Annotated in this window: 53 protein-coding genes, 1 tRNA gene and 1 pseudogene (1 of these 55 running past the window's edge); 31 read left to right on the top strand and 24 right to left on the bottom strand. The window is 54.4% G+C overall.

The window, feature by feature from the left end:
* Positions 1-444, top strand: the 3' portion of a protein-coding gene (locus ACFQUU_RS04995) for a tyrosine-type recombinase/integrase (RefSeq protein ID WP_382243543.1). 75 nt of this gene lie to the left of the window's left edge; only the last 444 of its 519 coding nucleotides appear in the window; its start codon lies beyond the left edge, outside the window; its stop codon occupies positions 442-444.
* Between the two features lie 66 nt (positions 445-510).
* Here ACFQUU_RS04995 and ACFQUU_RS04990 read toward each other — a convergent pair whose 3' ends face one another.
* Together ACFQUU_RS04990 and ACFQUU_RS04985 are read right to left on the bottom strand one after the other, a co-directional pair.
* Positions 511-861, bottom strand: a complete 351-nt coding sequence (locus ACFQUU_RS04990; RefSeq protein WP_382243540.1) for a helix-turn-helix domain-containing protein — start codon at positions 859-861, stop codon at positions 511-513.
* A gap of 69 nt (positions 862-930) precedes the next feature.
* Positions 931-1,203 (bottom strand): hypothetical protein, encoded by a 273-nt coding sequence (locus ACFQUU_RS04985; RefSeq protein ID WP_382243537.1) that lies wholly within the window; start codon positions 1,201-1,203, stop codon positions 931-933.
* Positions 1,204-1,490: 287 nt separating this feature from the next.
* Between ACFQUU_RS04985 and ACFQUU_RS04980 the strand changes: the two genes are divergently transcribed.
* Together ACFQUU_RS04980 and ACFQUU_RS04975 are read left to right on the top strand one after the other, a co-directional pair.
* On the top strand, positions 1,491-2,201 hold the full coding sequence (locus ACFQUU_RS04980) for a hypothetical protein (RefSeq protein ID WP_382243534.1): 711 nt from the start codon (positions 1,491-1,493) through the stop codon (positions 2,199-2,201).
* Between the two features lie 441 nt (positions 2,202-2,642).
* Positions 2,643-3,365 carry a Crp/Fnr family transcriptional regulator gene (locus ACFQUU_RS04975; RefSeq protein WP_382243531.1) on the top strand — a complete coding sequence of 241 codons (723 nt, stop codon included), beginning with the start codon at positions 2,643-2,645 and terminating at the stop codon, positions 3,363-3,365.
* A gap of 62 nt (positions 3,366-3,427) precedes the next feature.
* Here ACFQUU_RS04975 and ACFQUU_RS04970 read toward each other — a convergent pair whose 3' ends face one another.
* Positions 3,428-3,856 (bottom strand): response regulator, encoded by a 429-nt coding sequence (locus ACFQUU_RS04970; RefSeq protein ID WP_382243528.1) that lies wholly within the window; start codon positions 3,854-3,856, stop codon positions 3,428-3,430.
* A 236-nt stretch (positions 3,857-4,092) separates the two neighbouring features.
* On the opposite strand from ACFQUU_RS04970, the gene ACFQUU_RS04965 reads away from it, so the two are divergent.
* From ACFQUU_RS04965 to ACFQUU_RS04955, 3 genes are all read left to right on the top strand, one after another.
* On the top strand, positions 4,093-4,470 hold the full coding sequence (locus ACFQUU_RS04965; RefSeq protein WP_382243525.1) for a hypothetical protein: 378 nt from the start codon (positions 4,093-4,095) through the stop codon (positions 4,468-4,470).
* A 146-nt stretch (positions 4,471-4,616) separates the two neighbouring features.
* A complete protein-coding gene (locus ACFQUU_RS04960; RefSeq protein WP_382243522.1) occupies positions 4,617-6,032 on the top strand; it encodes an MBOAT family O-acyltransferase in 1,416 nt (471 codons plus the stop codon).
* 1 nt (position 6,033) lies between these two features.
* Entirely contained in the window at positions 6,034-7,224 is a 1,191-nt protein-coding gene (locus tag ACFQUU_RS04955; protein ID WP_382243519.1) for a hypothetical protein, read from the top strand.
* A gap of 876 nt (positions 7,225-8,100) precedes the next feature.
* On the opposite strand, the gene ACFQUU_RS04950 is transcribed toward ACFQUU_RS04955, so the two are convergent.
* The 3 genes from ACFQUU_RS04950 to ACFQUU_RS04940 form a co-directional block, all read right to left on the bottom strand.
* A complete protein-coding gene (locus tag ACFQUU_RS04950) occupies positions 8,101-10,311 on the bottom strand; it encodes a YgiQ family radical SAM protein (RefSeq protein ID WP_382243516.1) in 2,211 nt (736 codons plus the stop codon).
* A 133-nt stretch (positions 10,312-10,444) separates the two neighbouring features.
* Complete coding sequence (locus ACFQUU_RS04945) at positions 10,445-10,957, bottom strand: hypothetical protein (protein ID WP_382243513.1); 513 nt, start codon at positions 10,955-10,957, stop codon at positions 10,445-10,447.
* Between the two features lie 12 nt (positions 10,958-10,969).
* Positions 10,970-11,341: a hypothetical protein gene (locus ACFQUU_RS04940; RefSeq protein WP_382243510.1), complete on the bottom strand. Its 372-nt coding sequence runs from the start codon at positions 11,339-11,341 to the stop codon at positions 10,970-10,972.
* Positions 11,342-11,605: 264 nt separating this feature from the next.
* On the opposite strand from ACFQUU_RS04940, the gene ACFQUU_RS04935 reads away from it, so the two are divergent.
* Positions 11,606-11,932, top strand: a complete 327-nt coding sequence (locus ACFQUU_RS04935; protein ID WP_382243508.1) for a hypothetical protein — start codon at positions 11,606-11,608, stop codon at positions 11,930-11,932.
* A gap of 195 nt (positions 11,933-12,127) precedes the next feature.
* Here the strand turns inward: ACFQUU_RS04935 and minE are convergent, their stop codons facing one another.
* The 6 genes from minE to kynB form a co-directional block, all read right to left on the bottom strand.
* A complete protein-coding gene (gene minE / locus ACFQUU_RS04930) occupies positions 12,128-12,391 on the bottom strand; it encodes a cell division topological specificity factor MinE (RefSeq protein WP_382243505.1) in 264 nt (87 codons plus the stop codon).
* Position 12,392: 1 nt separating this feature from the next.
* Complete coding sequence (gene minD, locus ACFQUU_RS04925) at positions 12,393-13,208, bottom strand: septum site-determining protein MinD (protein WP_382243502.1); 816 nt, start codon at positions 13,206-13,208, stop codon at positions 12,393-12,395.
* Positions 13,209-13,234: 26 nt separating this feature from the next.
* Positions 13,235-14,026, bottom strand: a complete 792-nt coding sequence (gene minC, locus ACFQUU_RS04920; protein WP_382243499.1) for a septum site-determining protein MinC — start codon at positions 14,024-14,026, stop codon at positions 13,235-13,237.
* A 242-nt stretch (positions 14,027-14,268) separates the two neighbouring features.
* The gene (gene kynA / locus ACFQUU_RS04915) at positions 14,269-15,108 is read right to left on the bottom strand and encodes a tryptophan 2,3-dioxygenase (protein WP_382243496.1); all 840 of its coding nucleotides are present in this window, start codon (positions 15,106-15,108) and stop codon (positions 14,269-14,271) included.
* Between the two features lie 10 nt (positions 15,109-15,118).
* Positions 15,119-16,366 carry a kynureninase gene (gene kynU / locus ACFQUU_RS04910; protein ID WP_382243494.1) on the bottom strand — a complete coding sequence of 416 codons (1,248 nt, stop codon included), beginning with the start codon at positions 16,364-16,366 and terminating at the stop codon, positions 15,119-15,121.
* The gene (gene kynB / locus ACFQUU_RS04905; protein ID WP_382243491.1) at positions 16,363-17,010 is read right to left on the bottom strand and encodes an arylformamidase; all 648 of its coding nucleotides are present in this window, start codon (positions 17,008-17,010) and stop codon (positions 16,363-16,365) included. The genes kynU and kynB overlap by 4 nt, the downstream gene beginning before the upstream one ends.
* A 129-nt stretch (positions 17,011-17,139) precedes the next feature.
* Between kynB and ACFQUU_RS04900 the strand changes: the two genes are divergently transcribed.
* From ACFQUU_RS04900 to ACFQUU_RS04890, 3 genes are all read left to right on the top strand, one after another.
* Complete coding sequence (locus tag ACFQUU_RS04900; RefSeq protein WP_382244570.1) at positions 17,140-17,613, top strand: Lrp/AsnC family transcriptional regulator; 474 nt, start codon at positions 17,140-17,142, stop codon at positions 17,611-17,613.
* 380 nt (positions 17,614-17,993) lie between these two features.
* Complete coding sequence (gene phbB / locus ACFQUU_RS04895; RefSeq protein WP_382243488.1) at positions 17,994-18,740, top strand: acetoacetyl-CoA reductase; 747 nt, start codon at positions 17,994-17,996, stop codon at positions 18,738-18,740.
* Between the two features lie 128 nt (positions 18,741-18,868).
* A complete protein-coding gene (locus ACFQUU_RS04890; protein WP_382243485.1) occupies positions 18,869-19,591 on the top strand; it encodes a phasin family protein in 723 nt (240 codons plus the stop codon).
* Between the two features lie 110 nt (positions 19,592-19,701).
* Here ACFQUU_RS04890 and ACFQUU_RS04885 read toward each other — a convergent pair whose 3' ends face one another.
* The 3 genes from ACFQUU_RS04885 to ACFQUU_RS04875 all read right to left on the bottom strand — a co-directional run bounded on the left by ACFQUU_RS04885 (position 19,702) and on the right by ACFQUU_RS04875 (position 22,961).
* Positions 19,702-20,520 (bottom strand): Crp/Fnr family transcriptional regulator, encoded by an 819-nt coding sequence (locus ACFQUU_RS04885; RefSeq protein ID WP_382244567.1) that lies wholly within the window; start codon positions 20,518-20,520, stop codon positions 19,702-19,704.
* Positions 20,521-21,108: 588 nt separating this feature from the next.
* A complete protein-coding gene (locus ACFQUU_RS04880) occupies positions 21,109-21,753 on the bottom strand; it encodes a response regulator transcription factor (RefSeq protein WP_057290291.1) in 645 nt (214 codons plus the stop codon).
* Positions 21,750-22,961: a PAS domain-containing sensor histidine kinase gene (locus ACFQUU_RS04875; protein ID WP_382243481.1), complete on the bottom strand. Its 1,212-nt coding sequence runs from the start codon at positions 22,959-22,961 to the stop codon at positions 21,750-21,752. The genes ACFQUU_RS04880 and ACFQUU_RS04875 overlap by 4 nt, the downstream gene beginning before the upstream one ends.
* A 477-nt stretch (positions 22,962-23,438) precedes the next feature.
* On the opposite strand from ACFQUU_RS04875, the gene ACFQUU_RS04870 reads away from it, so the two are divergent.
* Positions 23,439-23,888, top strand: a complete 450-nt coding sequence (locus ACFQUU_RS04870; protein ID WP_382244564.1) for a DUF2721 domain-containing protein — start codon at positions 23,439-23,441, stop codon at positions 23,886-23,888.
* A 293-nt stretch (positions 23,889-24,181) separates the two neighbouring features.
* Here the strand turns inward: ACFQUU_RS04870 and ACFQUU_RS04865 are convergent, their stop codons facing one another.
* The 3 genes from ACFQUU_RS04865 to ACFQUU_RS04855 all read right to left on the bottom strand — a co-directional run bounded on the left by ACFQUU_RS04865 (position 24,182) and on the right by ACFQUU_RS04855 (position 27,308).
* Positions 24,182-25,156: a peptidase U32 family protein gene (locus tag ACFQUU_RS04865; protein WP_382243478.1), complete on the bottom strand. Its 975-nt coding sequence runs from the start codon at positions 25,154-25,156 to the stop codon at positions 24,182-24,184.
* A gap of 737 nt (positions 25,157-25,893) precedes the next feature.
* Positions 25,894-25,969, bottom strand: a tRNA-Asn gene (locus tag ACFQUU_RS04860).
* A gap of 124 nt (positions 25,970-26,093) precedes the next feature.
* Positions 26,094-27,308: an amino acid aminotransferase gene (locus ACFQUU_RS04855; RefSeq protein ID WP_057292630.1), complete on the bottom strand. Its 1,215-nt coding sequence runs from the start codon at positions 27,306-27,308 to the stop codon at positions 26,094-26,096.
* Positions 27,309-27,427: 119 nt separating this feature from the next.
* Between ACFQUU_RS04855 and uvrB the strand changes: the two genes are divergently transcribed.
* The 11 genes from uvrB to iscX all read left to right on the top strand — a co-directional run bounded on the left by uvrB (position 27,428) and on the right by iscX (position 38,378).
* On the top strand, positions 27,428-29,521 hold the full coding sequence (uvrB, locus tag ACFQUU_RS04850; RefSeq protein WP_382243475.1) for an excinuclease ABC subunit UvrB: 2,094 nt from the start codon (positions 27,428-27,430) through the stop codon (positions 29,519-29,521).
* Positions 29,522-29,636: 115 nt separating this feature from the next.
* Positions 29,637-30,428, top strand: coding sequence for a uracil-DNA glycosylase family protein (locus ACFQUU_RS04845; RefSeq protein ID WP_382243472.1), 792 nt, complete (start codon positions 29,637-29,639; stop codon positions 30,426-30,428).
* 191 nt (positions 30,429-30,619) lie between these two features.
* Positions 30,620-31,177, top strand: a complete 558-nt coding sequence (locus ACFQUU_RS04840) for a low molecular weight protein-tyrosine-phosphatase (protein WP_382243469.1) — start codon at positions 30,620-30,622, stop codon at positions 31,175-31,177.
* Between the two features lie 1,531 nt (positions 31,178-32,708).
* On the top strand, positions 32,709-33,182 hold the full coding sequence (gene iscR / locus ACFQUU_RS04835) for a Fe-S cluster assembly transcriptional regulator IscR (RefSeq protein WP_057292628.1): 474 nt from the start codon (positions 32,709-32,711) through the stop codon (positions 33,180-33,182).
* Between the two features lie 16 nt (positions 33,183-33,198).
* The gene (locus tag ACFQUU_RS04830; protein WP_382243466.1) at positions 33,199-34,452 is read left to right on the top strand and encodes an IscS subfamily cysteine desulfurase; all 1,254 of its coding nucleotides are present in this window, start codon (positions 33,199-33,201) and stop codon (positions 34,450-34,452) included.
* 27 nt (positions 34,453-34,479) lie between these two features.
* Complete coding sequence (iscU, locus tag ACFQUU_RS04825; RefSeq protein ID WP_382243463.1) at positions 34,480-34,881, top strand: Fe-S cluster assembly scaffold IscU; 402 nt, start codon at positions 34,480-34,482, stop codon at positions 34,879-34,881.
* 48 nt (positions 34,882-34,929) lie between these two features.
* Positions 34,930-35,253, top strand: a complete 324-nt coding sequence (gene iscA / locus ACFQUU_RS04820) for an iron-sulfur cluster assembly protein IscA (RefSeq protein WP_382243460.1) — start codon at positions 34,930-34,932, stop codon at positions 35,251-35,253.
* Between the two features lie 83 nt (positions 35,254-35,336).
* On the top strand, positions 35,337-35,852 hold the full coding sequence (hscB, locus tag ACFQUU_RS04815; protein WP_382243457.1) for a Fe-S protein assembly co-chaperone HscB: 516 nt from the start codon (positions 35,337-35,339) through the stop codon (positions 35,850-35,852).
* 45 nt (positions 35,853-35,897) lie between these two features.
* Complete coding sequence (gene hscA, locus ACFQUU_RS04810) at positions 35,898-37,763, top strand: Fe-S protein assembly chaperone HscA (protein WP_382243454.1); 1,866 nt, start codon at positions 35,898-35,900, stop codon at positions 37,761-37,763.
* A 69-nt stretch (positions 37,764-37,832) separates the two neighbouring features.
* A complete protein-coding gene (fdx, locus tag ACFQUU_RS04805) occupies positions 37,833-38,171 on the top strand; it encodes an ISC system 2Fe-2S type ferredoxin (RefSeq protein ID WP_382244562.1) in 339 nt (112 codons plus the stop codon).
* A gap of 12 nt (positions 38,172-38,183) precedes the next feature.
* Positions 38,184-38,378 carry a Fe-S cluster assembly protein IscX gene (gene iscX, locus ACFQUU_RS04800; RefSeq protein WP_382243451.1) on the top strand — a complete coding sequence of 65 codons (195 nt, stop codon included), beginning with the start codon at positions 38,184-38,186 and terminating at the stop codon, positions 38,376-38,378.
* Between the two features lie 114 nt (positions 38,379-38,492).
* On the opposite strand, the gene ACFQUU_RS04795 is transcribed toward iscX, so the two are convergent.
* The 6 genes from ACFQUU_RS04795 to ACFQUU_RS04770 form a co-directional block, all read right to left on the bottom strand.
* Complete coding sequence (locus tag ACFQUU_RS04795) at positions 38,493-40,067, bottom strand: PAS domain S-box protein (RefSeq protein WP_382243448.1); 1,575 nt, start codon at positions 40,065-40,067, stop codon at positions 38,493-38,495.
* Positions 40,068-40,346: 279 nt separating this feature from the next.
* Positions 40,347-41,057 (bottom strand): glycine zipper 2TM domain-containing protein, encoded by a 711-nt coding sequence (locus tag ACFQUU_RS04790; RefSeq protein WP_382243445.1) that lies wholly within the window; start codon positions 41,055-41,057, stop codon positions 40,347-40,349.
* A gap of 248 nt (positions 41,058-41,305) precedes the next feature.
* Positions 41,306-42,832, bottom strand: coding sequence for a lysine--tRNA ligase (gene lysS, locus ACFQUU_RS04785; RefSeq protein ID WP_382243443.1), 1,527 nt, complete (start codon positions 42,830-42,832; stop codon positions 41,306-41,308).
* Between the two features lie 156 nt (positions 42,833-42,988).
* Positions 42,989-44,093 (bottom strand): peptide chain release factor 2 gene (gene prfB, locus ACFQUU_RS04780; protein WP_382243440.1). Its coding sequence is split into 2 segments (ribosomal slippage): positions 42,989-44,011 and positions 44,013-44,093, totalling 1,104 coding nucleotides; the frame shifts between segments, so codons are not numbered across the junction.
* 152 nt (positions 44,094-44,245) lie between these two features.
* Positions 44,246-45,940 (bottom strand): single-stranded-DNA-specific exonuclease RecJ, encoded by a 1,695-nt coding sequence (recJ, locus tag ACFQUU_RS04775; RefSeq protein ID WP_382243437.1) that lies wholly within the window; start codon positions 45,938-45,940, stop codon positions 44,246-44,248.
* Positions 45,937-47,010 (bottom strand): hypothetical protein, encoded by a 1,074-nt coding sequence (locus ACFQUU_RS04770; RefSeq protein WP_382243435.1) that lies wholly within the window; start codon positions 47,008-47,010, stop codon positions 45,937-45,939. Before ACFQUU_RS04770 ends, recJ begins: the two co-directional genes overlap by 4 nt.
* Positions 47,011-47,140: 130 nt before the next feature.
* Between ACFQUU_RS04770 and ACFQUU_RS04765 the strand changes: the two genes are divergently transcribed.
* The 9 genes and pseudogenes from ACFQUU_RS04765 to eno form a co-directional block, all read left to right on the top strand.
* Positions 47,141-48,406 carry a lipoprotein-releasing ABC transporter permease subunit gene (locus tag ACFQUU_RS04765; protein WP_382243432.1) on the top strand — a complete coding sequence of 422 codons (1,266 nt, stop codon included), beginning with the start codon at positions 47,141-47,143 and terminating at the stop codon, positions 48,404-48,406.
* A 79-nt stretch (positions 48,407-48,485) separates the two neighbouring features.
* Positions 48,486-49,172, top strand: a complete 687-nt coding sequence (lolD, locus tag ACFQUU_RS04760) for a lipoprotein-releasing ABC transporter ATP-binding protein LolD (protein ID WP_382243429.1) — start codon at positions 48,486-48,488, stop codon at positions 49,170-49,172.
* A complete protein-coding gene (locus tag ACFQUU_RS04755) occupies positions 49,162-49,959 on the top strand; it encodes a TatD family hydrolase (protein WP_382243426.1) in 798 nt (265 codons plus the stop codon). The genes lolD and ACFQUU_RS04755 overlap by 11 nt, the downstream gene beginning before the upstream one ends.
* 5 nt (positions 49,960-49,964) lie before the next feature.
* A complete protein-coding gene (locus ACFQUU_RS04750) occupies positions 49,965-52,403 on the top strand; it encodes a DNA internalization-related competence protein ComEC/Rec2 (protein WP_382243423.1) in 2,439 nt (812 codons plus the stop codon).
* Positions 52,404-52,530: 127 nt separating this feature from the next.
* Positions 52,531-53,355, top strand: a complete 825-nt coding sequence (locus ACFQUU_RS04745; RefSeq protein WP_382243420.1) for an alpha/beta fold hydrolase — start codon at positions 52,531-52,533, stop codon at positions 53,353-53,355.
* Positions 53,342-54,298: a lipid A deacylase LpxR family protein gene (locus ACFQUU_RS04740; protein ID WP_382243417.1), complete on the top strand. Its 957-nt coding sequence runs from the start codon at positions 53,342-53,344 to the stop codon at positions 54,296-54,298. The genes ACFQUU_RS04745 and ACFQUU_RS04740 overlap by 14 nt, the downstream gene beginning before the upstream one ends.
* A 133-nt stretch (positions 54,299-54,431) precedes the next feature.
* Positions 54,432-56,093 carry a CTP synthase gene (locus ACFQUU_RS04735; protein WP_382244559.1) on the top strand — a complete coding sequence of 554 codons (1,662 nt, stop codon included), beginning with the start codon at positions 54,432-54,434 and terminating at the stop codon, positions 56,091-56,093.
* Positions 56,090-56,944 carry a 3-deoxy-8-phosphooctulonate synthase gene (gene kdsA, locus ACFQUU_RS04730; RefSeq protein WP_382243415.1) on the top strand — a complete coding sequence of 285 codons (855 nt, stop codon included), beginning with the start codon at positions 56,090-56,092 and terminating at the stop codon, positions 56,942-56,944. Before ACFQUU_RS04735 ends, kdsA begins: the two co-directional genes overlap by 4 nt.
* A gap of 183 nt (positions 56,945-57,127) precedes the next feature.
* Positions 57,128-57,671, top strand: a pseudogene (gene eno / locus ACFQUU_RS04725) (phosphopyruvate hydratase); the annotation flags it as partial.

Here is a 57,671-nt window from a genome sequence, read left to right as displayed (position 1 = left end):
CGCAAGGGCGATATCTTGCGCCTGACAAAAACGGACTGCCGGGACGACGGGATCCACGTGCAGCCGTCCAAGACCCGTAAGTCCACCGGCAAGCGGCTGATCTATGAGTGGTCGCCCGAATTGCGCGCCGCCATCGATGAGGCCGTGGCTGTACGTCCGGCGTTGTCACCGTACCTGTTCAGTAACAAATTCGGCCGCTCGCTATTCGAAGAGGAGAAGGGCACCACTAAGGGATTTGACACGATCTGGCATTCCTTCATAGAGCGCCTGCTGAAAGAATCAAAGGTCACGCAGCGCTTCACCGAGCACGACCTACGGGCCAAAGTGGGTAGTGATGCGGAGAGCCTGGAGCGTGCACGCCAGCTGCTGGCGCACTCGGATTCGCGCATGACAGAGCGGGTTTATCGACGGAAGCCTGAGCGCATCAAGCCGGCGGGAAGCTAAACCATTTGGATTAGAACAGCCGTAAAAAAGCCCGCAACTGCGGGCTTTTTTTATCACTACACGAACTTACTGTGCCGAACGGTCCGCGTCCGGAGAGGGCTCGTGCATTACCGATAACGCGGTCTTGATGGCGCTCTGCTCGAGCGACTTCAGGCGCGACGCGAACTCGCGTCGTACGTTACCGCTCTCCATGCTGGCATCGGATACTTTCTCTGCCAAAACGGCTAAATGGTCGAGACTAATTTTCAAAGCATGTGCGATGCTTATGGCAGTTTTGAAATCAAGATTTTGTCGACCTGTCTCTATCTTGCTGAGTGCGGCTGGGGTTAGCGCAACTGCAGACGCTAACTCTGTGGCGGACATCCGTGCTGCCTGTCGAGCAGTGCGGACGGCGAAACCAATTTGAGTTAGTTCCATATTTTTGCTCCAAACAAATGTAATTTATCTCGGGGCAATTGCTTCAATTGCCCCGAGATAAAAAAGAATTTACTCCTGGAGAAAGTCACAAATGATCTTTACCCATTGGGCGGCTAGGAGAAGATTTTTTCCTGTCGCGCCCCAATCCCGTGAACGTCTTTGATTCCCTTGTTCAAGACAAGCTTTTACATCTTTCAACTCTTTTACAGCGCGTCGCACAGATGAGTCTTGTACTTCGCTGTAACTTTCGATAAGGAAAGAAATTTCCTTTATGAACTTCTGAACTTCTGTTGCTTTGTCATTCTGTGATGCAGCCGGATCGGCGTTGTGCAAAGAAAGCATTGGTCGGACCTATTAGGTAAATTGGGATTGACGACTCGTCGGGGGCCATGTAACTCATGCATAACTCCAAATAGGAAAAGGGATAAATGAAACAGCGGGTTGATAAAATTTTATTTCAAATAAACGCCATCAGCTGATGACAGGAAACACTATAACAGAAACTTTCGATTATAGATAATTTCTTTTTTCGATTTATGTCGATCTGCGCAAAATAGCGCATCAAGCCATTGCGGGAGCTGGGGGCAGTAGGAGGTATATTACGATCTCGGAATTTCGAAGGAGAAAGAATGCAGCCACAGATACCACCAGCACAGCTTGCGGCGGAATTTGACGCACTTATTCGCGCGATACCAAATCGCAAGACACTGCACCACGATATCGACGTAAACCATGAATGGCTGGGTCAAGCAGTCGGCTTGGTCATGTTAGCGGATCCTTTACGTGGTAGTTTCTTCAAAGGACTAGTTGAGAATTTATATAGCCCTATTTTTAATCCCGCCGACATCATTCAGAAAATAATCGTGTCTTTGCAGCAATATAAAACGGAGTGGCGGATGAAGTCAGGCGGGCCGCTTACGGTTGCTTTTGAAGCCGGTAAGCCCTTTGATTATTTTGATGAGGTTCGCAAAATCTTAGAGTCGGCAACTATTGATGTGCTGGTTGTAGACCCATATCTGGGTGCAGATTTCGTGTCGCGCTACCTGCCGCATGTGAAGCCTGGGGTGAACATACGTTTGCTTATTGAGAACCAAGTCAATCAGGTAAAACCCGCTGTTGATCTGTTTGCACAACAGAACGGCGTACAGGTCGAGGTACGTAAGTCCAAAGACATGCATGATCGATTCATCTTCATCGACCAGCGCGAGTGCTTTCACAGCGGCGCAACATTCAAGGACGGTGCCGTCAAATCCGCAACGCTTTTGACTCAGGTAACCGATGCTTTCAGCGCTATGCTGCACACATACGAAACGGCTTGGGCCGCTGGTAGAGCGATTTAAACTGCCGAATCAATTAGACAAATCAGATTTACTAGACAAGAGCAGGGCGCAAAGCTTTGCGGCGTCTGAGTTACCGGCTTGCGCGGTCTGGTTCAATCCCAGTACTGTCCACCAGATTCCTGCAGCAAACTGTATTTCTACCGATGAATTAATTCAGACGGACGGCAGTGCCGCAAAAGTAAAAATAATAGTATGAAACAAGTTAAAGCCCGCGTGTAAAACGTGGGCTTTTTCCATTTTGGAATCTGCTCTTATCTCCGGTGACGAAATCGCAGACCGGGACCAACACGGTGATCCTTGCCTCATGGCCCCGAAGCGGGCTAGACAGGACTTCTATATAGTCATAGCTACTTGCAAAACAAAGAAACTTGCGTAGGTCCGGTACAGTCTCATAGATTGCAATTTTGTCAATCGGATTAGCAGATCTATCAGGAGGCTTGAATGAGAACGGTCCCTGGCTCACCGTCGGAGTGCAGCAATCTTTTGCTGTCAATGTTGCCTGTGTCCGAATATCAGGCATTGCTTCCGCATCTTGAGTTTATCGATACACCGCTTCATTTTGTGCTCTTCGAGCGGGACAAACCAATTAACTACGCGTACTTTCCCCTGATCGGCGAGCATTCCATTCTGGCGACCATGGAAGATGGCTCGGCCGTGGAAGTTGGCACTGTTGGTTATGAGGGCATGTCGACAATTGACCTCCTTCTTGGGGGAGACTTGGCCATCGAACGTACTGTGTGCCAAATCCCCGGCAGTTCTCTGAGGATGCCCGCGAGCGTTTTCAAGGAGATGACTGCAACGGACACCGTCTTGCGACGCGTCGTGTTGAAATACCTTCAGGCGTATCTGAGCCAGGTTTCCCAATCGGTTGCGTGTAATCGGTTACATGGACTAGAGCAGCGGATGGCGCGCTGGTTGCTCATGAGCCACGACAGGATGAAGCGCGATGAATTTCAGATTACGCAGGAATACCTGGCGATGATGCTAGGTGTCCATCGTCCCAGTGTCAGTTTGATTGCGGGGACGCTGCAACGTGCTGGTCTCATCGAGTACAAGCGAGGCAATGTGCATATTGTTGACCGCGAGGGACTCGAAGAGGTGGCTTGCGAGTGTTATGGCATCGTCAGGGCACAATTTGAAAGGTTGCTTGGCGTGCGTTCGTAACTTGTAAAAGGCGAAGCGCGCGATCTGATGGCTCTTGGAGGCAAGTACGCTTGACGTGGCCTTCAGGTGCCACGCGGTGACGGCATGTACACCGAGAGCACCTGGCATAGCGCATCGATGAAGCCCCTGCATTCCATTGGTTTGACGATGTACTCGCTAATTCCGAGTGCACGGGCACGATAGCGGTCGGATTCTTCCGATGACGACGATAAGACAACGACCGGAATGGCGGCAAGGCCAGGATTGAACCAGCGTACCTGCTTGAGAACTTCAATGCCATCAAGTTTCGGCAGCTTCAAATCCAGCAGGATGAGCGCCGGATTGCCGGGCCGGCGTTGTGCATGCTGCCCAAGTCCAAGCAGGTAATGAAATGCGTCTTCACCATCGCGGACACATTCCAGTCTATGGGGAATGCCGCACTGGTCAAGAGCGGTGGTCGTCAATTCCACATCATGTGGATCGTCTTCGACTAGCAGGATGGTTGGCAGCATGATGGGCCGGAATTTTATCCCAAGTAGACACGTCCCGCATTGGCCCTCATATGGTTGCCGTCTGTCACGACAAGATGTTGCGGCCATCATGCAATCCGGAATTTTTACGTGTCTGCACGGTTCTTCAACTGTTCGAGATTTCCTTGGCCTTGCTTGCGCTCGATTGGTTGAGACACCATGTCCTCGTGAACAACTACCTTCAAATTCTGACTAAGTAGCAGGAGGTGCAAGGCCCTATGAAAAGCAATGATCAGACACTACTTAAAAAACTCGCTTTTACTCTTCAATATTTGTGGCGACTTGCCATCCCCTTCTGGATGTTTCGCGACGCCGGGCGTGGAACCGTGGAGCAGCGCATCGCAAACTATCGGTATAACCGAGCCCAACGCAAAATCCTGCCATTCTTTATGGGGAAATGGATTGGGATTGCCGTCTGCATGATGCAGCTCACCCGGGTATTGTCTGACCTGATGGCGACGGCAAGTACCCAAAGCGCCAACTACATGTGTGCGGCGTTCTTCTGCATGAGCGCCGGAATCGGCTTTGCGTTTGCCTGCATAGTCCTGACAGTGCTTTCAGCAAGTTATCTGTATCTCACCTATGTAAAGCGATAATCCGCCTGGTTCGTTATTTATTCATTCGTCGCGCAGTCTTGATTGTCGCCGTCCTGGTCAATAAAACATAGACGAAGGCATGGTAAAGTGTCGCCCATTCTCACGCGGCAATATAGCCGCTATTACAAGAACGGTATCCGGGTGACATGGTATTCAGCTCCGCAACTTTCCTGTTTTATTTCTTTCCTGCATTCCTGATTCTCTACTATGTACTGCCATGGAAGAATCCGGTACTGCTGGTCGCCAGTCTCGTGTTCTACGCATGGGGCGAGCCGCGGTTCGTGCCCTTGCTGATGTTTTCGGCGGTGCTGAATTACGGTGTTGGTTACGCGATCCAGCGTTTTGCTGCCAGAAAAAAGGCGCTGTTGTGGTTTGGTGTGGCCGCCAATCTTGTCTTTCTGATGTATTACAAGTACATCGGTTTCTTTGTAACCATCGCTAACGAACTGGTTTCGTTGTTTTCGAGCCCGCTACATGTCCCGGAAATCATCCTCCCGCTAGGGATTTCGTTTTTCACATTTCAGGGGATTTCCTATCTTATCGATGTGTACCGGGGCGACGTCAATGCACAAAAGAGTTTCTGGACCTTCGCGATGTACAAGGCGATGTTCCCCCAGTTGATCGCCGGGCCTATCGTCCGGTACCGACAGATAGCGGACGAAGTTGACCACAGGGCGATACCGAATGCACGGGTACTGGCAGGTCTGCAACAGTTTATCGTTGGGCTCGCCCAGAAGGTGTTGATTGCCAATACCGTGGCGCTGTCGGCAGACAAGCTCTTTGCGGTGGCACCTGACCAGCTGTCGACCACCGGGGCGTGGATAGGAATCGCGTGCTATTCCATCCAGATCCTGTATGACTTTGCCGGATACTCAAACATGGCCATCGGTATCGGTCATATGATCGGCTTTAGTTATCCCCCCAATTTCAATCGCCCTTATTCTTCAACCTCGGTGACTGAATTCTGGCGACGCTGGCACATTAGCCTGTCGTCTTGGTTCCGTGACTATCTTTATATTCCGCTTGGTGGCAATCGCGTTTCGCCGCTCAGGACCTACGCAAATCTTGGCATTGTATTTTTACTGTGCGGCTTGTGGCATGGTGCAGCATGGACATTCATCATCTGGGGTGCCTGGCATGGCGCGCTCCTCATCATAGAACGCATGGGACTTGGCCGTATGCTGGAAAGATTGCCGGCGATGGTGTCGCAAGCCTATACGCTGCTTGTGGTGATGATCGGATGGGTATTCTTCCGGGCCAATGATGTACCGCATGCGTTGAAGTTCCTGGGCGTGATGTTTGGCGGCGCATCCAGCAGCGCGCATCCCTGGCAGATGGATTTTGGTGCAGCTGCTGCGGCAGCACTGATCATCGGCACCTTGATTGCGACCTGGCGTTTTTCCGACGACATGGCGGCCCCGAGTGCCACACCGCGGAAGGGCCTGCATCTCGCATTTTCTTCCTTGCCTTTGCGAGCTGCCGGCGCGGCAGCGGCATTTGTCCTTTGCGCGGCCAGCCTTGCTGCCGGCACCTATAACCCGTTTATTTATTTCCGTTTCTGACATGGCAGGCTTCGCTACGCAGATTGCTGCAAACGCGGCAAAGATTATGGTTGTGACCGTGCTGCTCATCCCCGCGTTGCTGGCGACCGGCGGTCGGCAGGAAGGGGTAGGGGAGAATCGCAACCTTGCCAATTTCCCCGAGCGACCGCGCGACTGGGACAGCATCGTCAAATTTCCTGCCCAACTTGATTTGTGGATCAACGACCATTTCGGATTTCGCGATCTGCTCGTCAAGCTGAATAACCGGGTCCGCTATACGTTGTTCAAGCAGTTCCCGACCATGCAAGTCATTGAGGGCAAAGGAGGAAGAATATTTCTGGCTGCGCATTCGACAGCGCATGCGCCCTATGCAGCAATCACTCAAGCCTGTGGCTACGAGTATGAGCATGTCGAAGGAATTGCGAAGCAGCTTAGCGCGTTTGATGCGGGATTCCGCAAATTGGGCGTCGATGCCAAGATGTTGGTTGCCCCGAGTTCGCCGGTTCTTTATCGGAATGAATTGCCGACATGGCTTGCTCAGCGCTGTGATCCGTCCACTGAGCCAGTCCCGCGTGTGCTTGCATCGGATATCTTGACGCCCCAAGCACGTCAGCGCGTCTATTATCCAATAGACGACATGCGTGCCATCGAGCGCACTGCAAACGTGATTCCCGTGACCTGGTTTCATTGGTCCGGGACCGGACCACGTATGGTCGCCGAAGCCAGTGTGCGTCATTTCTGGGACGCCAAGGCACGTGCCACACCGACACTCCATACGTCGCAGCAGTCTTTGCCGTCAGATATCGCCCATCTTTTTCCTGGCGTTGAATTGAATAGCTCGGTCGAAGTCGCCGATTTCAAGGCTTCGGGTATTACGGAATGCGGAGGGCCAAGCTGCTACCCGCAACTTCAGGCGGCCATGGCCAAGCTTGGTGACGTATCACGTTATATCAATCCTCTTGCTCCCAATCGCCGTTTGGTTATGTTGTCCGATTCGTTTGGGCGGCATATTGCAGGGTGGTACGCTCCCTATTATCGTGAAGTGATCCATCTGTCGACCAATAATCTTGCTCAACTGGATGATTCCGAAATTCATGGGCTACGGTCAGCCTTCTTCCAATCAGCAGAACACACCCATGTACTATTTTTGTATCACGATGGATCGTTGCTGAGCGGACGTTTAGCCGTTGACCTGGGTAAATTGGGAATTTGATTTTGTATTGAGAATGCTATCGCGTTCTGCCGCTCCGGGGGTATGGCCGTGTTGCCGGTCATTTGTGTAGCACGGAGTGCAACGACATTTCAATGCGCGCTTTGCCCTGCGAGTCAAGCAATCCGCCTCAATCTACAAGGATACAAAGACGCTTTGGGAGGAAAGTATGTGAGTACCGCGGAGAGGAAGTTTCGGCCCGCGGATACGTATATATGATCATGCTGCATTCAACGAACCAGCGGTCGCAGATGAGCAATATATAAATCGAATGTTTAGCTCAACCAGCGAATGCCGAGATACATCAAACCAATACTTACCGCGGAGGACGTAGCAATGCAAAGGGCAGCTTGCAGCTTATTAAAGTTAAATCCGGATTCGGCTTGATAAGCAACTGCATTTTGTCTTGCGTTTCTCATGGCATCCCCGTTGATAAATGGCAATTGCTTGCTCTATGTCATTCTAACGAAATCATGACACTAATCAATAGTTCAACAGGCAACTTTCTTGAATTTACTTTTGATTAAAAGCAAACTTTGACTAACGATGCTTTCAGGAAATTACGGCAAGTTGATTTGATGGAGTGATGGTCATGCACGCACATGGCACAACGCGTATGCATTCTCTATGGAAGGAAGCATATCGACGAAAAAAAGCCCGCGTACCTTTCGGTTGCGGGCTGAATCCAATTCAAGAAGAGTTGGAGGAGACAGATTCACTATAGTCCACTGATCGGGACTCGTCTGCTTTTTTCTCGCAATAACTGATATATGAAATCTGAATACCATACCTGTCGTGCAGACTCATATAGCTGTTCGAAGCAAATTATTCGCACGACTTGGTCAAACAGACCTCTTGATGTTATTACACTGGCAACGGCTATCCTTTTCTACCGGGTCTCGCTACCTGACTGAAGGGCTTACGTGCATTCTTGCCTGGCGTAACCGGGGCAGCACCTGTAAATACCTTCCGTGATTTGGTTGCCGTTCCAACAGTATTGGGGCGTTGACCAGCTCGCGTTGGCGTTCCTACTGAAGGCGGCGTATAGCGCGGGACCAGATGTCGGTCACTGTTGCCGATCAGGTCGGAACGGCCCATGCGCTGCAAGGCTTCGCGCAGAATTGGCCAATTTTCCGGATCGTGGTAGCGGAGAAAAGCTTTATGCAAGCGCCGGATCTTGCCGGCACGTACAGTCTCTACCGCTTCAGAGTCTGCAGAAATTTTATGCAGCGGATTCTTTCGCCCATGGTACATCGCGGTTGCCATCGCCATTGGCGTGGGTAAGAAGGTCTGTACCTGATCGAGCTGGAAGTTATTCTTCTTCAGCCAGATAGCGAGGTTGAGCATGTCTTCGTCGGTTGTGCCTGGATGTGCAGCGATAAAGTAGGGAATCAGGTACTGTTCCTTGCCTGCTTCCTTTGAAAAGCGCTCGAACATTTCCTTGAACGCATAGTACGAGCCCATGCCGGGCTTCATCATCTTCGAGAGCGGGCCATCCTCTGAATGCTCTGGCGCAATCTTCAGCAAACCCCCGACATGGTGAGTCACCAGTTCCTTCACATATTCGGGTGAACGAACTGCCAGATCGTAGCGCAGTCCGGAACTGACCAGAATCTTCTTGATGCCGGGAATGGAGCGTGCCTTCCGGTACAACTGGATCAGCTTGCTGTGATCGGTATTGAGGTTCGAACAGATGCTCGGATATACACAAGACAGTCTGCGGCAGGACTCTTCAATTTTCTTGTCCTTGCATGCGAGGCGGTACATGTTGGCAGTTGGTCCGCCCAGATCAGAGATCGTGCCGGTAAAACCCTTGGTCTTGTCGCGGATCAGCTCAATTTCACGCAGGATCGATGGCTCGGAGCGGCTCTGGATTATGCGACCTTCGTGCTCGGTGATCGAGCAGAATGTGCAACCGCCAAAACAGCCTCGCATGATGTTGACTGAGAAGCGGATCATTTCCCATGCGGGAATCCGCGCCTTGCCATACACCGGGTGCGGCGCGCGCGCATAGGGCATGTCGTAGACGCCGTCCATTTCGTCCATCGCCAGCGGCAGGGGCGGCGGGTTCAGCCAGACATCCCGCTCACCATGCGCCTGCACCAGTGCGCGGGCGTTACCGGGATTGGACTCCAAGTGCAGAATGCGTGATGCATGGGCATACAGAACAGGATCATCCTTGACGGCCTCATAGGCCGGTAATCGTACAACGGTCTTGTTGCGCTGTTCCTTTAATGCTGCCTGACGTTCTTCACGGCTAAGGATCAGAATCGGCTTTTCGGCTGCAAGAGTCGGTCCGGAGGCACAACTTTCCGGTTCCTTGGTTTTCATTTCATACGGGTCCGGATGCGGCTCCACGCGTCCGGGCGTGTCGTAGCGGGTCGAGTTCGCTTCTGCCCAGTCGGTCGCAGGTTTCCACCCGCTTGGGACCATGAAGGCAGTTCCGCGCAGATCCCGGATTTCCTTGATGGCTTCGCCTGCGGCTAGACGATGCGTCAGTTCGACCAAAGCGCGTTCTGCATTTCCGTACAGCAGGATATCGGCCTTGGAGTCTGGCAGTACCGAGCGACGGACCTTATCAGACCAGTAATCGTAATGGGCGATGCGGCGCAGACTAGCTTCAATGCTGCCGACGACAATGTTGGCGTCTGGAAAGGCTTCGCGTGCACGCTGCGCATAGACAACGAGAGCGCGATCTGGTCGCCTGTTAGGGTCGCCATTGGCGGTATAGGCGTCCTCAGAGCGGATCTTCCGGTCAGAGGTATATCGATTGATCATTGAATCCATATTGCCGGCGGTAATGCCAAAATACAGATTCGGTCGCCCAAGGGCACGGAATGCGTCCGCAGAATGCCAGTCTGGCTGGCTGATAATACCCACCCTGAAACCTTGTTTTTCAAGCAGACGTCCGACCAGCGCCATACCGAAGCTTGGGTGATCGATATAGGCGTCCCCTGTGACCAGAATGACATCGCAGGAATCCCACCCAAGCTTATCCATTTCCGCGCGCGACATGGGCAGATAGGGAACAGGCGAGGTGTAATCGGCCCGATAGCGGGGATAGGAAAACAAGTTTTTGGGTGTGTTCATGTTGGGGCGGATTGTACCGGAAATGCGTTGCTGACGGCTCCCGAGTGGGCATGTCAAGAGGCCAGTGTGCTAAGACAGGCAGGGTAGTCAGGAGTTGCCGGATAAGAGGCAATTGGAGGCAATATTCAGATAGTCAGCGAACAATCCGACCGGGTGGTGGTAAGGGAGGTGCTGCGGTTGACCGCGCCGGGAAATCACGGAAAAACTGCCCCATGATGCCTCCACCGGAAGGAATCCGGTGGCCTTTGGCATACATGCATTGCTGAAAGCCGATGTCGTAACGCCGCTGAAGTTGCGCTGAACTGCTTTCAGCTGCGCCGGCTCCGGCAAGTCCGCCAAGCGCCAAGCCGCTGCCGGCCCCAACTGCTGCTCCACGTCCGCCGTTGATTGCGGCTCCCGCCGCAGCACCAAGTAAAGTCCCGAGCGCGGCAGAGCGCGTACCACTGTCAATTCCGGCACTGTCAGGCGTACCGCCACTGACTTGCTCAGAGGCGAACTGCCTGCATACTTCGTTGTCGGCCCGAAACTCTTCAAAGCTCTTCCCCATACCGGGAAGCACCATGACGCTAGGTTGGTTGGGTGGCACAGTTGTGCAACCTGCAACGAAAACAAGGACGGTGCCAACCAGCAAGCTGTGCGGCGTCATGGCCATTCCTGTTTACCGCAAATCTGATGGTTGCGGCGACACCAGTTCCCAACCATTGGGACACTCGCGAACATACGGATAGTAAGCTTGGGCGGAACGGCAGTAGTACCACCATGAGTTTGCCTGCTGCTCACGCGCGTTCTTTTCCATGTAGGCCTGCGGAACACTAGGAACGGTGATGACGGGTGGATAGGTATAAATGCCGGGATGGCGGTAGTAGCTCCAGGCGCCGACCAGTGGAACCCCAAGGACAATGCCGACTGAAGCATGCGGCCGTCCATGCCAGCGCCCGTAATATCCGTACCCGCCGTGTGCCCAGGCTAGTTCGCTGAAGAGTAATCCAATGACCAGGATAATAAGAAACCGTGGTTTGAATGCTTTCATGGACGCCTCCGTGCAACGGCCTGCACGATTGTGCAATGGGGCCATGTTATTGGACATATTCATTTGTGATGAGTTCGACAATATGCCACGCTTGGATCGCAGCAGGGAACCATGCAAAACCCGTTGCACAACGGACTATCAGTGTTCCTCGGTGATTTCTTTTCCTGATGGCCGCTGGCCATAACAGGCGGAACTCGCTTGTCAGTCCGTCATCAAAACTTTCCCGTTGCCGCTATGGCATCGCTCAATGACAGGAGATCTATCATGATGCAAGCAAACGAACTGCAGCAACGCTTTAGTCATGTGGAAAGCATGATTCACGAAGCCGCACAGCGCTGCGAATCGACGCAAAGCGTACCGATGGAGCTGAAAAATTGCATGCAACAGCTGGATCAGAGAATGGACCAGGCGCGAGGCATGATGAAATCGCAAGATGAGCAACAGATCGTGCAGTGCGTGGATGATCTGGAGCAGCTGGGTGATCGCGCAAAGGATGCCTGCGAAAACGCGCCGATGGTCGACAGCGAACTCAGGGATGTGGTGATGCAGGCTCACCGTGAACTATCTGACCTGAAACACCAGTTGCACTGATGCGGATAGTGGAGGTGTTTTATTGAACTGTAGCGCTGAGCCGATCACTGCAGCGCAAGTAAAGGCTGACGGTCCTGCCCTATATGGCTGATGGCGAATCGATAAGAGCTCATGACCAATGCTCCTCTGAAGGCGGGTCGGTCCGGCTTCAGAGGAGTTCCATCAAATTAAGCTGGTATGTCGGTTTGACACCGATTACTTGCCCGGGACGGCATCCGGCAGCACGACGTTTACGTCCAGAACTTCCAGGTTGCCCTGGCGGTCAAGTGAAATCTTGATATCGTCGGCGTTCACGTTCGCATACTTTGAAATCACCGCGATCAATTCCTTATGCAGTGCTGGCAGAAAGTCAGGACCGTCTCGGCCATTGCGTTCGCGGGCAATGATTACCTGCAGGCGTTCTTTCGCCGCACTTGCGCTTTTGGGCTTGTTATTAAACAGGAATGAGAGTAGCGCCATATCACTTACCCTTGAAGAGTCTCTGGAACAAGCCAGGTTTTTCGTAAGCGGTAAAGCGCATCGGCACTTCATGCCCCAGGAAGCGCGCCACGACGTCCTGATAGGCTTCCGAAACATCGCTGCCTGTAATGTGAATCGCCGGATTACCCTGGTTTGACGCGTGCAAAACCGATTCCGATTCCGGAATGATGCCGATGAGCGGAATGCGCAGGATTTCCTGCACGTCGGTGAACGACAGCATTTCGCCAGCTTCGACCCGCTTGGGAACGTAGCGGGTGATCAGCAGGTGTTCCTTGACGGGTTCGCCACCGGCCAGGGCGCGGCGCGATTTGGCCTGGATGATACCCAGAATGCGGTCCGAGTCACGCACAGACGAAACTTCCGGGTTGGTGACGACGATCGCCTCGTCGGCGAATGTCAGCGCCATGACGGCACCGTGTTCGATACCCGCTGGCGAGTCGCAGACGATGTATTCAAAATCCATCTTGCGCAAGTCATTCAGGATGCCCTCCACGCCTGCCTCGGTCAACGCATCCTTGTCACGTGTCTGCGATGCGGGCAGCACAAACAAGTTGTCGCAATGCTTATCCTTGATCAGGGCCTGGTTGAGGGTGGCTTCTTTGTTGATCACGTTGATCAGGTCATAGACGACGCGTCGCTCGCAACCCATGATCAGGTCAAGGTTACGCAGACCGACGTCGAAATCGATCACAACGGTCTTGTGTCCGCGCAGGGCGAGTCCTGACGCGAAACTGGCGCTGGAGGTGGTTTTACCTACGCCTCCTTTACCCGACGTTACAACGATGATTTTGGCCACAAAAAAACTCCTTAATTGACAAATAACTAGGCGCGAATGGACAGAACATCTATCCGGTCGCCCTGAAGACGGACCTGCGCCGGTTGCTTCGCCAGATCCTTCGGTAACCCGCTGTCGAACGTGCGGTAAATGCCTGCGATGGATACCAGTTCGGCCTCCATGCTGAGTGTGAAGATACGTGCCTCGGCATTGCCGCTGGCCCCCGCAAGTGCCCGTCCGCGAAGCGGAGCATATACATGGATGCTGCCGTCTGCAATAAGCTCGGCGCCATTGTTGACGATTGCATTGACGATCAGGTCGCAGCCGCGGGCATAAATGCGTTGGCCGGCGCGTACCGGGGAATCGATGATCATAGCGGGGACTGCGGCCGCGACGGGGCTATGGACTTCGGGAGATTGCTGAATCGGCGCTGGCGCAGGTGTTGAAGCAGGGGGCGGTGCAATGACGGGCGCCGGTGCGGCCCCGGTTTCTTCGGATGAAGCTTCCTGGCGCTGCGGGGCGAGCGTATCGATACTCATGCCAAGGGCGATGATTTGCTGTTCGAGTTCGGGCGGGGCTCCGCGCACCGCAACCGGATTCAGGCTGTACGAACTGAACAATGAAGTCAGGGCAGACCAATCAATGGCGGTCCCGCTGAAGTCGATGGCACTGACATCGATCACCACGAGATCGTTGTCAAAATAATCCGGCGCGCCACCCGTGGTTTTCTTCAGGGTGGCGTCGAGCGTTTCCAGGTCGGCCGTGCGCAGGATGGCCGACACGGCGACAACGGTTGAAATCTTGATCTCTATCGGCTTGCTATTTTGTTTCGTTGACATAAACGCTTATCGGCTCATCGGGTAATCGCCTTATCGGTAGACGCGATCGCTACGTGAGCAAAATGGAATGCACCGCCTGCCAAACGAAACGGGCCGCATGGAAAGCGGCCCGAACGGTCTGGGGAAAGCGGATTTCATTACGGCGCATTGAACAATTGCTCACCACTCGCTCTGTGCTTCGCGCCGTATTATACCTGCTGCTGTGGCGCTATCCTCCTGATTCCCCATACTTTTTCTTTTCGTTACAGTGCTGTCCGTAGCGCGAACAACTCGGGGAATAGCACTACGTCCAGCATTTTTTTAAGATAACTTGCTCCTGCGGTGCCGCCGGTTCCGGTCTTGAATCCGATGATGCGCTCAACCGTCGTCACATGGCGAAAGCGCCAGAAGCGGAACGCCGTTTCCAGATCCACCAGCTTCTCCGCAAGTTCGTACAACGCCCAGTGCTTTGTCGGCTCGCGATAAACATCAAGCCATGCCTGCTTGACGGATTCATTGGCGACCGTCGCCTGAGTGGCATCAGCCTTCAGGCGGTCGGCATCAATGTGAAAGCCTTGCCGGGCAAGCAGCATGATCGCTTCATCATAGATCGAGGGCGTGTGCAATGCTGTTTCCAGGTGTTGATGGTTTTCGGGCACGGCCGCATGGACGGCAAGCAGTGAAGGGTTCTTGTTCCCCAGAATGAATTCAATCTCACGATACTGGCAGGACTGGAAGCCCGAGGACTGTCCCAGATAAGGCCTGATGGCAGAGTACTCGGGGGGTGTCATGGTGGCCAGCACATCCCATGCATGGACCAGCTGATCCATGATGCGCGCCACACGTGCCAGCATTTTGAATGCAGGCGGAAGCTCATCCTGGCGAATTTGCTGTCTTGCTGCGTAAAGCTCGTGCAACATCAGTTTCATCCAAAGTTCGCTGGTCTGATGCTGAATGATGAACAGCATTTCATTGTGATCGGGCGAACGCGGATGCTGTGCTGTCAGGATCTGCTCAAGGCCGAGATAATCCCCGTAGCTCATTGACTTCGAGAAGTCCATCTGGGCGCCATGCCAGGACGGGGTTTTCTTGTCTGTATCCATGCTTGCCTCCTCAGGTCACCGCGTCGCGTAGGGCGGCCGGATCGTATCGCTTGTTGTCCAGAATGTCGACGAGTACGTCGACCGCATCCCACACGTCAATAAAACGTGTGTAAAGCGGGGTAAAGCCAAAGCGCATGATGTGTGGCTCCCGGTAGTCGCCGATGACGCCGCGCGCGATCAAGGCTTGCATCACCGGATAACCATGCGGATGGGCAAAGCTCACCTGGCTGCCGCGATGCGCATGTTCACGCGGTGTTACCAGTTTCAGGGGATGAACGCTGCAGCGCGATTCCACCAGATCGATAAAGAGATCGGTTAGTGCCAGCGATTTCTCGCGCAGCGCCGCCATGGACGTTTGGGCAAAGATGTCGAGCCCGCATTCGACCATCGCCAGAGAAGCGATCGGCTGCGTGCCGCACAATGCGCGCCGTATGCCGCCAGTCGCTTCAAACTGCGGCTGCATGGCAAACGGGCTTGCATGGGACCACCAACCAGAGAGCGGCTGACGGAAATCCTCTTGATGCTGCGCCGCGACCCAGATGAAGGCCGGCGACCCCGGGCCGCCATTCAGGTACTTGTAAGTGCAACCAACCGCATAATCGGCACCATCCGCATTCAGGTTTACCGGTACGGCGCCCGCTGAATGGGCAAGATCCCACAGCATCAGAGCGCCGCGCGCGTGGGCAAGTGTGCTGACCTCACGCATGTCATGCATATGGCCGGCGCGGTAGTTGACATGAGTAAGCATGACGACAGCGGTTTCCTCGTCAATAGCAGTATTTAACTGTTCCGGGGAGTCGATCATCCGGATCTCATAGCCGCGATCCAGCCAGGATGCCAGTCCCTGAGCGATGTACACGTCGGTTGGGAAATTGGCGCGTTCGGTCACGATGACATGGCGCTGCGATCGTCCTTCACGCGACTGCTTGTGCAGCGCGGCAGCGAGCGCCTTGAAGAGATTGACCGAGGTGGAATCGGTTACCACGACCTCATTCGGATTGGCGCCGATCAGCGTAGCAAGCTTGTCACCCAGACGGGACGGAAGATCGAACCAGCCTGCTTTATTCCAGCTGCGGATGAGGTCCTTTCCCCATTCGTCGTTCACCACTTGCTGTACGCGGGACAACGCGGCTTTCGGGCGCGCACCCAATGAATTGCCGTCAAGGTAAATGACGCCATCGGGCAGGTCGAACTGGTCCCGCAGCGACGAAAGTTTGTCGGCTTTATCCCTGGCGAGGCAATCGTCACGGGTCATCATTGCGCACCTCCAGGCAAACTGCGAAGTATGGCCCGCACCGGGCTCGCGTCCATTCCCGCCAGCTTCAGAGGTAATGCAATCAATTCATAGTCACCCACCGGCACACCGTCGAGGACGATGCCTTCAAGGATTGCCATGCGGTTGGCGCGAACCGCGCGATGTGCATCCATGGTTTTGGATTCCTGTGGATCAAGAGAGGCCGTATCAATGCCAATCAGTACGACTCCATGCCGGGCCAGCAATGCGATCGTGGCGGGCGATACGCTCGCAAACTGTGCATCCCAACGGTCCTGAGGCGCCGTCGCATAGGTGCGGAACAGCACGCGTGGCGGCATATCAGTCAACGCGGTTTCGACATGATGCGGCTCGACACTGCTCACGCCTACGCAATCGATCAGGCGGCATGGCCCGAGATAGGCATGCAGGGCTACGCTATCGATGGATTCCCCCTGAGCGTCGTAATGAGAGGGCGCATCGCAGTGCGCACCCGTGTGAGTTGACATGGTGATGCGGCTGACCTGTACGGGGCAACCACCTTCAATTTTCCAGGTAGGCTCGGTGCTGAATGGCGTATCGCCAGGCCAGACCGGAATTGCAGGAGAAAGGACAGGGCTGATGTCCCAAAGAGTATTGGAAGAGGGCATAAGATTTCCTTGATGTTCTGCTCGAATTTTAAGCCGTAAAGACTGCATTTTTTACGCAATCTGATCGGTAAAATTCGTGGAAATTAGAATATCATTGCAAGGATCCTGGAAAAAATGACCGAAGTCACCATGAAGCTTGATGCAACTGATCTCAAGTTACTTAACTTGCTCCAGCAAGATGGAAGGATGAGCAACTTGGAACTGGCGGAAAAGGTGTTTTTATCACCTTCCTCCTGCCTGCGCCGTGTCCGTATGTTAGAGGAAAGTGGCATGATTAGCCGCTATAGCGCAGTGCTGAATGCTACCGCTCTGGGCCTTGAGGTGGATGCGTTTGTACAGGTCACGATGCGGCGCGATGTCGAACACTGGCACGAAAACTTTACGGCTTCCATTGCCGCCTGGCCCGAGGTGGTCGGCTCGTACATCATTGCCGGTGAGGCGAACTACCTGTTACGCGTCAGGGCACGCAGCCTCAAGCATTTTTCTTCGTTTGTCCTGGAGAAGTTATACAAGACTGCGGGTGTACTCGACATTAAGTCCAATATTGTTCTGCAGACTCTGAAGGACACTCAGGCGATCGCGCCTGAACTGTTGAGCGACTAATTGAGGCTTGATAGTTCTGTGATGGGCCGGCCCACTCAACTCAGGCGTGAATAATGGCAATCAAATGATGCCAGCCGAACAGGCAAGCCGGCGTTTCTATTCGTGTGCCAACACTGAACTGGCTCGACATATCGACCTGCATAATGGCTATTAACAGGCATCCGTGACCCAAGACATTGGATCTGGATTGCATCCGAACTAATTCACATTCCCATACTCGAATCTTCCCCGGCAAGACAGCGAGAGCGTCTTGCCGCACATCTGCGTCCATTCATTTGATCAGCTTTAAATATTCCTTCGTCGTGGATATCGAACATTGCGCCCGACCATGTCGAAGCGATCGCTAGAAATCTATCTTCATTCAACACAAGGAGACAGCCATGGATAAAAATCGAGTGGCCATCGTGACGGGTGGAATGGGAGGGCTAGGAGAGGCCATTTGCAGGAAGTTGCATGATGCAGGATTTCGCGTTGTCGCAACGCATTCACCCGGAAATAAGGAGGCATCGGCGTGGATTGCTTCCCATCGTAGTCAAGGATACGACTTCAGCACCGTCTGCATTGATGTCGCGGAATTTTCCTCCTGTGAAGCAGGCATTATGCAAGTCTTGCGTGATCAGGGCCGTATTGACGTTCTCGTCAACAATGCCGGTGTCACACGTGATGCAACATTGAAGAAGATGACACTTGAGGACTGGCAAATCGTCCGCAAAACCAATCTTGACAGTGTCTTCAATATGACTAAGCTGGCTTTGCATGGCATGCTGGAAAACCAGTGGGGCCGCGTCGTAAATATCTCTTCAGTAAATGGGCAGAAAGGCGCGTTTGGGCAGACCAACTATGCGGCGGCGAAGGCGGCAATGCACGGTTTTACCAAGGCGCTTGCATTGGAAGTCGCCAATAAAGGCATTACCGTCAACACCATCTCCCCGGGCTATCTGAAAACCAAAATGGTGACGCAGATACCAGAGAGCATTCTCAAAGAGAAAATCCTTCCACAAATACCTCTGGGCCGGCTTGGCGAACCGGATGAGGTCGCTGGTCTTGTCGTCTATCTTTGCTCCGACGAGGCTGGGTTTGTGACCGGCGCAAATATCTCTATCAATGGCGGACAGCACATGCAATGAACTGCGTCCATGCCTGATTGACGTACGTCAACCGGGCATGGACGGATACGTGCGCGCAGTCAGAAAACGTAGAAAATAGGGCGCGCTGAATTCGCCTTCCTTCGACATTTCATATCAGGATTGAAAATATGCAAAACGCACTTAACCCGCTTGCCGGCGTCTATCAGACACAGCTTGAAGCTTCGCGTCGTCTTGCAGACGCCTTCTTCACCGGCACACAAAAGATAGACAGCGTGATGATCGGAGCGACGCATCAACTTTTCACTGACCAGCTTGAATTTGTCAGGGAACTGACGGCAGCCCGCGATCCGGGAGCCATCGGTTCTGCGCTGCAATCACGCATGATGTCGCGCAACTCGAGCCAGGCGGCTGAGTACCAGCGTGAACTGGTGCGTATCGTCGTTGAGATGCAGAGCGAAATCGGTCAAAGCATGCAAGATTATGTTGAGCAATTTCGCAACCAAGCCGTGAATGGCATTAAGACGCCGTTTGCGGGAACAGCCTCCACCGCCTCAACTGCAGCAACTACAGGCAGTCATGCCATGACGAATGACAACCCAGTGGCCAACATGTTTTCGATGTGGCAAAACGCATTCAAGGATGTGGCGACACTGGCACAACGTAACATGGGAGCAGCAGCGGCAACCGCAAGTAATATGACACAGGCAGCCTCCGATGCGGCGACCAATGTGGCCGATGCAGCGACGGCGGCAGCGGCCACAACAGTCACTTCCGGTATCCAGGCAACGGCATCCGCGCCGGAGGTGCTCGTGCCAGCGGTTGATCCCGCCGGCGACGCAAGCGGCTCTGATAAAAAAATCTATCCAACGGCAGGCGGCAAGAAGAAATAAGCTTTCAAGTTAAATGGCCAGCGTGCAATCACAGATGCACGTTAAATAGGCCAAATGGAAAAGCCCGCATCAAGCGGGCTTTTTTATCTTGCAAAAAATGTTCTAAGGTGTCAGGCAGATGCGAGTTGGCCCCAGTCGCCTTCACCATCAGGCTGGTCATTTTTTTGAGCAGCCTGCTTGGATTTTTTGGCCGCGATTTGCTTGGCACGGGAGCTCGACGGTGGCAGGCGGCGCAAGGTGCGCAAGGCTTCCGGATCTTTAATGCCGATGGAGCGCTGGTCTACCGTAATCAGACCGATTTCATTGAAGGCAGACAGTGTGCGGCTGACAGTTTCCAGGGTCAAGCCGAGATAGCTGCCGATTTCATGGCGTGTCATGCGGAGATTGAAGAGCTTGCTCGAGTAACCCATGTCGGCATAGCGCTCCGACAGGTTCACCAGGAAGCGTGCCACACGCGCTTCCGCACTTAGGGCGCCGAGCATACTGACCATCGCTTGCTCGCGCACCAGTTCGCGGCTCATGACGCTGTACATGGCGTGTTCGAATTCGACATGCGCACGACCAAGCGCAGTCAACTTCTTAAATGGAAGCAGGATCAGGTCGCAGTTCGACAGAGCAACAGCTTCGGATGCATAGCGCTTGGTATGGATTCCATCGACGCCGAACAGGTCGCCTTTCATTGGAAAACTCAACACCTGTTCATTACCGAATTCGTCGATCAGTACGGTTTTCAAAAAGCCAGAATGCACAATGTACAAGGTATCGAATGGCTGGCCGATTGTGTGGATGCGCTGCCCGGTCTTGAACTGGACATGCTGAAACAGCAATTCTTCGTCGGTATGGATCGCCGCCGAAGGGATGCGAAGGACTTCGCACAATTCCTTAAGGTTGGACCACAGCTTGCCTTGACGTTGCCAGCCCGCTTCCATCGACGGGGAGTGCATGGTCGACGAAGTGGACTCAGGGCGGACGTCGGGGGTTTGCGTTGACAACATGGTCATCTCCTAATTCAGATCAATCAGTTAAGTTCATGCGGAGGCAGGGATGCCCGCATGACTATCAGTGCTTCACCAGTTATGATTTTTGGAAGATGTCCTATGTACTACGTAGTATCAGGTCGTCCAGAATCAGTGGCGGTTTCTAGTCTGTCATGCTTCGAATGAATGGCCAGTATCGCAATCGCAACAGCGAATTGCTATCGGTGTGGGCTGAATTGCAATGTAGGAGACTCGCGCTTCTCGTAGGATTATCCTTACAAGCACGCGGGAACTTTACTGATAAAAAAGATAGGAAAATCTGTTGCATTCCTTGAGAACCCGCAAGGAATAAGGCTCTTAGCTCACTTTGACGGAAAATCGCAGGAACTTGCAAGCAAGAGTCTGTAAGGAAAGTATGACAAGCCAGTTACAAAAATAGTGGCTTGCCGGTACAGAAAATATGCGAAATAACATGCATAGGACAGGCCGAAACAGGTGAGTCTGGAGAGCAAGGTCCCGTATCCGGAAACCTTGAAAGGTTTAATTTCTCAAGGGGCCGAGAAGGCGGTGCTGAACGGCATACTGAACCATTTCGGCCAGCGAGTTCATATTCATTTTGGTTAGGATGCGGGTCTTGTGGGTGCTGACGGTTTTCGCGCTCAAGTGAAGAAAGTCGGCGATCTCGGTAATCGATTTGCCACTGACCAGAAGGGTAAATACTTCAAACTCGCGATTGGACAGTTGCTTGTGGGGCAGGTCCTCATTGGCGGGCATAACATCCATTGCCAACTGTTCAGCGACTTCCAGACTGATATAGGGACGACCGGAAGCAACTTTACGGATTGCACTGACCAACTGCGTACCGGCACTTTCCTTGGTCAGATAACCGCGTGCGCCCGCGCGGATCGCGCGTACGGCATATTGTTCTTCCTCGTGCATGGTCAGGATGAGGATAGGAAGCTTGGGGACTTCATCCTTGATCTGGCGTATCAATTCCACACCGCTACGCCCTGGCATGGACAGATCTAGCATAAGCAGATCGAAACCGCCTTTCCGCACATGTGCCAATGCCTCGAAACCATCTACTGCCTCACCAACGACTTCAATATCGTCGGCTCCATCGAGAATGCGCTTGAGTCCTTCACGCATGATGGTGTGGTCGTCGGCAATAACAATGCGAATCATAGGCGGTTTGCGGGCGTTGAAGTTAACTGGTCGTTTGGAAAAATCGGCTCCACTGGAATCGATGCGTAAATGACAACACCATGTGGTTCGGCGCTCTGGATACTGATTGTACCCCCCAATACGAAGATACGTTCCTGCATCGCAATGAGCCCGTAGCATCCCGGCTTGCTTTCGCTTCCGGCTTCTATGCCGATACCATCATCCTCAATCATAACATCGAGTTGGCTCCCTGTATGCGCAAAGGAAATTCGCGCATGGGAAGCATGTGAATGGCGTTCGATATTTGACAACCCTTCCTGAATCACTCGAAAGATCGCTGATTCGATTGGGTCTTCAAGCTTCTTGTGAAACCCCTGGCTTTCGACACGGCAAGAAATGCCTGACTTTTTCTGAAAATTCTCCGCCATCCATTCCACGGCAGGCAGGAGGCCAAAATCGTCCAGCAGCGGCGGTCGCAAGGCCGAGGCCATGGTTTTTGTCATTGTTATAACGTTGTCCAGCAAACCTTGCATCTGTGCGACTCGCGCCGGTAGGCCATCATCTGTCTGCGCAAGACTGTTTTCCAGCCAGTCAAGGTCCAACTTGAGTACGCTGAGTCGCTGGCCGATGTCGTCGTACAGTTTTTTGGAAAATCGCCTTTTCTCGACTTCGGTTGCCTGCTGCGTTGATGCCGCCCATTTACGTAGTTCGGAAGGCCGTATTGGCCTTTGCTTGGATTCTGCAAAGGATTGGTGCATAGATGGGTCCTGAACAATAAGCGCAAGGAACAACTCGCCGCACACATTTATCCGTGCGACGTTTGCATTGAGGGAAAGCAGGTTACCTGCCGCATGCAGGCCTTTGAGTTCAACCTTGGTGCGACGGCCGGTAATACGTGCGCTTGCCAGCCGGTTCATTCTCTGGCATTGCTCATCAACGTAATGTGCAGGCATCAAGATATCCACTGGCTGGTCGAGCAAAGTTTGCGCGGGATGTCCGAAAATGTGCTCTGCCGTCTGATTTACCAATACGATCTGTCGCATGGCGTCGATAATGATGACCCCATCCATCGAGGACTGGATGATAGAAAGAAGCGATGATCCCACTTTGCTTGCGGGAAATCGGGCAAGTGTGGTGATGATGTTTGTCAGCTTGCCGGTGCTGGGTTCCAAATAGGTTGTCATCACAATTTCTCTGTTGCCTGAGGGCCGATGGTCGGCGCTATGCATTCGCGAATGATTAGTTGCAAGGCGGCGTGCCGATGGGAGCCGCGCCGCATGATGGGGCCGCAGGTGCGCAGTATTAAGATCTGCACCCGAACGCTTGCTAGTGGAACGTATCGCTTTTGTAGACATGCAGGTTGATCATATCGGCGCTCGACGCCTCTCATGTTGACGAAACCAATATCTTTGCGTTGGGACTTCAGAGATATCTCAGCGTCAGACAGTGCCAAATCCAAAGTAGCGGGGCGAAATCAACCGCCGTTGAGAAATCACAATCGCGCGGTTGCTGCATGGTAATCACAGCGTAGACTCGATTCCGCCTGTGATAAAGCCGTTTGCGTTCGCTCAATCGTATCGCCGTACACATGCAAAAAGGCCCGCGAATGCAGGTTCGCGCGTCGCAGATGTGAGCTGGTAGACTACGGCATCGAGAAGATGCAATTAAGACAGATCTGCTTTACGAACTAAGCCAACCTCATGAATATCGACATCCAGTTAGGCGAGATCAGCCATATTATTCAGCTCGCGATTGCTCCTGTGTTTTTGCTGACTGGCGTGGGTACGAAACTCTCGGTGTTGACCAATCGCCTTGCCCGGATTATTGACCGGTCGCGTGTCCTTGAAGATCGTATCCAGGCAACGACGGGTGCCGACCATACGGATGCTTATGCTGAACTGGATACCTTGTACCGACGTTCGCACCTGATCAACCGGGCCATCACTTTAAGTACTTCGTGTGGTTTGTTAGTTTGCATCGTTGTGGCGGCACTTTTTATCGGCGATGCACTGAATCTGGGCCTGGCTGGCTTCATTGCCCTTTGTTTTGTGCTCGGGATGTTTTGCCTGATCGGAAGTTTTGTTTATCTGCTTCGCGAAATTTTCGTCGCGACCAAAACAGTATCAATGCGCAATATACGTTCAAGGCAGAAGTAATCTTAGCGCTGGGTAATCAGACTGGAATCACATGCAACAGCAGAATAATAAGGCCGCGCCGGTGATCGCTCATCTCCCCCGGACTTGATCGCGTCGATGACTCGCTGATGTGAACGATTCTCACGCCCGGATTTTAAGTTGCGACGTTGGACTTTGTCTTATTTCCGTTATGCAGTTGTACTGCCGGCAAGGCGATTAGCGTCCCGCTTTGGATGTATGGTAAGAGTCGTGCGTAGTAGCGTCCTGTAACGAGAGTCGCACCGAGTTTCCGGCGTCTCGCTGCATGGATCATGCTAACTCTCATAACACGCATGAAGCACTGGTGACAAATGGCTTAGTCGCTCAACCCACGTCATGCGAACTGCATAACCTTCCTTATCTTCCAGGCAGTGGTCAATGGCTTCGCGCCAGACCTTCGTTACCTGACCGATCTTTACAGGTGAATGGACATGCGCCTCGATGCGCAGGACGCGAACGCCGGCCTCCGAGAGTTGTGGCAGAAGGCGCAGCGCGCTTGCATCGGCATTTCTGATGTCGAGATAGTAATGATCGTTACTTGCCGTTTCATCCAGTGCGCATCTACCTCCACTGGCGTCGAGTGCGGCGAAGTCCAAGTAAGCAGCTTCAAGACCGGATCTCAAATGTACAGCTTCGTTGTCGCGTAACCCGAACGCAGGCTTAAAGTCATCAATGACGTTGCAGAATGGGCCAAAACCTACAAGTTCCACGTTGACGCCTGTGTGCTCCGCTACACGCTTCACCTGATTCAGAGAAGCCATCCGTGGGAGCACCAGCCTGCCGAAATCGATTTGCTTGCAAAGAAAGCTGATCGCCTCTGCAGAGACGCAGGAAGCGGGAACGGTATAGTGTTGCTGCAGTTCGGGATAACGCGCGGCGGTATAGAGCATCAGCGCCGGATCGGACATGGCTACGGCGTCCATGCCAAGTTCCGCAGCAGTGTCGATTGCCAGTCGTGCCAAAGACCATGATGCGTCCATATGGCATGGCTTGATCGCCAAGACGGTATCGACTTGCTGTTCTGCTGCATAACGTATGCCCCGTGCAAGGGCTTGAAACTGGTCGTGTCCGACGCAATGATTGCGTAAGGAAGAGGGTCGGTCAAAATCAAGAAGTATACCGTCGGCACCATTGTTTACCGCTGCGCGCAGCCCAGCTAGGCTAGCCACCGGACAATGCAAAGCAAGGCGCGATCCATGTGCTTGGGACCTACCCTCTGTCGTCTCGACTTTTGAGTATGCTTTTGTCATGATCTGTTCCTCCTCAATCTGATACCAATTACGGAGATGCATTAAGGGAAAGACAGACAGGATTCCAATGGAAGGCTGACTGGGACGCAGTGCGTCATATCTGCCGAGAGATACCTGTGCACTTCATTGTGCGAAGCGGCGTCAATGTATCTGAATAAGCCGAACCAGACGCGGCAATAAGGTAAGGTGAACACAGAGACCTCTTGTTGCTCATGTGCAATGAATTCAATGTAGCAGACGAATACCCCAGAGAATTGATTTCCCGCAAATATATTGCGATACGGAATCTTTCTTTAGAGGGAGAGATAATAAGACGTGATGGTAGGGCTAATTCGGAAAGATAAAGCGGATTGGAAGGCTATGTGACTTGATAGGAGCGGGCGAGGCCTTTAATGGAATCGGTTGGTACTGATAAATGCCAATATGAGCCTACAAGATGTCGGCACGTATAAGTGTGAATGCGTAGGGGGTAGGCCGTGTTATTTTGTCTGGAAAGATAAACGGCTCATGGCGTCGATCAGCCGACAGTTGACGAAGAGCGAGTAGCGCTGATCAGTAAGTTACGAAGAACCCACCGAAACTGGCCGGCTCGACGAGGGTGGAAGGTCGGGATATGCATGCAAATACCTCGGCAATATCCATACAAACGCGTTATGCGTTAATCAACGAAGCAAATCAATAGAGCAAAAGAAAAGGCCAGATAAACCGTTTTCAAGATTTATCTGGCCTTCAAATTTTGGCTCCCCGACCTGGACTCGAACCAGGGACCTGCGGATTAACAGTCCGTCGCTCTACCGACTGAGCTATCAGGGAACAGAGCAGCTATTATAGGCCGATCTTTCCGAAATTGTCAAAGCCTTGCAGGTTCGCCGATCTGACAGGAAAAACAAAATCATCCTCAGTCGGCTACCCTTGCCAAAGAGTGCTTTGAGGATCCTTACAAGACTTTGGCGATTGCATCGACCACAGCATCGATGTTGCGGGAGTTTAGCGCCGCAACGCAAATACGCCCTGTATCAACCGCGTAAATCGAAAACTCGTCGCGCAGGCGCCCGACTTGTTCCTTGGTCAGGCCGGAATAGGAAAACATACCGCGCTGCTTGATGACGAAATCGAAATCGTGGGCTGGTGCTTTTTCCTTTAGTTTGATAACCAATTGCTGGCGCATTTCGCGGATACGTACGCGCATGCCTGCCAGTTCGTCCTCCCACAGCTTACGCAGTTCTGGATTGGCCAATGCCGTTGCCACAACCTGACCGCCGTGGATCGGTGGATTGGAGTAGTTGGTACGGACGACACGCTTGAGTTGCGACAGTACGCGTGCGGCTTCTTCTGCACTGACCGCGACGATGCTCAATGCACCGACGCGCTCGCCATACAGGGAGAAGGACTTGGAGAATGAGTTCGATACGAACAGCGGTGTGCCGGTCTCGGCAAAACGACGCACGACTTTACCGTCTTCATCAATGCCGTCGCCAAAACCCTGGTACGCCATATCGAGGAAGGGGATCAGGCCGCGCTGGGTAACCACGTTGATAACGTCGGTCCACTGATCATCGGTCAGGTCGGCGCCAGTCGGGTTGTGGCAGCATGCGTGTAGCAGCACAATCGCACCGGATGGCATTTCCTTGAGGGCATTCAGCATGCCGTTGAAATTGACGCCACGTGTTGCCGGATCGTAGTACGGATAATTGTTGACAACGAAGCCTGCAGATTCGAACAGCGCACGGTGGTTTTCCCAGCTGGGATCGCTGATCCATACTTGGGAATTCGGGGAGAAGCGCTTGAGGAAGTCTGCGCCCAGTTTCAATGCGCCTGTACCACCGAGTGCCTGAACGGTGATTGCGCGCTTCTCTTGAACTACTGCGCTGTCGGCACCAAATACAAGTTCTTGCACTGCCTTGTCATAAGTGGCCAGACCGTCGATCGGCAGGTAGCTGCGGGGTGCCGGTTTTTCCATTAATTGTGTTTCGGCCTTGCGTACGCAATCGAGCAGAGGCACCTTGCCGTTGTCGTCGTAGTACACACCAACGCCAAGATTCACTTTGTTGGGGTTCTTGTCAGCGTTGAAAGCTTCGGTAATACCCAGGATAGGGTCGCGGGGCGCCATTTCGACGGCAGTAAAAAGAGAGGCGGGATGGGATTGGCTCATCGTGATAACATGAAAAGTTGGCTGCGGATGCAAGCAGATGCAGCAGGGTTGTAGTCAGTTTCGGGCTTGTAGCCTCAAACCAAGGTGCAACTTATTATTCTACCAAAGGTCGAAAGCAGATGGCAGATTTATCCCAGGTTTCCAGCCCCATCGACGAATCAAAAATCGTCACTTTCCCGAATTCGCCTTATCGCTTATTCCAGCCATTCCCACCGGCAGGCGATCAGCCGACAGCCATCGAAAAGCTGGTTGAAGGTGTCGAGGATGGCTTGTCATTTCAGACATTGCTCGGGGTGACCGGATCGGGCAAAACATACACCATGGCAAACGTGATTGCGCGCCTTGGTCGGCCGGCAATCATTTTTGCGCCAAATAAGACACTCGCTGCGCAGCTGTACAGCGAGTTCCGCGAATTCTTTCCGCAAAACGCCGTCGAGTACTTTGTCAGTTACTACGATTACTATCAACCGGAAGCTTACGTTCCCCAACGTGATCTGTTCATCGAAAAGGACTCGTCGATCAACGAGCATATCGAGCAGATGCGTCTGTCCTGCACCAAGTCCCTGATGGAGCGACGTGATGTCGTGATCGTGGCGACCGTATCGGCGATCTACGGTATCGGTAACCCGAACGAATACCACAAGATGATCCTGACCTTGCGTGCCAAGGACAAGGTCAGCCAGCGTGATGTCATCGCCCGCTTGATCCAGATGCAATACACGCGCAACGAAGTCGATTTCGGGCGTGGTACGTTCCGCGTCCGCGGTGACACGATTGACGTGTTCCCGGCTGAACATGCTGAGCTGGCGGTGCGCATCGAAATGTTTGACGATGAGATCGACAGCCTGCAACTGTTTGACCCGCTGACCGGGCGTGTACGCCAGAAGATTCCACGTTTTACCGTGTATCCGGGTTCGCATTACGTCACGCCGCGTTCTACCGTGCTGCGTGCGATTGAAAGCATCAAGGAAGAGTTACGCGACCGCCTGGAATTTTTCCGGAAGGAAAACAAACTGATTGAAGAGCAGCGCCTTGAGCAGCGTACGCGCTTCGATCTGGAAATGATGCAGGAGATCGGCTTTACCAAAGGCATTGAAAATTATTCACGTCATCTTAGTGGAGCAATGCCAGGTGAGCCGCCGCCTACACTGGTGGACTACCTGCCGCAGGACGCCATCATGTTTCTTGACGAATCCCACGTGCTGACCGGCCAATTGAACGGCATGTACAACGGAGACAGGGCGCGCAAGACCAACTTGGTCGATTACGGTTTCCGTTTGCCGTCTGCGCTCGATAATCGTCCGCTGAAATTCGTTGAATTTGAAAGCAAGATGCGCCAGACCGTATTTGTGTCAGCTACGCCGGCGGAGTATGAAAACAGCCACTCAGATCAGGTGGTGGAGCAAGTGGTGCGCCCGACCGGCCTCGTGGATCCGCTGATCTCAGTACGCCCCGCGAGTTCGCAGGTGGACGACCTGATGTCGGAAATCACTGAACGCATCAAGAAGAATGAGCGCGTGCTTGTGACTACGCTGACCAAGCGTATGGCCGAACAATTGACTGAGTTCCTGAGCGACAACGGCATCAAGGTGCGCTACCTGCATAGCGACATTGATACCGTCGAGCGTGTGGAAATCATCCGTGATCTGCGTCTTGGTACCTTTGACGTTCTGGTTGGCATCAACTTGCTGCGAGAAGGTCTTGATATTCCTGAGGTGTCGCTCGTTGCGATTCTCGATGCGGACAAAGAAGGCTTCCTGCGTTCCGAACGTAGTCTGATCCAGACCATTGGTCGCGCCGCGCGTAACCTTAACGGTATGGCGATCCTGTATGGAGACAAGGTGACGGAGTCGATGCGTCGCGCGATTGACGAGACCGAGCGCCGGCGTGCCAAGCAGGTGGCGTTCAACAAGGCAAACAACATCACGCCGGCTGGCGTAAAAAAGGAAATTCGCGACCTGATCGATGGCGTCTACAGCCCGCAGGAAGCACGCAGCGAATTACTGGTTGCACAAGAGCAGGCGAAGTACGAGTCCATGAGCGAAAAGCAGGTCAGCAAGGAAATCAAGCGGCTTGAAAAACTCATGGTGGACCATGCGAAAAATCTTGAGTTTGAAAAAGCGGCTCAGGTGCGCGACCAGTTGCATCTTCTTAAGGAACAGTTGTTCGGCGCTCCAGGCATGGATAACGTCGTCCCGCTTATCAGCAAATAATGGCGATGCAAGCTCCACCTGACTAGCGCTAACAAGGGCCGCCCGCAAAATTGCCGGCGGCCCTTGTCTTTTATGGCAACGCTACAATGTCTGATTTTCATTTCATGTAACCGCGATGTCCGAGACAATTCCCCAACCTATTCTTGCTGCGCTCGATCTGGCGCATATCTCCTGGCATCCGATCCTCAAGCGCGGCTTGCAAGCTGTGGCGTCGGCCGACCCCGCTTACCTGGCCACCTTGGCTGAAGCGCACTATCTCCCTACCGAGGGGCGCCTGTTCGCTGCATTCACCAAGCCTCTGAACGAGGTCAGGTATGTGCTGGTCGGGGAAGGGCCGTATCCACGCGAGGAGAGTGCGACCGGCGTGTGTTTCATGGATGGCGCCGTCGAGTCGCTGTGGTCGGAAAAGGGATTGTCCAAGCAAGTCAATCGCGCAACCTCGCTACGTAATTTCATGAAAATGCTCCTGGTTGCGGACGGCCAGCTGCAACTGGAAAATACTTCCGGAGATGCATTGACGTATATTTCGCTGAAGGCGCGTGCAATTGGTTCGCCTTACATTCAGACGCTGACGGAGCTGCAGGCCAATCTGACTCGTCATGGTTTCCTGCTTCTCAATGCCAGTCTGGTTTTCCGCCCGGATGTCCCGCCCGTAAAGGATGCGAAGGCATGGAAGCCTTTCCTGGAGACGGTGCTCGAAGCGCTCGCCGATCACGCCGTCGAAAAGTCCAAAACGCCGCCAATGCTCGTATTGTGGGGGAAGATTGCTGAACAACTGGCTACTCTTCCGGCGACGGCACGCTTCCCAAACGCCGTATCTGAACACCCGTATAACCTGTCCTTTATCGGCAACCAGACCATGCAGGAATTATTCGGTCCAATGCATTTGCTGCAACAGCAAAAGTAGAGCAGAGCATACCGGGAACGATATTAAAACGCTGCAGCAGCACCGCCACTCAAGGCTGCGCAAACGCGTAAACGCGTGAATTTGTCGGAAATCATGGTGAGCGCGTATCGTTTTGCGAAGATAAAGGCGTACCGGGCCCACTTTGATCTATATTGGTTTTTCAGGTGGCTCGCCTATGTTACGGAGCCATTATGGAAACTACCCGCATACTCTTTGTCTGCATGGGCAATATTTGCCGTTCCCCAACTGCCGAGGGAGTGATGCGCAAGATGGCGACCGATGCCGGTCTCCATCAATATATCCTGATTGATTCTGCCGGTACTCACGATTACCACGTCGGCGAAGCGCCGGACCCTCGCGCTCAGGCGGCGGCACGCAAGCGTGGTTACGATTTGAGTCGGCTTCGTGCGCGGAAAATCGAACTGGAAGACTTTTCGCGCTTCGACATGATCCTTGGCATGGATTTCAATAATCTGGAAATTTTGCAAACGCTTTGCCCACCCGAGCACAAACACAAATTAGGTTTGCTGATGGGCTTTTCACACTCTCGTGCCGGCTCTATTGTTCATGATCCGTATTATCGCGGTTCCAGGGATTTCGACCTGGTACTGAATTACATTGAGGACGGTTGCCAAGGTTTGCTTTCCAGCCTAGCACGCGGCCATGTCATCCCGCGCCGCGACCATCCGCTTCCGAAGCAGAAGGCAATCGTGTCCCGCTGGATGCGAGCACTGCAGCCACGCGTGTAAAACGGTTACCTCGCACAAGTAAATCTTGCGGCTAAGTACGGACCGCAAACACGACTTAAACTTAGATAAGCATCGTACCGACCTGAAATGCCGTCGGTGGGGATGAGTGCATTCATTCTAATTTGCCAACGCTTTTGGTATAAAAATTGCAAGGGTTTTGCCGGACCCTTGACGCAAAAGAGTGAAATTATGAAAACGCTGACAGTAGCAATGATTTCGGCAAGTACGCTGGCAATATATCCGTTGACTGGTGCAGCGGTGACAGCGCCGAGTACGACTGATGCTGATCAGCCTTACGTGATTTCACAAGATGATGCGTCGACCGCTACGACATTTCTGGCGGGTTTGGGGACGGAAGAAGACCGCGCCGACTACGAGGCGAGCACGCCACTGGCACTGCCGTTTCTCTATCCGAGCATCGACCAATCGGCGACATTGCGGACCTTCCAGGCTGGCCGGCATGGCACGCTTTACACATCCGTTGCAGGATCTCCGGCACGCAGGGCGCTCATGTACGACTATCCCGGCTTTGCGCTCGAGAATCCAATGCAAAGCGCCTATTGGCTAGATACGTCCCGGGAACGCTCAAGCACGGTCACGCTCGGTTATGCGTGGCGAGATGTTTCTGTCGAAAGTTCGACGATCGCTGCGGAAAATCAACATGACGGACCGATCCGTTCGGAGTCTCCGAAATTCGATGTGCGATCTGCCAAGTTGTCCTATAACCTAGCGCCGAACTGGGTACTACGGCTAAGTCGCGGTACGGTCAGCACTCTGGACCAGCTTGTCCCCAATGACGAAGTGCGGCGCACGGCAATTGCAGCAACCTATACCGTGCCGTTCCAGCAGGGTGACTGGCAAACCACGGTGGCGTGGGGCCGAAATGCCCGCAAATTCCGCGAGAGCACGATGGGATACTTGCTGGAGTCGACCGTCAGATTTAGCGGTACCCATGCGCTCTTCGGACGAATAGAGCAAGTAGGCAGCGACGGCCTGACTCGCGAAGATGAATCGGTTCAGCGGCAGTTGTTCAAGATGAATCGACTGTCGCTTGGCTACTTCTACGATCTTCGCACCACCGGCCCGCTACACTTGGACGTCGGTGCCCTTGTCAGTCGCCATCTTGTTCCTACGGCCATGGAGCCGTCCTACGGAAACGATCCCACTACCTACATGATGTTCGTGCGCTTCCGTATGCGCTGAGCTTTTCGCCGGCCCTGTCAGAAGGAAGGGCGTCCGGCGGCATGTCGATAAGAAATATGAAATAATGCTGAATCCTTAAGTTGCAGCTCCAGGTTGCGTCTTATTCACAACTTGCAGTCATCACTTTTGTCCGAAGCTGCTTTCTTGACACCCATCTGGCCGTCACGCCCGCATTTCCCTAATACCTGACAAAATCACTCAACTTTGATATACTTGACTAAATTCTTCGGGAATCAAGATATTCGATTCCGGGAAGACAAGAACGTCGTACCACGGGGCTCCAAATCCTGTGCGAGACGGTCGAGGTTTTGTACTGGAGCTGAGGTATATGCGTCTGACAACTAAAGGCCGCTTTGCGGTCACTGCGATGATCGATCTGGCGTTGCGCGAGGGCAAGGGTCCCGTGACGCTGTCGGCCATCAGCCAGCGGCAGGAAATTTCCCTCTCTTATCTTGAGCAGTTGTTTGGAAAATTGCGCCGCCATGAAATCGTCGAGTCGGTACGTGGTCCGGGCGGTGGTTATACCTTGGCGCGCAAGGCGGAAGACGTCACCGTCGCCGACATCATTATCGCCGTGGATGAGCCAATTGATGCAACGCAGTGCGGAGGCAAGGAAAATTGCCATAGCCCCGGTCACGAGCATGGCAGTCGCTGCATGACACATGACCTGTGGGCGACACTGAACGCCAAGATGGTCGAATACCTGGATTCCGTCTCGCTGAAAGACCTGGTCGATCAGCAGCGACAAAAGAATGCCGAACACAACGTGGTGCTGATGCCCCGTCCACATGTAGCTGCTTGATTTGGAGTTGAATCGTATGAATGCCCCTTTGGAAAAAAGCCTGCTCGATACCATTAAGGCCCCCCATTTTCCGATTTACATGGATTATTCGGCGACAACGCCGATCGACCCGCGCGTTGCCGACAAGATGATTCCTTACTTGCGAGAGCAGTTTGGTAACCCGGCGTCACGCAGCCACATGTATGGCTGGACAGCCGAGAAGGCTGTCGAAGAAGCGCGTGCCCAGGTTGCCGCATTGGTAAATGCCGATCCACGCGAAATTGTCTGGACTTCTGGCGCGACGGAAGGGAACAACCTCGCACTCAAGGGCGCGGCGCATTTCTACAAGACCAAGGGCAAGCACATCATCACGGTAAAGACTGAGCACAAAGCAGTGCTGGATACCGTGCGCGAACTGGAGCGCCAAGGCTTTGAAGCCACCTATCTGCAGCCGCAGGACAACGGCCTGATTACGGTTGAACAGATACAGGAGGCCATCCGTCCTGACACCATTCTTGTATCGGTCATGCTGGTCAATAACGAAATTGGCGTGATCCAGCCGATCCCGGAGATCGGTGAACTGTGCCGTTCCAAGGGCATCATTTTTCATTGCGACGCTGCCCAGGCAACCGGCAAGGTCGCAATCGACCTGGAAAAGTGGAAGGTCGACTTGATGACCTTTACCGCGCACAAGACTTACGGTCCCAAGGGAATCGGTGCGCTGTATGTCCGCCGCAAGCCACGTGTACGTATTGAGGCCCAGATGCATGGCGGTGGTCACGAGCGTGGCCTGCGTTCCGGCACCTTGCCGACTCACCAGATTGTGGGCATGGGCGAAGCTTTTCGCATTGCCAAGGAAGAGATGGATTCCGAGATTACCCGCGTCAAAGCACTGCGCGACCGGCTCGCCAAAGGCCTGACCGAGATCGAAGAAGTCTACGTCAATGGCGATATGGAGCATCGCGTTCCGCATAACCTGAATGTCAGCTTCAACTATGTCGAAGGCGAATCGTTGATCATGGCAATCAAAGACATCGCAGTTTCTTCAGGTTCCGCTTGTACTTCGGCCAGTCTGGAACCATCTTATGTCTTGAGGGCTCTGGGCCGCAGCGATGAATTGGCGCATAGCTCGATTCGCTTCACCATTGGCCGGTTCACGACTGAAGAAGATATCGATTTTACGATCAACCTGATCAAAACCAAGGTCGCCAAGTTGCGGGAATTATCGCCGCTCTGGGATATGTACAAGGATGGTATCGACCTCAGCACGATCCAGTGGGCTGCACACTGACATTTACAAGATACAAGGAGCACTAACATGTCTTACTCTGAAAAAGTCCTCGACCACTACGAAAATCCGCGCAACGTCGGCGCCTTTGAAAAAGGCGATGAAACCGTTGGCACTGGTATGGTCGGTGCACCGGCTTGCGGCGACGTTATGAAGCTGCAGATCAAGGTCGGCGCAAACGGCGTGATCGAAGATGCAAAATTCAAAACTTATGGCTGCGGTTCTGCAATTGCATCGTCCTCGCTGGTCACTGAATGGGTCAAAGGCAAGACGCTGGATGAAGCCTTGACCATCAAGAATACCCAGATCGCGGAAGAACTTGCCCTGCCGCCGGTAAAGATTCACTGCTCCATTCTTGCGGAAGACGCGATCAAGGCGGCGGTGCAGGACTACAAGGCAAAACACGGCGCGGAAGCGAAGGAAGCTGCCTGATAGACATTCCGGCCTGGCCGGAAAGGAATGGAAAGAGACTGAATCGTTATGGCAATCACATTGACCGAAAAAGCTGCCAAGCATATCAACCGTTATATTGAACGGCGCGGCAAGGGCATTGGTTTGCGCTTCGGCGTGCGCACCACCGGATGCTCCGGCCTTGCGTACAAGCTGGAGTATGTTGACGAGAGCGCACCGGAAGACAACGTGTTCGAATCACATGGCGTGAAAGTCTTCGTGGATCCGAAGAGCCTGCCGTACATCGATGGCACTGAACTCGATTTCGCCCGCGAAGGCCTGAACGAGGGATTCAAGTTCCATAATCCGAACGTCAAGGACGAGTGCGGTTGCGGTGAAAGCTTCCGTATTTGAGATCAATTGAGCCCTCTGCGGTATAGGAGGGAGATGCACTGCAAGCCTGTTGATGTCCGGACAGGCTTTTCTTTTGGATGCCCATGCAAAACCACTTCGAGCTGTTTCATTTGCCGCAAAAGTTCGCCATCGATATGGCGGCATTGGACGCGGCTTATCATGAAGTGCAGAACCAGGTGCATCCGGACAAGTTTACCAATGCCGGCGACACGGAAAAGCGTGTTGCCATGCAATGGGCTACACGTGCCAACGAGGCTTATCAAACCCTTAAGAATCCCTTCAAGCGCGCCGCCTACCTGTGCGAACTGAATGGTGTCGATCTGCAGATCGAATCGAATACCGCGATGCCGCGCGAGTTCCTGATGCAGCAAATGGAATGGCGTGAGGCGCTGGACGATTCCAAGGAAGGCAAGGATATTTCAGGCCTCGAGCAACTCGACAACGACTTGCGCATGGCGCGCAAGGAAAAGCTCGCTGAAATCGGCACGCTACTTGACGCAAATGATTACACCACTGCCGCACAAGGCGTGCGGCAACTGATGTTCCTTGAGAAATTCGGCGAAGAAGTGCAGGCCGTATTTGAAAAACTCGAAGGCTGATAACTCTCGCACGCTTCCAGCAGCCGTCAATACAGATAACCTCCTATGGCTCTCCTCCAGATCTCAGAACCGGGCATGTCGACCGCACCGCACCAGCACAGGCTGGCGGTCGGCATCGACCTCGGGACGACTAACTCCATCGTGGCTACTGTACGCAACAGTATTCCTGAAGTGCTGACTGACGAGGAGGGGCACTCGCTGTTACCCTCCATCGTTCGCTATCTGCCCAATGGCCATGCAAATATCGGGTACACGGCCCAAGCGGCACAGACCACCGATCCAAAAAATACGATCGTGTCGGTCAAGCGCTTCATGGGACGTGGGTTGAAGGATATTGCCTATGTCGAAAATCAGCCTTACGATTTTGTGGACGCACCCGGGATGGTCCAGCTCAAGACTGTCGCAGGCATTAAAAGCCCAGTTGAGGTTTCCGCAGAAATTTTGGCGACGCTGCGTCAGCGCGCGGAGGACGCATTGGGTGATGAACTGGTCGGCGCCGTAATTACCGTCCCCGCATACTTCGACGATGCGCAACGCCAGGCAACCAAGGATGCCGCCAAACTCGCAGGACTGAATGTGCTGCGCCTGCTGAACGAACCAACTGCCGCTGCTATTGCCTATGGTCTCGACAACGGGTCTGAAGGCATCTACGCTGTCTACGACCTCGGCGGCGGCACCTTCGATATTTCCATTCTGAAGCTGACCAAGGGCGTGTTCGAAGTCTTGGCTACGGGCGGCGACTCAGCCTTGGGCGGTGATGACTTCGACCATCGCATCCTGTGCTGGATCATCGAACAGGAAAAGCTGGCGCCCCTGTCCGACAAGGACACCCGCATCCTGATGGTAAAGGCAAGGGAAGCCAAGGAAGTTCTGTCGACGCACGCAGAAACACACATCGATGCGGTGCTCAATTCCGGCGAAGAAGTCCACCTTACACTTAGCGCAGCGACGTTTTCCCAGATTACACAACATCTAGTCAATAAGACCATTACGCCGAGCCGGAAGGCACTGCGCGATGCCGGGTTGACGGTGGACGATGTCGATGGCGTCGTTCTGGTTGGTGGTGCGACCCGTATGCCACACGTACGCAAGGCAGTGGGCGACTTTTTCCAGACTACGCCACTCGCCAATATTGATCCCGACAAAGTTGTGGCACTTGGTGCCGCTATCCAGGCCAACCTGCTTGCCGGCAATCGTGCGCCGGGTGATGACTGGTTACTGCTCGATGTTATCCCGCTGTCGCTCGGGATTGAGACCATGGGCGGACTGGTGGAAAAAGTTATTCCACGCAATTCGACGATTCCCTGCGCCCGTGCCCAGGAATTCACGACGTTCAAGGATGGACAAACGGCGATGGCGATCCATGTGGTGCAAGGCGAACGCGAGTTGGTCAGCGATTGCCGTTCACTGGCGCGCTTTGAATTGCGCGGCATTCCGCCGATGGCCGCAGGTGCTGCACGTATCCGCGTGACCTATCAGGTCGATGCGGATGGCTTGCTATCGGTATCGGCACGCGAACAACGCTCCGGCGTGGAGGCATCGATTGCGGTCAAACCATCGTATGGATTAGGCGACGATGATATTGCCAAGATGCTGCAAGAGTCCTACAGTTCTGCGGACATCGATATGAAAATGCGTGCCTTGCGCGAAGAGCAGGTGGAGGCTGAGCGTATTTTGCTCGCCACGCAGTCTGCACTGGATGCCGACGCCAACCTGTTATCCGAAGAAGAGCGTGCACAGATCGTCTCGCTGATGGACGCGGTGCGCCAGACAGCAAGCAGCGATGATCATGATGCAATCAAGGCCTCCGTTGAAGCGCTTGCCCATGGCACTGAAGAGTTCGCGGCGAGGCGTATGGATCGCAGCGTACGCGTTGCACTATCCGGCAAGAAGCTGGACCAGATTGTCTGAGGATTGTCTGAGAAACAGGCATGTAGCAGGCAAAGCAGTCATCACATATTACATCACGAGGTAAACGAAGTGCCCCAAATCGTTGTTCTTCCCCACGCAACCCTTTGCCCTGAAGGCGCTGTTATCGAAGCGCCGGAAGGCAAATCCATCTGTGACGCCTTGCTCGAAAATGATATCGAGATCGAGCATGCATGTGAAAAATCCTGTGCCTGTACCACCTGCCATGTGGTGGTCCGTGAAGGTTTTGCGTCTCTAAACGAGTTGGAAGAAAAGGAAGAAGACTTGCTGGATCGCGCCTGGGGCCTGGAAGCGACATCACGCCTTTCATGCCAGGCTGTTTTGGCGGATCAGGATGTTGTAGTCGAGATTCCAAAATACACGATCAATCACGCCAGTGAAAATCATTAAGCGGAGGCTGCCATGAAATGGACCGATACGATCCGCATTGCAGAGGAACTACACGACAAATATCCGGATGTTGATCCGCTGACGGTGCGCTTTACCGACCTGCATAAATGGGTCTGCGAACTTGAGGACTTCGACGACGATCCAAATCGTTCAGGTGAGAAGATTCTTGAGGCCATCCAAATGGCCTGGATTGAAGAAGTGCAATAAGCAGGAGAGCAGGGCGTCAAGATTCCTCGGTTTCATTGCGCACTCCCGGAACAGACTTGATGCGCTCGCCTGTCGCAAGACCTGTTTACGTTACAGGCTTGGGCCGCCAGACAGTCAAAGCACCTTCAACGGTAATGACACACTTAGGGCTGTTCCCTTATCGGGCTGGCTATCGATCGTCAACTCACCGCCAAGAGCATTAATGCGCTCTTCGATGCCGACCAAGCCGAAGGAATTCGCTTTCCTGCGGCAGTCCGGATAAATACCGATACCGTTGTCGGCGATTTTCATAAAAAGTTTATCCGCATTTCGGTCAAGAGTTATCTGCACATACGATGCTTTTGCATGGCGAATCACGTTATTCAATGACTCCTGGAGAATACGGAAGAGGGCGGTCGCACGGTCATCCTCCAGCACAAAATCGTCCATGACATGGAGGTCGCACGCAATACCGCTGCGGCGCTGAAAATCTTTGACTTGCCATTCGATTGCTGCCGTCAGGCCGAGATCGAGCACCGTCGGCCTCAGGTTATTGATTGCCGCGCGTACGGCTTTCATGGTTGCATCGATATGGCTGAGAGCAATACCTACGCGCTCATTCAATTTTGGGTGAGCGTGGCCTGTTCGCGTATGCAGCATTGAGACATCGATTCTCAATGCCAGCAAGTTTTGCCCAAGATCGTCATGAATTTCGCGCGCAATGCGCTTTCGTTCGTCCTCGCGAACGCGCTCCTGATATGACACCAGATGCCGAAGCATTTGGCGAGAATGTCGCAACCGCTCCTCGACTTTCTTGCGTTCGGAAATATCGGTGCAACTTCCAATATACCCAAGAAAACGTCCAGAGCGCGCGGTACGCGGCGCACCTTGGGCCAGCATATGGTGGTAATGTCCGCTACGGTTACGCAGGCGATACTCCATGGTAAAAGGCTTGCGCTCTGTTACAGCGGCGGCTTGTATCGCAAGACAGTGCTGAATATCTTCTTCATGTACGCCCTTGGTCCAGCCATTACCAAGTTCTTCTTTCAAGGTACGTCCGGTAAATTCCAGCCACATCTTGTTGAACCAGACATATTGCTGGTCCCCATCCATGATCCAGATAAGGACAGGGGCGGAATCGGCCATCAGGCGAAAGCGTTCCTCGCTTTGCACTAAAGATAGTTCGGCTTGTTTACGTTCGCTTATGTCGCACAGAACCATGCGGCAAAACTGTGCCCCATGGTCAGCATTGGCTTCCATATGTGCATAGAACGCCCGCTTGTCTGCATCAAGAAAGGTCAGTTCACAAGTTGCCTTCGCATCGGAATGAAACACGTGATCGAGGAAGCTTTTGAAGTCCCCGTGCTGGTCCAGCGCGACGAAATCCGCGAGGCTGCGACCGGTCAGTGTGGCGCGTGATATCCCAAGCAAACCTGCACCGGTGAGATTGACGTCGCGTATGAGCCCTCGTCGGTCGACGCAAAAATACCCTACCGGAGCAAAGTCATAAAGGTCTGCGTACCGCGCAGTTCTCCTCTCTGGATCGGAGTCCGTAGCCGCATGCATGCTGGCCAGGCCGTACTGGGCGGGAAGGTGATGTACTTTGGAAAATCCCGTCAGCGCAGTACCGGCGTCGGAGGACTGTTGTTCACCGGCGCGCCGGCGAGGCGGTTGATGTCGATGCGGTGGTTTATCGTTGCCGTGTTCCACAAGTGATTTTCCCCGTGATACAGGGAATAATGTAGTGTAAAAAAAACAAGTATGGATCTCCCGAGCGACGATGGCAAGCCCTATGTGCGAACATAAGCTTGAGTTCGAAAATCACGTTGGATTGCCTGGATAAAGGACGATTACTCGTGTGCAAAATGGATCGCACATCGCACATCGCACATCGGGCAAAAGCAAGAAAGGCAGCACATGCTGCCTTTCTTATCTAAAATCAAAAGTTGTTTCCTGGTAGTCGGCGCCCCGCCAACTGACTAGGCGGATTTATGCGCGCGCTGTCAGCTGGCCATCCACTACCCGTACACGGTCCCCGGTATTCCAGCCAGGCTGCTGCGCAAACGGAAAGCTACGCACCTGTCCATCTTCCATACGAACACGAACTTGGTAGGTGGTTGTTGAACGTGTCCGCTTTTCCACTTCATTGCCGGCATAGCCGCCGCCGACTGCACCTGCAACCGTTGCGATTTTACGGCCGGTGCCACCGCCTACCTGGTTTCCAAGCACGCCGCCCAATACGGCCCCAGCCACCATGCCCACACCACTTGCCTGAGCCGGTTGCTGGATTGCCTGTACCGATTCGACACGGCCACAGCTGCTGCAAATTGCGGGAGCCGAAGCTTGGGCCATGGCAGGCTGCTGGCTATAACCGGTACGCGGTTCGGAATGTGTTTGGGTAGTGCGTGGTGCCGCAGCACGTTTTTGCACGGGCGCAGGTTTGGCAGGCGAAGGTTCCGGCTCGGCGGCGTCCGCCACCTTGGAATCTACCAGTGCCGCAGGTGATGATGCCGCTGAGGCTGCGCCGACGGATTTGGCGACCGGATTTTCAGTCGATATGGCTGAGGATGGAGCAGTGCCGTGTGAGGTGGGAATCAGGCCGGTAATTGCCGCGACCCCTGTCAGGCTGACAAGCATGACCGAAACGGCTGCGCCGGCGACCAAGGGATGAATGCGATTCGATGTCTTTTTGTTTTCCATAATGACCTCCTGTGATGGACTACGCCGATACAACAACATGAAATGATTATGGAAGGTAACAAGGCTGGAAAAAAGACCTTTAATGTGTAAGCTGTAAGGCTTTGTAACCCTGTTTGCAGGATGTCAAAGCCGTCTGCAGAAGCGAATCAGCTAACAAAGAAAAATATAAAACAAAATATAAAAACAGGGCCATTGCGGCCCTGTTTTAAGCATGACATCTCTGGGCCCGTTGCCGGGTCATCGAATATTTAGTCTTCGCGCCGGAGGTGAGGGAAGAGAATGACGTCACGGATGTTGGGAGAATCGGTGATCAGCATCATCAGGCGGTCAATGCCGATACCGCAACCGCCGGTCGGGGGCATGCCGTACTCGAGCGCGCGGATATAGTCGGCGTCATAAAACATCGCTTCTTCATCGCCGGCATCTTTAGCTGCGACCTGCGCCTGGAAGCGGGCTGCCTGGTCTTCCGGGTCATTGAGCTCGGAAAAGCCGTTGGCAATTTCGCGGCCGGTGATGAACAGCTCGAATCGCTCGGTAATGCCAGCAACAGTGTCCGAAGCACGTGCCAGCGGCGATACCTCGACCGGATAGTCGATGATGTAGGTGGGTTCCCACAACTGCGATTCCGCAGTTTCTTCAAACAGCGCGAGTTGCAATGCACCGAGGCCAGCCGTCGCGAACGGCGTGACGCCGAATTTCTTCAGTTCCGCTTTCAGGAAGGCAGCATCGTGCAACTGCTCATTGGTGTATTGCGGTGCGAACTTGTTGATTGCACCGACGATCGTCATACGATGAAAAGGCTTGCTGAGGTCCAGTTCGCGACCCTGGTAGCTTAGTTGCGCAGTGCCATGGGCATCGATCGCCGCCTGCCGGATGACGGCCTCGGTAAAGTCCATCAGCCATTTGTAATCGACATAGGCCGCATAGAATTCCATCATCGTGAATTCCGGATTGTGGCGTGGCGACACACCTTCGTTACGGAAATTACGATTTACCTCAAAGACACGTTCGAAGCCGCCGACCACCAGGCGCTTGAGGTAAAGCTCGGGCGCAATGCGGAGAAACATTTGCATGTCGAGCGCATTGTGATGCGTGATAAAAGGCTTGGCCGCTGCGCCGCCGGGAATGGGGTGCAGCATGGGCGTTTCGACTTCCATGAAATCGTGTTCCGCCATGAAGCGGCGGATCGAAGACATGGCTGCGGTACGTGCCTTGAAGGTGCGACGCGTGTCTTCGCTCGTGATGAGGTCGACGTAGCGCTGACGGTATTTGGTTTCCTGATCGGAAAGGCCATGGAACTTGTCGGGCAGCGGACGCAGCGACTTGGTGAGCAGGCGCAGGCCGGTCACCTTGACCGAAAGTTCGCCGGTCTTGGTCTTGAACAGAAGGCCTTCTGCACCGAGAATGTCACCCAGGTCCCAATGCTTGAACATGGCGTGGAGTTCTTCGCCGGCATTGTCGTTGGTGATGTAGAGCTGGATACGGCCTTCGGCGTTGCGGCCGGAGCCATCCTGAATGGTGGCAAACGATGCCTTGCCCATTACGCGCTTGAGCATCATGCGGCCGGCTACCGAGACCTTGATCGGGGTGGCTTCCAGCTGTTCGTTGGTCAGTTCGCCATAGCGGGCATGCAAGTCGGCGGCTTTGTGTTCCGGGCGAAAATCATTAGGGAAGGCGACGCCCTGTTCGCGTAGCGCCGTCAACTTTGCACGGCGTTCCGCGATAATGGAATTTTCGTCTTGTGCGGGCGCGGCGTTTTCTGTTTGGTTAGTCATGTGAATAATGCGTGATATGGAAATTGCGTCGGAGAGGCAGTCTGCGATTCTTGCCAGTCGCCTGTCGCTAATGATTTGCAGGTCGTTGTGCAAACCATCGCGGCGATCGGTTGCAGATGTAAAACGCTCAACGCCTGCAACCGGCTTCGCGAAGGTTTACACACCCTGTTTCAGCGATGCGGCGATGAAGTCGTCGAGATCGCCGTCGAGGACAGCCTTGGTATTACCGACTTCGTAATTTGTTCGCAGGTCCTTGATGCGGGACTGATCCAGCACATAGGAACGGATCTGGTGGCCCCAGCCGATATCCGTCTTGGAGTCTTCCATTTTCTGCTGTTCGCTCATGCGCTTGCGCAACTCCATTTCATAGAGACGCGATTTCAGCATGGCCCAAGCTTCCGCTCGGTTACGGTGCTGGCTGCGGTCGTTCTGGCACTGGACAACGATACCGGAAGGAGCGTGCGTCAGACGCACCGCCGAGTCGGTTTTGTTGATGTGCTGACCGCCGGCGCCGGACGCACGGAAGGTATCCACACGCACGTCGGCCGGATTAATGTCGATCTCGATAGACTCGTCAACTTCCGGATAGACAAACACGCTGGAAAACGACGTGTGACGGCCATTGGCCGAGTCGAAAGGCGATTTCCGGACCAGACGGTGTACACCGCTTTCAGTACGCAGGAAGCCGTAGGCGTATTCGCCTTCAACCTTGATGGTCGCTGTCTTGATGCCGGCGACTTCACCTTCGGATTCTTCGAGGATCTCGGTCTTGAAACCCTTGCGTTCGCAATAGCGCAGGTACTGGCGGAGCAGCATCGACGCCCAGTCCTGGGCCTCGGTACCGCCGGCGCCGGCCTGGATATCGATGAAGCAGTTGTTGGGGTCCATCGGGTTCGAGAACATCCGGCGGAATTCCATGCCTTCGACCAGTTTCCTGAGTTCGTCGGCATCGGTCTCGATCGCGATCAGCGTGTCTTCATCCTGTTCTTCACGCGCCATGTCGAACAGGTCTCGCGTGTCGGCGAGGTCGGCATCGATCTTGTTGAGCGTCAGGACAATCGCTTCCAGCGATTTCTTTTCCTTGCCGAGATCCTGCGCCCGCTTGGGGTCGTTCCAGACCGCAGGGTCTTCCAGTTCGGCGTTGACTTGTTCGAGTTTCTCTGACTTTACATCGACGTCAAAGATACCTCCGAAGTTCGGCTGCGCGGGTAGTCAGGTCTGCGAGCAGCGAGGAGAGGGAATTGAGGCGTTCGGCTTCCATGGCAGTTTCTTGTGCGATCAAACCTGTCATTATACCTGACAGGAGGGCCGCTCAAGCGAGCGGAAGCCGGCCTTTTCGGAGTGTCGTGCATTGCATGGAATGCAATTTTTGCGGCCCGCAAAGGAGCTGACCAACTGTCGATTTGTCGCTGCTCAGACGGGCTGCGCATGTTCCACAAGCAATTGCACTCGTACCGCGCCGTTGTATTCGTTTGCGTCCAGCCGATAGGCCACCATCGCGCGTTCCGGCAAGTCATCGATGTGGCCGAACCAGATCGCATCGAAGCGGCGCCCGCCTTTTTCCAGGGTGAGCTTCAGGTGTTTTTCTTTCAGGATACGTTGATTAAGCACCCTGAATTCATCGCAGAATACCGGAGGGGAGAAACCCTGGCCCCAGACCTGGCCATCGATGAGCTCGATGAACTGTGGTGTGAAGTAGGCCTCTTCCAGTGGCCCATCGGTTTCGATGATGCGCTCCAGCTGGCTTTCAGTCAGCCATTCCTGCCCGACCGCTTCAAATGCCTCGGCAAAGGCGTCGAAAGCCTCTGCCCGGATGGTCAGTCCGGCGGCCATCGCATGTCCGCCGAATTTCTGGATGACGGAAGGCGCATGCTTGGACACCAGGTCCAGCGCATCGCGCAAATGGAATCCTGCGATAGAACGGCCCGATCCTTTGATCAGACCTTCGCCGCCGGGCGCAAACGTGATGGTCGGCCGATAAAATTTGTCTTTCAGGCGCGAGGCGACAATCCCGATCACACCCTGATGCCAGGAGTCGTCAAACACGCTGATGGTATTGCGGGTACGCGGCTCAAAGGAATCCAGTAGCGTAAGCGCCGTGTCCTGCATTCCGGCTTCGATATCGCGCCGTTCCCGGTTGATGGTATCGAGCTGTTGGGCAATCGCCCATGCCCGGCCTTCGTCGTCCGTCGTAAGGCACTCGATACCCAGCGACATGTCGGCCAGCCGGCCGGCAGCATTTAATCGCGGACCCAACGCAAAGCCGAGGTCGAACGGCGTGGCACGCCGTGCTTCGCGGCCTGCCGCGCGGAAAAGGGCTGCAATACCCGGTTGCATTCGTCCTGCACGCATGCGCTTCAAGCCCTGGGCGACCAGAATGCGGTTGTTGCCGTCGAGCTTAACTACGTCGGCGACGGTGCCGAGTGCCACCAGATCGAGCAAGGCATCAAGCTTCGGCTGGTTTTGCGCATCGAAGCGGCCACGCTTGCGCAGTTCGGCACGCAAGGCAAGCAATACATAGAACATCACGCCGACTCCCGCCAGGTTCTTGCTCGGGAAGCCGCAGGACGGCTGGTTGGGATTGACGATAACGCGCGCGTCGGGAAGCCTGTCGCCCGGAAGGTGGTGGTCGGTCACCACCACATCAATGCCACGTCGTTTTGCTTCTTCCACACCGTCGATACTGGCGATGCCGTTATCGACGGTGACAATGACATCCGGCGACTTTTCGCGGACCGTGAGCTCGACGATTTCCGGCGTCAGGCCGTAACCGTACTCGAATCGGTTCGGCACGATGTAATCGACCCGGGCACCCAGTGCCCGCAAGCCTCGCAGGGCGACCGCGCAGGCCGTCGCGCCGTCGCAGTCGTAGTCGGCAACGATCACCAGTTTTTTCCCGGCATCGATGGCATCGGCAAGATACGAGGCCGCGGCATCCACGTGCAGCAAGCCGGAGGGGTTGATCAGCGCCGTCAGTTCGCTCGACAGCTCACGCGCATCGGTGAGTCCGCGCGCTGCGTACAATCGCGCCAGCACGGGATGCACACCTTGCTGACGGAGCATCTCGGCGGTGCGAAAAGGGTAGCTGCGCGGGGCGATACGGGTCATGGACATAGTGTTGCGAGTGAGGGCTTGACCCAAAATTTCCGCAGGGAGGATCGGGTAGTGGTAAAACGGGAAAGACCTGTGTCATTGGTGATGATCAGTGTCATTGACGTGATTGTTCCTGATTTCAGCGCGTCGAGCAATGGCGCGCACCAGTCATTTTCGATGCGGCGCAGTCCGTCGATCCAGTTGGCCCAGTCGCTCGACAGCGCCGGTTCCTGGAGATCGTCGAGCACAACGAGGGCTTGGCGCGATTGGGATGACAGGACTGAGGATGCGGCGGTTGCCGTATTTACAGTGACATCTCCAGCCGCGAGTGCCTGCAACCAGCCCTCGAAGTTGAATACAGCGTCATAGGGGCGGGCGTCATACTTGATGCCGATGTGTTCGGCTCCCCATAACCAAATTGAGTTGACCGGTTTTAAACGGCGTTCTTCGCGCGCGTTGTTGATCGCATGATCAAACCAATGCATCTGCACTTCGTTTTGCACTTTTCGCCAGTCACGCTCCCCAGGGCCTTTTGGCATCCAGATATCGATATTGTGGCCGGTAGCGGCTTCCGGAGATGCGGTTTGCAGCGCGTCCCAGGCATCCGCACGAAGAAACCAGTAACGAGCATTGCCATAACGCAAGTCGTGCCCGCATTCATTAAATAAAGGTTTTGCGATTTCGAACAGAACACGCGCGTCCGGTTCCGTTAGCATAAGCTGGCGCGGGTCGGTAAGAACAAGGTGGTCGCGCGCGATATGGATATGTACCGGTTCGACGACGAACCATAGACCGTTGTCGGCTACGTTGTCGGCGGTTACGCCCAGATGCCGCATCATGCTGCCCGCAACTGGCAGGCTGCCGGAAACGCGTAACCGGCTGTCACGGCCGAAACGTCGCCCCAGCCATGATTCATGGGGCAGCGTGCGCGAAAAATCATCGTGGCGTTCATGCCGGGAGGCTGCTTCGGTTTTTGCGCGCGCGGTCAGCGTGGCAAGTGCGGGAGCATTCAGCTCCCGGAACAGGTCGGAGGCAAGTTCCGGTGGAGGTAAACCAAAAGGAATCAGGATATCAAGATGAGTCATCGTGTGATTGTAGGGCAAATGTATGGCAAACTTCCGCTTCGCCGGATGTTGCCAATCCTTCCATATGCGATGGAAAGGCGCCATGGCCGCCGGTCGGGTGCCTCGGCAACTTCTACTATGGAGTTTTCTTTTGAGTATTGTTAAAAATTTGCCGTTCGAATGGCTGGTCGGCCTGCGTTATACGCGTGCCGGTCGTCGCAGCGGCCGCAATAGCTTTATTTCATTCATTTCCTTGATTTCAATGGCGGGTATCGCCCTTGGCGTCGCCGCACTCATTGTCGTGCTGTCCGTAATGAACGGATTTCAGAAAGAAGTGCGCGACCGCATGCTCTCAGTCCTGTCGCATATCGAAGTGTATGACGCCACGGGTAGCATGCCGGACTGGCAGGCTACCGCCAAGGAGGCAACCCAGGTCAAGGAAGTCAAGGGCGCGGCTCCTTATGTTGCCGCCCAGGCCATGATGACACGCGATAGCACGGTGCGCGGAGTCATTATCCGGGGCGTGTTGCCAGAAGAAGAGCCCAAGGTATCCGATGTCGCCTCGCAGGTACGCGAAGGCAGTTTCAACGACCTGAAGTCCGGCGAGTTCAATATCGTCCTGGGGCGGGAGCTGGCCGGCGGCCTGCATGTGGGTGTCGGCGACAAGGTCACGATGATCGCACCACAGGGGCAGATTACGCCGGCTGGCGTCCTGCCTCGCCTCAAGCAGTTCACGGTCGCCGGCATCTTTGAGGCCGGGCATCACGAATACGATTCCAGTCTTGCCTTTATCCATATTGACGATGCGATGCGCATGTTCAAGCTGGAAGCCCCTTCCGGGTTGCGCCTGCGGGTAGAAGACATGCAACTTGCCCCGGAAGTCGCGTTGACGTTGTCGCGTATCCTGACCGGTAACCTGTTTATTCTCGACTGGTCAAAGCAGAACCGCACCTGGTTCGCGGCCGTCCAGACTGAGAAGCGGATGATGTTCATCATCCTGACGCTGATCATAGCGGTGGCTGCATTCAACCTGGTGTCGACGCTGGTCATGACAGTCACCGACAAGCAGGCTGACATCGCCATCCTGCGCACGCTCGGCGCATCGCCGACTTCTATCCTAAAAATCTTCATGATTCAGGGTGCGATGGTCGGCCTTCTAGGCACGGCGATCGGGGTCGGCCTTGGCGTGCTGGTCGCCCTCAACATCGATGTGATCGTGCCGTTCATTGAACACTTGCTGGGGGTGCAGTTCCTGTCCAAGGAAATCTATCTCATCACCGCGCTGCCGTCCGAACTCCGTTGGCCGGATGTATGGACCATTGGCGGTGTCGCGATAGTGCTGGCTTTCCTTGCAACGTTGTATCCCAGCTGGCGTGCAGCCAATGTGCGTCCTGCGGAAGCATTGCGCTACGAATAACGATGACCATGAGTGCAATTAACATATTTAATAAGCCCTGCCGCTGCCTGAAGGCGGTCAACAATTCGCCGGAATGACGATGGATCAAACAGTATTGTCTTGTCGCGGTCTCGCGAAAACGTTCACGCAGGGAAAATATTCAGTGAGTGTTCTTACCGGGATTGACTTCAGCGTCTCGCGCGGAGAGCGGGTCGCCATTGTGGGCGCATCCGGTTCGGGTAAGTCCACCTTGCTTCACTTGCTCGGCGGGCTTGATGTGCCGTCGGCGGGGAGTGTCACACTGCTCGGGCAGGACTTCGCCAGTCTGGGTGAAAAGGCGCGCGGCGACTTGCGAAATAATTCGCTCGGATTCGTGTATCAGTTTCACCATCTGCTTCCCGAGTTTTCTGCGCTGGACAATGTCGGAATGCCGCTGATGATTCGTCGCAAGAGCCGTGAAGATGCGCAGGCAGAGGCGCGCAAAGTGTTGGCACGGGTCGGTCTTGAAAAACGCGTAACGCATGTGCCGGGCGAGTTGTCCGGCGGTGAACGTCAGCGCGTCGCACTGGCGCGCGCCCTGGTAACCCAACCGGCCTGCGTGCTTGCCGATGAACCGACTGGCAACCTCGACCGCGTTACTGCCCATAAGACCTTTGACTTGATGCTGGAACTGTCCCGCACTTTGGGAACGGCCTTTGTGATCGTGACCCACGATATCGAACTGGCGCGCCATTGCGATCGCGTCCTGCGTCTGTCCGAAGACGGATTGCATCCCTATGTGGATTGATACCCACTGCCATCTCGACGCGAGCGAATTCGCCGGAGAACATGCTGACGTTGCCGCCCGCGCCGGACAGCAGGGTGTATCGATGATCGTTATTCCCTCAGTCGCAAAAGACAACTTCGCTGCGGTAAGCCAGCTTGCCCGGGGATCGGTAAATTGTAGCTATGCACTCGGTATTCATCCGATCTTTGTGCCGAACGCGGACGAGAGCGACCTTGTGTTTTTGCGCAAGGAAGTTGGCGATGCAATGCGTGACCCCAGCTTTGTCGCCATCGGCGAGATCGGTCTCGACTTCTTTGTTCCTGGCCTGGGCGATGGTGCGCTTCGTGAGAAACAGGAACATTTTTACAGCGAGCAGCTAAAGATCGCACGCGATTTTGACCTGCCAGTATTGCTCCATGTGCGGCGTTCGCAAGACGTCATCCTGAAATATTTGCGCCGCATTGCGGTGCGCGGCGGCATTGCTCATGCCTTTAACGGCAGCTTCCAGCAGGCGGATGAATTCATCCGACGCGGTTTCCGTCTTGGGTTTGGCGGCGCCATGACCTTTACGAGAGCACTGCAGATTCGCAGGCTCGCAACGGAATTGCCGGAGGAAGCAATCGTCCTCGAGACAGATGCTCCGGATATCTCCCCGGCATGGGTTCATCCCGGCCGCAATAGCCCTGAACATCTGCCGCAGATCGGAAAGGTGCTCTCCGAACTGCGTGACACTTCAGAAGCGCATATCGCGCAGCTAACGTCTGCCAATGCGCGGGACGTGCTGCCACGGTTGATACATCCGGCCTGAACAGCATGCGATGTGCGATTCTCGGCCTGGTGGCCGGCGCTGCGTTATTGCAAAATCAGGCAAGCTTGTGGCCGAAGCCGATTCTCTTGCTGCTGCTATTGCTTTCGCTGATCTCATTTGTTTTTACTTGCAAGCTTGATCATGTCGCGGTCCGCGTTGCATGCTGCTTGCTTGGCGGTGCAATAGCGGGTTTTGCCTGGGCGGGGTTGTATGCCCACTATCATCTGTCTCACGACCTGCCGAAAGAATGGGAAGGTCGCGACGTCACCCTTGTCGGTACGATCGATAGCCTTCCTTCCAGTATGGAACAGGGCGTGCGTTTCAACTTCGCTGTTGAAAGGGTGGTGGAACCACCAGATGCTGCTGAGGCGATTCCGCCCCGGCTTGCTTTGTCATGGTACACGGCATTCCGGGCAGAAGAACTGCAGGCAGTCGGCAAGGTGCTTCCAGGAGAGCGATGGCAGTTGACAGTGCGTCTGCGTCGGCCACACGGGAATGCCAATCCCTACGGTTTTGATTATGAGGTATGGTTGCTGGAGCAGAATTTGCGCGCAACCGGATATGTTCGGCCAGATGCCAATACGCGGCACAAGAATCAAAGACTCGACACCTTCGTTGTATCTCCCCGAAGTATTGTTGAGCGTTCTCGCGGCTGGCTGCGTGAGCGTATCCTGGATGCGTTGCCGGACAAGGACTATGCAGGTGTCATCGTTGCGCTGGTCATAGGCGATCAGCGTGCCGTGAACCAATCCGACTGGCAGGTTTTCAATCGAAGCGGGGTAGGGCATCTCATTTCGATTTCAGGTTTGCACATCACGATGATTGCAGGGTTGTTTTCTGCATTGGTCTTTTCACTGTGGCGGCGCTCTTTCTTTACGGCGCTTGATCTGCCCTTGCTGTTGCCCGCCCAAAAGGCAGCGGCGCTGGCGGGCGTCTGTATTGCGCTGACTTATGTATCGCTTGCCGGGTTTGGCATTCCCGCCCAGCGTACGCTATATATGCTGTCAGTAGTCGCGCTGGCGCTATGGGTCGGCAGGATTTCCGCCGTATCTCATGTCCTTTGTGCTGCTCTGGGACTCGTCGTTTTGCTGGATCCCTGGGCGGTTCTCTGGCCCGGTTTCTGGCTGTCGTTCGGGGCGGTGGCGATCCTGCTGTATGCGACAGTGGGGCGGGCCCAAAGCTATTCGATGGTGCAGCATACCCGCACGGAAAAAACGTTTTCATCACTAAAAGCCGCCAGTCATACCCAGTATGTCGTTACTATCGGCCTGGTGCCGCTGACCATGCTGTTGTTCGGGCAGGTTTCATTGATCAGTCCGGTTGCCAATGCCATTGCCATTCCATTGGTGAGTTTTGTCGTCACACCGCTGTCACTGGCAGGCAGCGTACTGCCTTCCCCGTGGTCGGCTTGGATGCTTGGTTGCGCTCACTGGATCATCGAGTCACTTGCCGGTGTCCTGGCATGGATGAGTGCATTTCCGTCCGCTGTCTGGACGACGCCTTTGTCGTCATGGCCCGCATTCATGGCAGCGCTGATTGGGACACTCTGGATGCTTGCGCCGCGCGGTTGGCCGGTCCGATGGCTCGGTGTGGCGGGGCTGGTACCGCTGCTTATCGCACGGCCAACCCATCCGAATGATGGGCAGGCCTGGGTGACGGCATTCGACGTGGGACAGGGAATGGCGCTGCTGATCGAAACTCCGCGCAAGCGTCTTCTTTACGATACCGGCCCCGCGTTTTCTTCCGAATCTGACGGTGGCAACCGAGTTATTCTTCCTTATCTCAAAGCTCGCGGTATCGACACTCTTGATGCCATGATCGTGTCCCACAGTGACAATGACCACTCGGGTGGAGCATTGTCAATTCTGCGCGAGATCAACGTGAAGAAACTCATGTCGTCCTTGCCGGCCAACCACTCGATCGTAACGCAAAGCAGTCAGCATGAGCACTGCCTGGCGGGGCAACAGTGGGAATGGGACGGCATGCATTTCGAGATGCTTCATCCATCTGTAGAAAACTATGACAATGCGAAACTGAAACCCAATGGCCGAAGTTGTACGCTCAGGATAGCGATCGGTTCGCAGTCCATGCTTTTGGCTGGAGATATAGAGGCACCTCAGGAAACAGATCTGCTTCGACGTCGCGGCGAAGAATTACGCTCGACAGTCTTGCTCGCTCCGCATCACGGGAGCGGCACCTCCTCCACAAAAGCGTTTTTGAACGCGGTGCAGCCACGACTTGCGCTATTTCAGGTCGGTTATCGCAATCGCTATCACCATCCCAAGACGGAAGTCTTCGAGCGATATGCACATCTTGGAATTGAACGCGTGCGCAGTGATGATGCAGGCGCTGTGAGTATAGTTTTCGATGGCAATCGTAATGGCGATGCGGTGACGTGGAAGGAATATCGCAAGGAGCATGCACGTTACTGGTACGGACATTGAGCAAGTGCCGGCGTTAAAGCGGCTATCCGGAGAGGATATGGGTTCTCGAACCTCTCAGGAATAATCCCATTACAATTCCGTAAAACGGATTTACTGCCGCAACATTACCTTATTCCCAGACCAATCGATGAACCGTCCTGTCCTGCATTTTGCCCACGCCAATAGTTATCCAGCAGGGACTTATCGCGTCTTCTTCGAACATATGAAGAAGCATTACCAAGTACATGCGCTCGATATGCATGCCCATAACCCTGCCTATCCGGTAACGAATGGATGGGCTGCGTTGACACGTGAATTGCTGGATGACTTGCAGGCGCGCCATCGTGAGCCAGTGATACTTGCAGGTCACTCCATGGGAGGCATGCTAAGCCTATTGGCTGCAAAGGCGCGCCCCGACCTGGTGCGTTGCGTGGTCCTGCTGGATTCGCCAGTTGTTGCCGGTTGGCGTGCCGCCCTTTTACGTATGGCAAAGCATGCCGGTGCGGACAAAAATTTTTCACCTGCAAAGTTTTCCGAAAAGCGCCGCAATCACTGGCCCAGCGTGGAGGCAGCTTATGAGCACTATGCGGCAAAGCCGATGTTTGCGATCTGGCCAGAAGAGGTTCTGCGCGATTACCTCAAGCATGGCCTCAAGCCGGCAACTGACGGGCAGGGCGTCACACTACGCTTCACCAGGGAAACGGAAACTGCGGTGTATCGAAGTCTGCCGCACCATATCGGATCGCTGGTCAGGCGTGACTTTGCGGTTCCGGTTGGTTTCATCGGAGGCGTCGACTCGGTGGAATGCCGCCAGGCAGGACTTGCTGCGACGCGCAAACTGGTTGGCAAGCATTTCATGCAAGTACCGGGTGGACATTTATTTCCGATGGAGTCGCCGGCGGTCGCCGCCACAGCGACCCATGACATGATCACGTCTTTACTTTCCAGTCGAGCAGCCCATGCACAAAAATAAAAGTCGCCCTGTGCCACGCAGCCTCGTTATCGGCAGTCTGCTTGCTTTCAGTACGCATATTGCTTACGCCAATCCGTTATCTGACTTTTTCGACAATTTTAGACTGGCTCGCGACAATGGCAAAACCTCACATAGGTTAGGGATCGATAATGACACGCTGCTCCTTAATCGAAATGACGGTTTCTATACAAGCGGCATAAGCTACACACAGGCACATACCCTGCAACAGGGCAGCCAGGCCGACGTATACGGTTGGCACATCGGGCAAGAGCTATACACCGCATCGGATATCAAATTACCGCCTGCGCTGGTTACTCCGTCGGATCATCCTTATGCGGGCTGGCTGTTCGGCGGCGCCTTCAAGGAGATGCACAGAGAAGATGGCACGCATTATCGCGTCGGCGTGGATATTGGTTGCCTGGGTCCCTGCGCAGGTGGACGCTGGACTCAGACCAATTTTCATCGCGTGATCGACCAACCGCTTCCGCAAGGCTGGTCGCGGCAAGTAAAAAACGAGATTGGCGTGGTGCTGCATGGCGAAATTGCGCCGGCAACCTGGCGCGCCGGCGACTCCTTCGATCTCACCCCATCATTACGAGGACGTTTCGGCAATATTTTCACCGACCTGGGCGCTGGTTTCATGGCGCGGGCAGGGAGACTCAATGTCCTGCCCAACCAGCCTGCGCTTTATGGGTTCCTGCGAGCCAATGTCACCGTCGTCGGCTATAACGCGACGCTGCAGGGCGGCTATTTTTCAGACAATAATCCGCATACCGTCGATCCGAAGCGTGTGGTTGGTGAAGCGGAAATCGGACTCACATGGACGGGTGGACCATACGGGGCGCGAATCGGTCTGGTCCGGCGAGGCAATGAAATCAGGAACTTACCTGATTCTGCTGGCTCACAAAACTATGTGCGCATGCAGTTTTCGTACACGCCCTGAATGACAGGGCGGCAAGGTATGCTGGATAAAAACCCAGGACGGAAATACAAAAACCGGCAAAGACGCGAATCGAAAAACCTGTTTGAGGTATAATTTGAATTTCCCGCACGTGCCGTTCGGCACATCTCCAGCAATGACCAAGTTTGTATTCGTTACTGGCGGCGTTGTTTCATCCCTCGGTAAAGGGATTGCAGCCGCTTCTCTCGCTGCGATCCTTGAATCGCGCGGCCTCAAAGTCACTCTTATCAAACTCGACCCGTACATCAACGTGGATCCGGGTACGATGAGCCCATTCCAGCATGGCGAAGTGTTTGTCACCGATGATGGTGCCGAAACCGACCTTGACCTGGGACACTATGAGCGCTTCATCACCGCGAAGATGAAGAAGCTCAACAACTTCACGACCGGCCAAATTTATGAATCCGTAATCCGCAAGGAGCGACGTGGCGAGTACCTCGGCAAGACCGTGCAGGTGATTCCCCACATCACGAACGAGATTCAGGATTACATCCATCGCGGCGCCGAAGGTTTTGACGTGGCGCTGGTTGAAATCGGCGGTACCGTTGGCGACATCGAATCCCTGCCGTTCCTGGAAGCCGCTCGCCAGCTCAGTCTGCGCGCTGGCCGCAATGCGGCTGCCTTTGTGCACCTGACACTGGTTCCGTATATTGCTTCGGCTGGCGAACTGAAAACCAAGCCGACCCAGCACAGCGTTCAGAAACTGCGCGAAATCGGTATTTCGCCCGATGCCTTGCTGTGTCGTGCGGACCGCCGTATTCCGGATGACGAACGCGCCAAGATTTCGCTCTTTTCCAATGTTCAGGAAGAGGCGGTAATTTCTGTCTGGGATGCCGATACCATTTACAAGATCCCGCAAATGCTGCACGACCAGGGTCTGGATCGCATCGTCTGCGAAAAGCTGGGGCTCGACCCGAAGCCGGCGGACCTTTCTGTCTGGAACAAGCTGGTATTCGCACTCGAGCATCCCAAGGCTGAAGTGACCATTGGTATGGTCGGCAAGTATGTCGATCTGACCGAGTCGTACAAGTCGCTCACCGAGGCGTTGCGTCATGCCGGCATCCATACCGAGAGCCGTGTAAACATCGAATACATCGACTCGGAAGAGATCGAAGAGCGAGGCATTTCAGCACTCGAAAAGTATGATGCCATCCTGGTGCCCGGAGGCTTCGGCAAGCGCGGCGTGGAAGGCAAGATTGCCGCGGCAAAGTATGCACGCGAGAACAAGGTGCCTTATTTGGGTATCTGCCTCGGTATGCAGGTTGCGCTGATTGAATTTGCCCGCAACAAAGCTGGCCTCGAGCAAGCCAACTCAACCGAATTCGATCCTGAAGCACCGCACCCGGTCGTAGCGCTCATCACGGAGTGGCAGAACCATGACGGCAAGGTCGAGAAGCGCGATGCCAACTCCGACCTGGGCGGCACCATGCGACTCGGTGCGCAGACCTGTGCGGTCAAGCCCGGCACCATCGCCGCTGAGATCTATGGCAATGAAGTGACCGAACGCCATCGACATCGTTATGAGGCAAATAATCATTACCTTGGACGCGTCGAAGAAGCCGGTCTCGTTGTTTCGGCTCGGACTCCGACCGAGAATCTGTGCGAGATCATGGAATTGCCGCGCACTGGCGACAATGCGCATCCCTGGTATGTCGGCGTACAGTATCACCCCGAGTTCAAGTCGACACCGCGTGATGGTCACCCCTTGTTTATCTCTTTCATCAAGGCGGCGCTGGCACATAAGCAGGCAACGTCTTCACAAAGGAAAGCAGCATGAAACTGTGCGGATTTGAAGCCGGCCTCGACAAGCCGTTCTTCCTGATCGCTGGCCCTTGCGTGATTGAATCGGAACAAATGGCGTTCGATACGGCGGGGCGGCTCAAGGAGCTGACGGCTGAACTGGGCATCCCCTTCATCTACAAGTCCTCCTTCGACAAGGCCAACCGTTCGTCGGGCACGTCTTTCCGTGGACTGGGTATGGAAAAAGGTCTTGAAATCCTTGCTGCCGTGAAGAAGCAGATTGGTGTTCCAGTCCTGACCGATATCCACGAAATCGACGAAGTGAAGCCTGTTGCCGCGGTTGTCGACGTGCTGCAGACGCCGGCTTTCCTGTGCCGCCAGACGGATTTCATCCGCGCCTGCGCACAATCCGGAAAGCCGGTCAATATCAAAAAAGGCCAGTTCCTCGCGCCCGGCGATATGAAAAACGTCATCGACAAGGCGCGTGCCGCGGCACAGGAAGTCGGGTTGGAACAGGATAATTTCATGGCCTGTGAACGTGGCGTTTCTTTTGGCTACAACAACCTCGTGTCCGACATGCGCTCACTGGCGATCATGCGCGAAACAGGCTGTCCCGTCGTCTTCGATGCCACGCATTCGGTTCAGTTGCCAGGTGGGCAAGGCACATCATCCGGCGGCCAGCGCGAGTTCGTCCCGGTACTGGCACGCGCCGCCGTAGCAACCGGTATTGCCGGCCTGTTCATGGAAACCCATCCGAACCCGGCGGAAGCAAAGTCTGACGGTCCGAATGCAGTGCCGCTAGGCCGCATGAAGGATCTGCTTTCAACACTGGTTGAGCTTGATCGCGTCGTCAAGAAAGCCGGGTTTATTGAGACCGATTTTTCCTGATCGGCTCGTGAACCGTTTTTGATTCGTTCGCGCGTGATTTGTGATCTGTCTCAGACCGGTTCTTGACCAGTTTTTGCGTTTTGCCGGGACGTTGCGCGCCCATCCATGAATAATGCTGCATTGACTGCAGTGACAAGGTGCGCAGCGTCGCCTACAGAATTTTCTTTGAATTGGGAGAAGTGAATGAGTGCCATCGTTGACATCATCGGCCGCGAAGTAATCGATTCGCGCGGCAATCCTACCGTCGAATGCGACGTCCTGCTGGAATCGGGCGTCATGGGCCGTGCCGCCGTGCCATCGGGCGCGTCCACCGGCTCGCGCGAAGCCATCGAATTGCGTGACGGCGACAAGAGCCGCTATCTCGGCAAGGGCGTGCTCAAGGCATGCGAAAACATCAATACCGAGATCTCCGAAGCCATCATGGGCCTCGATGCCAATGAGCAGGCCTTCCTCGACCGCACTCTGATCGACCTCGACGGCACCGACAACAAGGCCCGCCTCGGCGCCAATGCCACCCTCGCTGTCTCCATGGCGGTGGCCAAGGCCGCTGCCGAAGAGTCCGGCCTGCCGCTGTATCGCTATTTCGGCGGTTCGGCTGCGATGCAAATGCCGGTGCCGATGATGAATGTGATCAATGGCGGCGCCCATGCCGACAACAACCTGGACTTGCAGGAGTTCATGATCATTCCGGTGGGCGCACCGAGCTTTCGTGAAGCGATCCGCTATG

Source organism: Herbaspirillum sp. GCM10030257 (assembly GCF_042666555.1).
GTDB lineage: Bacteria > Pseudomonadota > Gammaproteobacteria > Burkholderiales > Burkholderiaceae_D > Noviherbaspirillum.
This window is presented reverse-complemented; position numbering and strand designations above follow the sequence as displayed.

Excerpts from the sequence above, each read along its gene's own strand:
- kynA (WP_382243496.1), bottom strand. The coding sequence starts at position 15,108 with ATGGATACAGACAAGAAAACCCCGTCCTGGCATGGCGCCCAGATGGAC.
- ACFQUU_RS04855 (WP_057292630.1), bottom strand. The coding sequence starts at position 27,308 with ATGAGCCAATCCCATCCCGCCTCTCTTTTTACTGCCGTCGAAATGGCG.
- ACFQUU_RS04990 (WP_382243540.1), bottom strand. The coding sequence starts at position 861 with ATGGAACTAACTCAAATTGGTTTCGCCGTCCGCACTGCTCGACAGGCA.
- recJ (WP_382243437.1), bottom strand. The coding sequence starts at position 45,940 with ATGACCCGTATCGCCCCGCGCAGCTACCCTTTTCGCACCGCCGAGATG.
- iscR (WP_057292628.1), top strand. The coding sequence starts at position 32,709 with ATGCGTCTGACAACTAAAGGCCGCTTTGCGGTCACTGCGATGATCGAT.
- ACFQUU_RS04735 (WP_382244559.1), top strand. The coding sequence starts at position 54,432 with ATGACCAAGTTTGTATTCGTTACTGGCGGCGTTGTTTCATCCCTCGGT.
- kdsA (WP_382243415.1), top strand. The coding sequence starts at position 56,090 with ATGAAACTGTGCGGATTTGAAGCCGGCCTCGACAAGCCGTTCTTCCTG.
- ACFQUU_RS04980 (WP_382243534.1), top strand. The coding sequence starts at position 1,491 with ATGCAGCCACAGATACCACCAGCACAGCTTGCGGCGGAATTTGACGCA.
- ACFQUU_RS04865 (WP_382243478.1), bottom strand. The coding sequence starts at position 25,156 with ATGACAAAAGCATACTCAAAAGTCGAGACGACAGAGGGTAGGTCCCAA.
- ACFQUU_RS04940 (WP_382243510.1), bottom strand. The coding sequence starts at position 11,341 with ATGAAAGCATTCAAACCACGGTTTCTTATTATCCTGGTCATTGGATTA.
- iscU (WP_382243463.1), top strand. The coding sequence starts at position 34,480 with ATGTCTTACTCTGAAAAAGTCCTCGACCACTACGAAAATCCGCGCAAC.
- ACFQUU_RS04945 (WP_382243513.1), bottom strand. The coding sequence starts at position 10,957 with ATGACGCCGCACAGCTTGCTGGTTGGCACCGTCCTTGTTTTCGTTGCA.
- ACFQUU_RS04965 (WP_382243525.1), top strand. The coding sequence starts at position 4,093 with ATGAAAAGCAATGATCAGACACTACTTAAAAAACTCGCTTTTACTCTT.
- iscX (WP_382243451.1), top strand. The coding sequence starts at position 38,184 with ATGAAATGGACCGATACGATCCGCATTGCAGAGGAACTACACGACAAA.
- minC (WP_382243499.1), bottom strand. The coding sequence starts at position 14,026 with ATGTCAACGAAACAAAATAGCAAGCCGATAGAGATCAAGATTTCAACC.
- ACFQUU_RS04970 (WP_382243528.1), bottom strand. The coding sequence starts at position 3,856 with ATGCTGCCAACCATCCTGCTAGTCGAAGACGATCCACATGATGTGGAA.
- lolD (WP_382243429.1), top strand. The coding sequence starts at position 48,486 with ATGGATCAAACAGTATTGTCTTGTCGCGGTCTCGCGAAAACGTTCACG.
- hscB (WP_382243457.1), top strand. The coding sequence starts at position 35,337 with ATGCAAAACCACTTCGAGCTGTTTCATTTGCCGCAAAAGTTCGCCATC.
- ACFQUU_RS04960 (WP_382243522.1), top strand. The coding sequence starts at position 4,617 with ATGGTATTCAGCTCCGCAACTTTCCTGTTTTATTTCTTTCCTGCATTC.
- hscA (WP_382243454.1), top strand. The coding sequence starts at position 35,898 with ATGGCTCTCCTCCAGATCTCAGAACCGGGCATGTCGACCGCACCGCAC.
- kynB (WP_382243491.1), bottom strand. The coding sequence starts at position 17,010 with ATGCCCTCTTCCAATACTCTTTGGGACATCAGCCCTGTCCTTTCTCCT.
- ACFQUU_RS04900 (WP_382244570.1), top strand. The coding sequence starts at position 17,140 with ATGAAGCTTGATGCAACTGATCTCAAGTTACTTAACTTGCTCCAGCAA.
- ACFQUU_RS04950 (WP_382243516.1), bottom strand. The coding sequence starts at position 10,311 with ATGAACACACCCAAAAACTTGTTTTCCTATCCCCGCTATCGGGCCGAT.
- ACFQUU_RS04830 (WP_382243466.1), top strand. The coding sequence starts at position 33,199 with ATGAATGCCCCTTTGGAAAAAAGCCTGCTCGATACCATTAAGGCCCCC.
- iscA (WP_382243460.1), top strand. The coding sequence starts at position 34,930 with ATGGCAATCACATTGACCGAAAAAGCTGCCAAGCATATCAACCGTTAT.
- kynU (WP_382243494.1), bottom strand. The coding sequence starts at position 16,366 with ATGATGACCCGTGACGATTGCCTCGCCAGGGATAAAGCCGACAAACTT.
- ACFQUU_RS04975 (WP_382243531.1), top strand. The coding sequence starts at position 2,643 with ATGAGAACGGTCCCTGGCTCACCGTCGGAGTGCAGCAATCTTTTGCTG.
- ACFQUU_RS04875 (WP_382243481.1), bottom strand. The coding sequence starts at position 22,961 with ATGCATAGCGCCGACCATCGGCCCTCAGGCAACAGAGAAATTGTGATG.
- ACFQUU_RS04790 (WP_382243445.1), bottom strand. The coding sequence starts at position 41,057 with ATGGAAAACAAAAAGACATCGAATCGCATTCATCCCTTGGTCGCCGGC.
- ACFQUU_RS04750 (WP_382243423.1), top strand. The coding sequence starts at position 49,965 with ATGCGATGTGCGATTCTCGGCCTGGTGGCCGGCGCTGCGTTATTGCAA.
- ACFQUU_RS04935 (WP_382243508.1), top strand. The coding sequence starts at position 11,606 with ATGATGCAAGCAAACGAACTGCAGCAACGCTTTAGTCATGTGGAAAGC.
- ACFQUU_RS04890 (WP_382243485.1), top strand. The coding sequence starts at position 18,869 with ATGCAAAACGCACTTAACCCGCTTGCCGGCGTCTATCAGACACAGCTT.
- ACFQUU_RS04880 (WP_057290291.1), bottom strand. The coding sequence starts at position 21,753 with ATGATTCGCATTGTTATTGCCGACGACCACACCATCATGCGTGAAGGA.
- ACFQUU_RS04885 (WP_382244567.1), bottom strand. The coding sequence starts at position 20,520 with ATGGAAGCGGGCTGGCAACGTCAAGGCAAGCTGTGGTCCAACCTTAAG.
- ACFQUU_RS04955 (WP_382243519.1), top strand. The coding sequence starts at position 6,034 with ATGGCAGGCTTCGCTACGCAGATTGCTGCAAACGCGGCAAAGATTATG.
- ACFQUU_RS04985 (WP_382243537.1), bottom strand. The coding sequence starts at position 1,203 with ATGCTTTCTTTGCACAACGCCGATCCGGCTGCATCACAGAATGACAAA.
- ACFQUU_RS04770 (WP_382243435.1), bottom strand. The coding sequence starts at position 47,010 with ATGACTCATCTTGATATCCTGATTCCTTTTGGTTTACCTCCACCGGAA.
- uvrB (WP_382243475.1), top strand. The coding sequence starts at position 27,428 with ATGGCAGATTTATCCCAGGTTTCCAGCCCCATCGACGAATCAAAAATC.
- ACFQUU_RS04845 (WP_382243472.1), top strand. The coding sequence starts at position 29,637 with ATGTCCGAGACAATTCCCCAACCTATTCTTGCTGCGCTCGATCTGGCG.
- phbB (WP_382243488.1), top strand. The coding sequence starts at position 17,994 with ATGGATAAAAATCGAGTGGCCATCGTGACGGGTGGAATGGGAGGGCTA.
- ACFQUU_RS04840 (WP_382243469.1), top strand. The coding sequence starts at position 30,620 with ATGGAAACTACCCGCATACTCTTTGTCTGCATGGGCAATATTTGCCGT.
- ACFQUU_RS04740 (WP_382243417.1), top strand. The coding sequence starts at position 53,342 with ATGCACAAAAATAAAAGTCGCCCTGTGCCACGCAGCCTCGTTATCGGC.
- minE (WP_382243505.1), bottom strand. The coding sequence starts at position 12,391 with ATGGCGCTACTCTCATTCCTGTTTAATAACAAGCCCAAAAGCGCAAGT.
- ACFQUU_RS04755 (WP_382243426.1), top strand. The coding sequence starts at position 49,162 with ATGTGGATTGATACCCACTGCCATCTCGACGCGAGCGAATTCGCCGGA.
- lysS (WP_382243443.1), bottom strand. The coding sequence starts at position 42,832 with ATGACTAACCAAACAGAAAACGCCGCGCCCGCACAAGACGAAAATTCC.
- ACFQUU_RS04745 (WP_382243420.1), top strand. The coding sequence starts at position 52,531 with ATGAACCGTCCTGTCCTGCATTTTGCCCACGCCAATAGTTATCCAGCA.